At 49.6% G+C, this 56899-nt stretch carries 57 protein-coding genes and 3 tRNA genes (1 of these 60 cut by a window edge); 31 read left to right on the top strand and 29 right to left on the bottom strand.

Annotation, left to right across the window (positions count from 1 at the left end; all coding sequences use genetic code 11):
• Positions 1-102: 102 nt before the first annotated feature.
• The 8 genes from ACTBZS_RS00985 (at position 103) to ACTBZS_RS01020 (ending at position 7894) form a co-directional block, all read left to right on the top strand.
• A complete protein-coding gene (locus ACTBZS_RS00985; RefSeq protein WP_463043071.1) occupies positions 103-786 on the top strand; it encodes a phosphate acyltransferase in 684 nt (227 codons plus the stop codon).
• Complete coding sequence (locus ACTBZS_RS00990; protein WP_022652988.1) at positions 783-1745, top strand: beta-ketoacyl-ACP synthase III; 963 nt, start codon at positions 783-785, stop codon at positions 1743-1745. The genes ACTBZS_RS00985 and ACTBZS_RS00990 overlap by 4 nt, the downstream gene beginning before the upstream one ends.
• Positions 1746-1772: 27 nt before the next feature.
• Positions 1773-2705: an ACP S-malonyltransferase gene (fabD, locus tag ACTBZS_RS00995; protein WP_460429347.1), complete on the top strand. Its 933-nt coding sequence runs from the start codon at positions 1773-1775 to the stop codon at positions 2703-2705.
• A gap of 5 nt (positions 2706-2710) precedes the next feature.
• Positions 2711-3451, top strand: coding sequence for a 3-oxoacyl-ACP reductase FabG (fabG, locus tag ACTBZS_RS01000; RefSeq protein WP_022652986.1), 741 nt, complete (start codon positions 2711-2713; stop codon positions 3449-3451).
• A 128-nt stretch (positions 3452-3579) separates the two neighbouring features.
• A complete protein-coding gene (acpP, locus tag ACTBZS_RS01005) occupies positions 3580-3822 on the top strand; it encodes an acyl carrier protein (protein ID WP_022652985.1) in 243 nt (80 codons plus the stop codon).
• A gap of 285 nt (positions 3823-4107) precedes the next feature.
• Positions 4108-5349: a beta-ketoacyl-ACP synthase II gene (fabF, locus tag ACTBZS_RS01010; protein ID WP_460429349.1), complete on the top strand. Its 1242-nt coding sequence runs from the start codon at positions 4108-4110 to the stop codon at positions 5347-5349.
• Between the two features lie 84 nt (positions 5350-5433).
• Complete coding sequence (locus ACTBZS_RS01015; RefSeq protein WP_463043025.1) at positions 5434-6759, top strand: aminodeoxychorismate synthase component I; 1326 nt, start codon at positions 5434-5436, stop codon at positions 6757-6759.
• 49 nt (positions 6760-6808) lie between these two features.
• Positions 6809-7894 carry an alpha/beta fold hydrolase gene (locus ACTBZS_RS01020; RefSeq protein ID WP_022652982.1) on the top strand — a complete coding sequence of 362 codons (1086 nt, stop codon included), beginning with the start codon at positions 6809-6811 and terminating at the stop codon, positions 7892-7894.
• 32 nt (positions 7895-7926) lie between these two features.
• Here the strand turns inward: ACTBZS_RS01020 and ACTBZS_RS01025 are convergent, their stop codons facing one another.
• On the bottom strand, positions 7927-10446 hold the full coding sequence (locus ACTBZS_RS01025) for an EAL domain-containing protein (RefSeq protein WP_460429352.1): 2520 nt from the start codon (positions 10444-10446) through the stop codon (positions 7927-7929).
• Positions 10447-10584: 138 nt separating this feature from the next.
• Positions 10585-11271 carry a polyhydroxyalkanoate synthesis repressor PhaR gene (phaR, locus tag ACTBZS_RS01030; RefSeq protein ID WP_460429353.1) on the bottom strand — a complete coding sequence of 229 codons (687 nt, stop codon included), beginning with the start codon at positions 11269-11271 and terminating at the stop codon, positions 10585-10587.
• Between the two features lie 401 nt (positions 11272-11672).
• Here phaR and ACTBZS_RS01035 point away from each other — a divergent pair, with 401 nt between their 5' ends.
• From ACTBZS_RS01035 to ACTBZS_RS01045, 3 genes are all read left to right on the top strand, one after another.
• Entirely contained in the window at positions 11673-12218 is a 546-nt protein-coding gene (locus ACTBZS_RS01035; protein WP_460429354.1) for a phasin family protein, read from the top strand.
• Positions 12219-12386: 168 nt separating this feature from the next.
• Positions 12387-13517 carry a M14 family metallopeptidase gene (locus ACTBZS_RS01040; RefSeq protein ID WP_463043026.1) on the top strand — a complete coding sequence of 377 codons (1131 nt, stop codon included), beginning with the start codon at positions 12387-12389 and terminating at the stop codon, positions 13515-13517.
• 271 nt (positions 13518-13788) lie between these two features.
• Positions 13789-13989: a hypothetical protein gene (locus tag ACTBZS_RS01045; protein WP_022652977.1), complete on the top strand. Its 201-nt coding sequence runs from the start codon at positions 13789-13791 to the stop codon at positions 13987-13989.
• Positions 13990-14037: 48 nt separating this feature from the next.
• Here the strand turns inward: ACTBZS_RS01045 and nadC are convergent, their stop codons facing one another.
• A complete protein-coding gene (nadC, locus tag ACTBZS_RS01050) occupies positions 14038-14883 on the bottom strand; it encodes a carboxylating nicotinate-nucleotide diphosphorylase (RefSeq protein ID WP_463043027.1) in 846 nt (281 codons plus the stop codon).
• Between the two features lie 75 nt (positions 14884-14958).
• Between nadC and ACTBZS_RS01055 the strand changes: the two genes are divergently transcribed.
• Positions 14959-15636, top strand: a complete 678-nt coding sequence (locus ACTBZS_RS01055; protein ID WP_460429357.1) for an energy-coupling factor ABC transporter permease — start codon at positions 14959-14961, stop codon at positions 15634-15636.
• A gap of 38 nt (positions 15637-15674) precedes the next feature.
• Here the strand turns inward: ACTBZS_RS01055 and ACTBZS_RS01060 are convergent, their stop codons facing one another.
• The 4 genes from ACTBZS_RS01060 to ACTBZS_RS01075 all read right to left on the bottom strand — a co-directional run bounded on the left by ACTBZS_RS01060 (position 15675) and on the right by ACTBZS_RS01075 (position 18735).
• Positions 15675-16382, bottom strand: a complete 708-nt coding sequence (locus ACTBZS_RS01060; RefSeq protein ID WP_463043028.1) for an LrgB family protein — start codon at positions 16380-16382, stop codon at positions 15675-15677.
• Positions 16379-16753: a CidA/LrgA family protein gene (locus ACTBZS_RS01065; RefSeq protein WP_460429359.1), complete on the bottom strand. Its 375-nt coding sequence runs from the start codon at positions 16751-16753 to the stop codon at positions 16379-16381. Before ACTBZS_RS01065 ends, ACTBZS_RS01060 begins: the two co-directional genes overlap by 4 nt.
• Before the next feature lie 131 nt (positions 16754-16884).
• Positions 16885-17376 (bottom strand): Lrp/AsnC family transcriptional regulator, encoded by a 492-nt coding sequence (locus tag ACTBZS_RS01070; protein ID WP_022652962.1) that lies wholly within the window; start codon positions 17374-17376, stop codon positions 16885-16887.
• A 96-nt stretch (positions 17377-17472) separates the two neighbouring features.
• Entirely contained in the window at positions 17473-18735 is a 1263-nt protein-coding gene (locus tag ACTBZS_RS01075; protein WP_463043029.1) for an EAL and HDOD domain-containing protein, read from the bottom strand.
• Between the two features lie 268 nt (positions 18736-19003).
• Here ACTBZS_RS01075 and ACTBZS_RS01080 point away from each other — a divergent pair.
• From ACTBZS_RS01080 to ACTBZS_RS01095, 4 genes are all read left to right on the top strand, one after another.
• Positions 19004-19079, top strand: a tRNA-Phe gene (locus ACTBZS_RS01080).
• Between the two features lie 127 nt (positions 19080-19206).
• Entirely contained in the window at positions 19207-19845 is a 639-nt protein-coding gene (gene acuR, locus ACTBZS_RS01085) for an acrylate utilization transcriptional regulator AcuR (RefSeq protein ID WP_463043030.1), read from the top strand.
• Positions 19846-19911: 66 nt separating this feature from the next.
• Positions 19912-20895 carry an acrylyl-CoA reductase (NADPH) gene (gene acuI, locus ACTBZS_RS01090; RefSeq protein ID WP_463043031.1) on the top strand — a complete coding sequence of 328 codons (984 nt, stop codon included), beginning with the start codon at positions 19912-19914 and terminating at the stop codon, positions 20893-20895.
• A 12-nt stretch (positions 20896-20907) separates the two neighbouring features.
• Positions 20908-21486, top strand: coding sequence for a peroxidase-related enzyme (locus ACTBZS_RS01095; protein ID WP_463043032.1), 579 nt, complete (start codon positions 20908-20910; stop codon positions 21484-21486).
• Here ACTBZS_RS01095 and ACTBZS_RS01100 read toward each other — a convergent pair whose 3' ends face one another.
• The 5 genes from ACTBZS_RS01100 to rplU all read right to left on the bottom strand — a co-directional run bounded on the left by ACTBZS_RS01100 (position 21487) and on the right by rplU (position 27679).
• On the bottom strand, positions 21487-24768 hold the full coding sequence (locus ACTBZS_RS01100) for a response regulator (RefSeq protein ID WP_463043033.1): 3282 nt from the start codon (positions 24766-24768) through the stop codon (positions 21487-21489).
• Between the two features lie 66 nt (positions 24769-24834).
• On the bottom strand, positions 24835-25731 hold the full coding sequence (locus ACTBZS_RS01105; RefSeq protein ID WP_463043034.1) for a DMT family transporter: 897 nt from the start codon (positions 25729-25731) through the stop codon (positions 24835-24837).
• Positions 25732-25776: 45 nt separating this feature from the next.
• The gene (gene obgE, locus ACTBZS_RS01110) at positions 25777-26931 is read right to left on the bottom strand and encodes a GTPase ObgE (protein WP_022652970.1); all 1155 of its coding nucleotides are present in this window, start codon (positions 26929-26931) and stop codon (positions 25777-25779) included.
• Positions 26932-27070: 139 nt separating this feature from the next.
• The gene (rpmA, locus tag ACTBZS_RS01115; RefSeq protein WP_022652971.1) at positions 27071-27349 is read right to left on the bottom strand and encodes a 50S ribosomal protein L27; all 279 of its coding nucleotides are present in this window, start codon (positions 27347-27349) and stop codon (positions 27071-27073) included.
• A gap of 18 nt (positions 27350-27367) precedes the next feature.
• On the bottom strand, positions 27368-27679 hold the full coding sequence (gene rplU / locus ACTBZS_RS01120; protein ID WP_022652972.1) for a 50S ribosomal protein L21: 312 nt from the start codon (positions 27677-27679) through the stop codon (positions 27368-27370).
• A 194-nt stretch (positions 27680-27873) separates the two neighbouring features.
• On the opposite strand from rplU, the gene ACTBZS_RS01125 reads away from it, so the two are divergent.
• Positions 27874-28851 carry a polyprenyl synthetase family protein gene (locus ACTBZS_RS01125; protein WP_460429366.1) on the top strand — a complete coding sequence of 326 codons (978 nt, stop codon included), beginning with the start codon at positions 27874-27876 and terminating at the stop codon, positions 28849-28851.
• A gap of 58 nt (positions 28852-28909) precedes the next feature.
• Here the strand turns inward: ACTBZS_RS01125 and ACTBZS_RS01130 are convergent, their stop codons facing one another.
• On the bottom strand, positions 28910-29830 hold the full coding sequence (locus tag ACTBZS_RS01130) for an isochorismatase family protein (RefSeq protein WP_463043035.1): 921 nt from the start codon (positions 29828-29830) through the stop codon (positions 28910-28912).
• Positions 29831-29915: 85 nt separating this feature from the next.
• Positions 29916-31124 carry an RNA-guided endonuclease InsQ/TnpB family protein gene (locus ACTBZS_RS01135; protein ID WP_463043036.1) on the bottom strand — a complete coding sequence of 403 codons (1209 nt, stop codon included), beginning with the start codon at positions 31122-31124 and terminating at the stop codon, positions 29916-29918.
• Between the two features lie 22 nt (positions 31125-31146).
• On the opposite strand from ACTBZS_RS01135, the gene tnpA reads away from it, so the two are divergent.
• The 6 genes from tnpA (at position 31147) to ACTBZS_RS01165 (ending at position 37666) form a co-directional block, all read left to right on the top strand.
• Positions 31147-31563 carry an IS200/IS605 family transposase gene (tnpA, locus tag ACTBZS_RS01140; protein WP_463043037.1) on the top strand — a complete coding sequence of 139 codons (417 nt, stop codon included), beginning with the start codon at positions 31147-31149 and terminating at the stop codon, positions 31561-31563.
• Positions 31564-31666: 103 nt separating this feature from the next.
• Positions 31667-31741 (top strand) — tRNA-Arg (locus tag ACTBZS_RS01145).
• A 233-nt stretch (positions 31742-31974) separates the two neighbouring features.
• Positions 31975-34089 (top strand): AAA family ATPase, encoded by a 2115-nt coding sequence (locus ACTBZS_RS01150; RefSeq protein WP_463043038.1) that lies wholly within the window; start codon positions 31975-31977, stop codon positions 34087-34089.
• A 4-nt stretch (positions 34090-34093) separates the two neighbouring features.
• Positions 34094-35764, top strand: coding sequence for a vWA domain-containing protein (locus ACTBZS_RS01155; protein ID WP_463043039.1), 1671 nt, complete (start codon positions 34094-34096; stop codon positions 35762-35764).
• Positions 35765-35837: 73 nt separating this feature from the next.
• On the top strand, positions 35838-36998 hold the full coding sequence (locus ACTBZS_RS01160; RefSeq protein WP_463043040.1) for an AAA family ATPase: 1161 nt from the start codon (positions 35838-35840) through the stop codon (positions 36996-36998).
• Positions 36998-37666, top strand: a complete 669-nt coding sequence (locus tag ACTBZS_RS01165) for a DUF3226 domain-containing protein (protein WP_463043041.1) — start codon at positions 36998-37000, stop codon at positions 37664-37666. Before ACTBZS_RS01160 ends, ACTBZS_RS01165 begins: the two co-directional genes overlap by 1 nt.
• 47 nt (positions 37667-37713) lie before the next feature.
• Here the strand turns inward: ACTBZS_RS01165 and iscX are convergent, their stop codons facing one another.
• From iscX to iscR, 8 genes are read right to left on the bottom strand one after another with little or no spacing between them, the layout of a single operon-like run.
• Complete coding sequence (iscX, locus tag ACTBZS_RS01170) at positions 37714-37908, bottom strand: Fe-S cluster assembly protein IscX (protein WP_463043042.1); 195 nt, start codon at positions 37906-37908, stop codon at positions 37714-37716.
• Between the two features lie 11 nt (positions 37909-37919).
• On the bottom strand, positions 37920-38258 hold the full coding sequence (gene fdx / locus ACTBZS_RS01175; protein WP_022652954.1) for an ISC system 2Fe-2S type ferredoxin: 339 nt from the start codon (positions 38256-38258) through the stop codon (positions 37920-37922).
• Between the two features lie 11 nt (positions 38259-38269).
• Positions 38270-40129: a Fe-S protein assembly chaperone HscA gene (hscA, locus tag ACTBZS_RS01180; protein WP_463043043.1), complete on the bottom strand. Its 1860-nt coding sequence runs from the start codon at positions 40127-40129 to the stop codon at positions 38270-38272.
• A gap of 57 nt (positions 40130-40186) precedes the next feature.
• A complete protein-coding gene (hscB, locus tag ACTBZS_RS01185) occupies positions 40187-40714 on the bottom strand; it encodes a Fe-S protein assembly co-chaperone HscB (RefSeq protein WP_463043044.1) in 528 nt (175 codons plus the stop codon).
• Complete coding sequence (gene iscA / locus ACTBZS_RS01190; RefSeq protein ID WP_460429375.1) at positions 40711-41034, bottom strand: iron-sulfur cluster assembly protein IscA; 324 nt, start codon at positions 41032-41034, stop codon at positions 40711-40713. Before iscA ends, hscB begins: the two co-directional genes overlap by 4 nt.
• Before the next feature lie 24 nt (positions 41035-41058).
• On the bottom strand, positions 41059-41451 hold the full coding sequence (gene iscU / locus ACTBZS_RS01195) for a Fe-S cluster assembly scaffold IscU (protein WP_022652950.1): 393 nt from the start codon (positions 41449-41451) through the stop codon (positions 41059-41061).
• A 27-nt stretch (positions 41452-41478) separates the two neighbouring features.
• On the bottom strand, positions 41479-42702 hold the full coding sequence (locus ACTBZS_RS01200; RefSeq protein WP_460429376.1) for an IscS subfamily cysteine desulfurase: 1224 nt from the start codon (positions 42700-42702) through the stop codon (positions 41479-41481).
• A 31-nt stretch (positions 42703-42733) separates the two neighbouring features.
• On the bottom strand, positions 42734-43219 hold the full coding sequence (iscR, locus tag ACTBZS_RS01205; RefSeq protein ID WP_022652948.1) for a Fe-S cluster assembly transcriptional regulator IscR: 486 nt from the start codon (positions 43217-43219) through the stop codon (positions 42734-42736).
• A gap of 227 nt (positions 43220-43446) precedes the next feature.
• On the opposite strand from iscR, the gene coaD reads away from it, so the two are divergent.
• The 3 genes from coaD to ACTBZS_RS01220 are packed head-to-tail and all read left to right on the top strand — an operon-like array spanning position 43447 to position 45373.
• Positions 43447-43956, top strand: coding sequence for a pantetheine-phosphate adenylyltransferase (gene coaD, locus ACTBZS_RS01210; protein ID WP_022652947.1), 510 nt, complete (start codon positions 43447-43449; stop codon positions 43954-43956).
• Positions 43953-44903, top strand: coding sequence for a Nudix family hydrolase (locus ACTBZS_RS01215; RefSeq protein WP_463043046.1), 951 nt, complete (start codon positions 43953-43955; stop codon positions 44901-44903). Before coaD ends, ACTBZS_RS01215 begins: the two co-directional genes overlap by 4 nt.
• On the top strand, positions 44903-45373 hold the full coding sequence (locus ACTBZS_RS01220; RefSeq protein ID WP_463043047.1) for a hypothetical protein: 471 nt from the start codon (positions 44903-44905) through the stop codon (positions 45371-45373). Before ACTBZS_RS01215 ends, ACTBZS_RS01220 begins: the two co-directional genes overlap by 1 nt.
• Here ACTBZS_RS01220 and ubiA read toward each other — a convergent pair.
• The 3 genes from ubiA to ACTBZS_RS01235 all read right to left on the bottom strand — a co-directional run bounded on the left by ubiA (position 45370) and on the right by ACTBZS_RS01235 (position 47046).
• Positions 45370-46233, bottom strand: a complete 864-nt coding sequence (ubiA, locus tag ACTBZS_RS01225) for a 4-hydroxybenzoate octaprenyltransferase (protein ID WP_463043048.1) — start codon at positions 46231-46233, stop codon at positions 45370-45372. The two genes, ACTBZS_RS01220 and ubiA, sit on opposite strands and share 4 nt — an antisense overlap.
• 7 nt (positions 46234-46240) lie before the next feature.
• Positions 46241-46849 (bottom strand): chorismate--pyruvate lyase family protein, encoded by a 609-nt coding sequence (locus ACTBZS_RS01230; RefSeq protein WP_463043049.1) that lies wholly within the window; start codon positions 46847-46849, stop codon positions 46241-46243.
• A 106-nt stretch (positions 46850-46955) separates the two neighbouring features.
• A tRNA-Ser gene (locus ACTBZS_RS01235) sits at positions 46956-47046 on the bottom strand.
• Between the two features lie 117 nt (positions 47047-47163).
• Between ACTBZS_RS01235 and ACTBZS_RS01240 the strand changes: the two genes are divergently transcribed.
• Both ACTBZS_RS01240 and lolA read left to right on the top strand, forming a co-directional pair.
• Positions 47164-48756, top strand: coding sequence for an NAD+ synthase (locus ACTBZS_RS01240; RefSeq protein ID WP_463043050.1), 1593 nt, complete (start codon positions 47164-47166; stop codon positions 48754-48756).
• Between the two features lie 30 nt (positions 48757-48786).
• On the top strand, positions 48787-49422 hold the full coding sequence (gene lolA, locus ACTBZS_RS01245; protein WP_463043051.1) for an outer membrane lipoprotein periplasmic chaperone LolA: 636 nt from the start codon (positions 48787-48789) through the stop codon (positions 49420-49422).
• A gap of 5 nt (positions 49423-49427) precedes the next feature.
• On the opposite strand, the gene ACTBZS_RS01250 is transcribed toward lolA, so the two are convergent.
• The 3 genes from ACTBZS_RS01250 to ACTBZS_RS01260 all read right to left on the bottom strand — a co-directional run bounded on the left by ACTBZS_RS01250 (position 49428) and on the right by ACTBZS_RS01260 (position 53444).
• Positions 49428-50582, bottom strand: a complete 1155-nt coding sequence (locus ACTBZS_RS01250; RefSeq protein WP_463043052.1) for a GGDEF domain-containing protein — start codon at positions 50580-50582, stop codon at positions 49428-49430.
• 368 nt (positions 50583-50950) lie between these two features.
• Positions 50951-52756, bottom strand: coding sequence for an aspartate--tRNA ligase (gene aspS, locus ACTBZS_RS01255; protein ID WP_463043053.1), 1806 nt, complete (start codon positions 52754-52756; stop codon positions 50951-50953).
• A 61-nt stretch (positions 52757-52817) separates the two neighbouring features.
• On the bottom strand, positions 52818-53444 hold the full coding sequence (locus ACTBZS_RS01260) for a DUF502 domain-containing protein (RefSeq protein WP_460429385.1): 627 nt from the start codon (positions 53442-53444) through the stop codon (positions 52818-52820).
• A gap of 419 nt (positions 53445-53863) precedes the next feature.
• On the opposite strand from ACTBZS_RS01260, the gene fabI reads away from it, so the two are divergent.
• The 3 genes from fabI to ACTBZS_RS01275 all read left to right on the top strand — a co-directional run bounded on the left by fabI (position 53864) and on the right by ACTBZS_RS01275 (position 56847).
• Positions 53864-54640: an enoyl-ACP reductase FabI gene (fabI, locus tag ACTBZS_RS01265; RefSeq protein ID WP_460429386.1), complete on the top strand. Its 777-nt coding sequence runs from the start codon at positions 53864-53866 to the stop codon at positions 54638-54640.
• A gap of 96 nt (positions 54641-54736) precedes the next feature.
• The gene (locus tag ACTBZS_RS01270; protein WP_022654204.1) at positions 54737-55672 is read left to right on the top strand and encodes a bifunctional enoyl-CoA hydratase/phosphate acetyltransferase; all 936 of its coding nucleotides are present in this window, start codon (positions 54737-54739) and stop codon (positions 55670-55672) included.
• A complete protein-coding gene (locus ACTBZS_RS01275) occupies positions 55672-56847 on the top strand; it encodes an acetate/propionate family kinase (RefSeq protein ID WP_463043054.1) in 1176 nt (391 codons plus the stop codon). The genes ACTBZS_RS01270 and ACTBZS_RS01275 overlap by 1 nt, the downstream gene beginning before the upstream one ends.
• A 50-nt stretch (positions 56848-56897) precedes the next feature.
• Here the strand turns inward: ACTBZS_RS01275 and ACTBZS_RS01280 are convergent, their stop codons facing one another.
• On the bottom strand, positions 56898-56899 hold a 2-nt sliver of the coding sequence (locus ACTBZS_RS01280) for a CoA pyrophosphatase (protein ID WP_460429387.1). It continues 604 nt past the right edge of the window; only 2 of the gene's 606 nt are visible here; its start codon lies beyond the right edge, outside the window; its stop codon straddles the right edge of the window (only 2 of its three bases are visible, at positions 56898-56899).

Genomic DNA, 56899 nt, shown 5'->3' on the forward strand with positions numbered 1-56899 from the left:
ATTTTCAAAGCTAAAAATTTTCCGAATAGAGGCCTAATTTAAATTTCTTTCCTCTTTACTTTGTTAATTCGACTATTGGGAAGATTTTAAACCTTACCCGGAATTGATCGGCCAGCGATTGCCAAATTGATGCCAACGCTCAAAGGCGAGACCTGTATGCTCGATTTGGGTGCTAATGTCGATAGCTCACCCGCGCAGCTACTACAGTTTGCCATCATGGGGGCATCTCTGATTGGTGGCTTGCACAATAAAGCTGCGCCAACCGTCGGCTTGTTGAACATCGGTTCTGAAGACATTAAAGGCAATGATATTGTCAAACAAGCGGCGGAGTTACTCCGGCAATCGGCATTGAATTTCTACGGTAATGTCGAAGGGAATGATATCTACGCCGGCACCGTTGATGTGGTGGTGTGCGATGGCTTTACCGGTAACGTTGCATTGAAAACCTCAGAAGGTTTGGCCCACATGGTGGCAACCTTCTTACGCGAAGAATTCACCCGTACTTGGTGGGCTCGTTTATGTGCGCTGGCGGCCTTGCCGGTATTGCGCCATTTTAAAAAACGGGTTGACCCGCGCCGTTATAATGGCGCAAGTTTGCTTGGCTTACGCGGTATCGTGGTGAAAAGCCACGGCGGTACCGATTCGTTTGGCTTTCAGTGTGCATTGCAACAAGCGTTCGATGAAGTGCGTGCCAATGTAAGTCAACATATTACTGAACAGGTCGCACAACAGTTACAACACTGTGCGGCATCCGCAGACCTTCTCCAAACTGAAATCAGCCCATGACCTATGCACGTATTGTTGGAACTGGCAGCTATCTCCCTGAGCGTGTGCTGACCAATGCCGAACTTGCCCCCCGTATTGGCAGTGACGAAGAATGGATTGTCAGTCGTACTGGGATTCAGGCTCGCCACATTGTTGCGGATGATCAGAAAACCAGCGATTTAGCCGTGATTGCTGCTCAACGCGCTTTAGCCGCTGCCAATCTTGCTGCTACTGACATTGATTTGTTGATTGTTGCAACGGCTTCAGGGGATATGCAATTCCCCAGTACGGCAAGTATTGTGCATCAAAAATTAGGGATGACACCGCAAGCTGCCGCTTTTGATGTGGCGGCGGTGTGTGCTGGGTTTGTCTATGCACTCTCGACTGCGAATGCCTTTATCCGTAGTGGACAAGCGCATCGTGTATTGGTGATTGGGGCCGAGACTTTCTCGCGCATTCTCGATTGGAATGATCGTCGTACCTGTGTGTTGTTTGGCGATGGCGCAGGGGCGGCGGTGTTGGTGGCGGATGATGAGACAGGGATTCTCGGCTGTCACATTCACACGGATGGTCGCTTTGGGTCGATTCTGAATGTGCCAGCCAGCATGCAGCATGGACAGATTGTCGGTAGCCCTTATCTGTATATGGATGGTCAAGCGGTATTCAAATTTGCTGTCAAAGCCTTATCAGAATTAGCGGCTCGCACCTTAGAACAAGCTGGTTTTGCGCAATCTGAGCTCGATTGGTTGGTGCCGCATCAGGCTAACCTACGCATTATTGAAGCCACAGCGCGTCATTTACATTTGCCGATGGAAAAAGTGGTGGTTACTCTGCCACAGCAAGCCAACACCTCTGCTGCCTCGATTCCTCTGGCTTTAGATGCCGCAGTGCGCGATGGCCGGATTCAACGTGGCCAGTTAGTGATGTTAGAAGGCATTGGTGGTGGGTTTGCGTGGGGCTCGGTGCTGCTGCGTTATTGATTGTTCGCCTCATACAAAGGAAGAAAGATGGCATTTGCGTTTCTGTTTCCGGGTCAGGGTTCACAAAGCCTGAAAATGATGGATGGTTTTAGCGCCTTCCCATTGGTCAAAACCACTTTTGAAGAAGCCTCTGCTGTGCTGGGCGAAGATTTGTGGGCAATGTTACAGGCAGAAACGCCTGATGCGATTAACCGAACCGTGAACACCCAACCTTTGATGTTAACGGCAGGGGTGGCCATTTATCGTGCATGGTTGGCCGCCGGTGGTGCAAAACCGCAATGGTTGGCTGGACATAGTTTGGGTGAATATAGCGCCTTGGTGGCAGCAGAGAGTTTGGCTTTTGCTGATGCGGTCAAATTGGTGCGTTTACGCGCTGAGGCGATGCAAAGCGCTGTGCCCGAAGGCGCCGGTGCGATGGCTGCTATTTTGGGCTTGGAAGATGCAGATATTATGGCTGCATGTGCTGAAGCCGCACAGGGCGAGGTGGTGTCTGCGGTGAATTTAAATGCGCCGGGGCAAGTGGTTATTGCCGGACAAAAGACCGCCGTGGATCGCGCGATTGAGGCGTGTAAAGCACGTGGCGCAAAACGTGCTTTAGCTTTGCCGGTTTCAGTGCCTTCGCATTGTGCGCTGATGCAACCTGCAGCAGAAAAGTTAGCATTGGCATTGGCTGAGACGCCCCTCCATGCCCCAACGATTCCAGTGATTCACAATGCCGATGTGGCCTCGTACACCGAAGCCGCTGCCATTCGTGACACTTTGGCGCGTCAACTGTATCAACCGGTGCGTTGGACAGAAACCATCGCTTACTTAGTCGCCCAAGGGGTGACGCAGCATGTTGAATGTGGTCCAGGTAAGGTTTTGGCTGGTTTGGGCAAACGCATTGATAAAGCGGTCAATACTTTGGCTTTGACCGATGCAGCAGCGATTGAAGCGGCGATGGCCGCATTAGCGGAGTAATCAAGATGTCGATGCAAGGAAAAATCGCACTGGTCACCGGTGCTTCGCGCGGTATTGGTGCCGCCATTGCTGATAGCTTAGCGGCAGAGGGCGCGGTGGTGATTGGGACGGCTACGTCTGAAGCCGGCGCTGCTGCGATCAGCGAGCGTTTGGCGGCCAGCGGTGGCGTAGGCATGGTCTTCCGTACCGAAAGCGGTGCTGAAGGGGTGGATACACTCTTGGCTGCTGTCGAAGAAAAATATGGTGCAGTGGCGATCTTGGTGAATAATGCCGGTATCACCCGCGATCAGCTGCTAATGCGGATGAAAGACGATGATTGGGATGCCATTATGGAGACCAATCTTAAATCGGTGTATCGTCTCTCGAAAGGCGTATTGCGCGGCATGATGAAAGCGCGTTGGGGCCGTATCATCAACATCGCCTCTGTCGTTGGGGTGATGGGGAATGCTGGGCAGTGTAATTATGCTGCAGCTAAGGCCGCTATTATCGGTTTCTCGAAATCCTTGGCACGTGAAGTCGGTAGCCGCAATATCACCGTGAATTGCGTTGCACCGGGCTTTATTGCCACCGATATGACTGCTGCGCTACCAGAAGCGCAGCGAACAGCACTCGAAGGCCAAATTGCGCTGGGTCGCTTAGGTGAAGCACAAGATATTGCCGATGCGGTCGCGTTTCTGGCCTCTTCTCGCGCGGGTTATATCACGGGTACGACCTTGCATGTCAATGGTGGTATGTTAATGGTATAGTCGCTGTGCAGTGTTGCCAGCGCTTGTTGCACAAGCAATTGTGCGGATAAGCATTTTTTTTCTGGATTTTTTGTTAGAATGGCGCGGTTTTTTGCAGCCCGCCATAAAAAGGGAAAGGTTTACTCCAAATGGAAAACATCGAACAACGTGTTAAAAAGATCGTCGCAGAACAACTGGGCGTCAACGAAGCAGAAGTCAAAATCGACTCTTCTTTCGTCGATGATCTGGGTGCCGACTCTCTCGACACGGTGGAACTGGTGATGGCACTGGAAGAAGAATTCGGTTGTGAGATTCCAGACGAAGAAGCAGAGAAAATCACCACAGTGCAACAAGCTGTGGACTACATCAACAAGCACCAGAACCAGCAGTAATTCCGCTTGCCGGAATATCAACCTCTGCCGGTGTGCTGTTTGCACACATTCAACAACGGCAGAGGTTTTTTGCTGTCTGGCCAACTCAAACAATCGTTTTAGCTGTCAACAGCCTCCCACTGCCCGTTTCAATGTGCCTGTGGCAAGTGCGGTAAGATTTTCGGGCTTGTGGGTGACAGATGATGTCAAACAACGGCGTAAGCTTGGCTGGTTTAACCAGATTTAAGACACGCGGTCAAAGTTCCCCTTACATCAGTGGGATAGATGTCAATAAAGGAGTTTCCCTTGGCACGACGCAGAGTTGTGATTACTGGTCTTGGGCAAGTTAGCCCAGTTGGCAACGACATCGCGACTGGCTGGGCCAATATCGTGGCTGGCCAATCTGGCATTACCCGTATCACGCGCTTTGATGCCAGCGACCTTGCTTGTCAAATTGCTGGTGAGGTAAAAGGCTTTAACATTGGTGATTACATTTCACCAAAAGAAGCCCGCCGGATGGATGTGTTTATTCATTATGGGATTGCGGCAGCGTTTCAAGCGGTTGCCGATGCTGGGTTAGAAGACCTGCCCAATTTGGATAAAACACGAGTTGGGGTCAATATCGGCTCGGGTATCGGTGGGTTACCATTGATCGAAGAAACTGGGGTGGCGTTATATGAAGGGGGACCACGTAAAATTGGGCCTTTCTTTATTCCAGGTTCGTTGGTTAATTTGATTGCGGGTCATGTTTCGATCATCAAAGGCTTTCAAGGGCCAAGCTATGGCATCGTATCCGCATGTACCACTGGTGCACACTGTATCGGTGATGCGGCAAGATTGATTCAGTATGGCGATGCCGATGTGATGGTGGCTGGCGGTGCAGAAGGGGCGATTACCCGCCTTGGGATTGGCGGTTTTGCTGCCATGAAAGCGCTCTCCACACGTAACGATGATCCGGCAACCGCGTCTCGTCCTTGGGATACTGGCCGTGATGGTTTTGTGATGGGTGAAGGTGCGGGTGTGGTCGTATTGGAAGAATACGAACATGCGGTGAAACGCGGCGCCAAAATTTACGCTGAATTAGTGGGTTTTGGGATGAGCTCGGATGCTCACCACATCACCGCACCCAATGCCGAAGGCCCTGCTCGGGGTGTCTTGAATGCCCTGAAAGATGCAGGGATGGCGCCTGATGAGGTTGATTATGTCAACGCTCACGGTACCTCGACACCATTGGGCGATGCCAACGAAACCCGCGCGCTAAAAATTGCGTTTGGCGACCATGCAAGTCGACTGGCGATCTCATCGACTAAGTCGATGACAGGGCACCTCTTGGGCGGTGCTGGTGGTGTCGAAGCGGTGTATTCGATCTTGGCGCTGTATCACCAAATTGCGCCGCCGACCATTAACTTGTTCGAACAAGATATCGCTGGTGAATGTGATTTGGACTATGTGCCGAATCAAGCCCGCGACATGAAGATGAATGTAGCGATCTCCAATTCCTTCGGTTTTGGTGGCACTAACGGGACGTTGGTGTTCAAGAAAGTCTAAAAGACGCTGCAATTCGGGTGAATAGTTTGCCCACTCTGGCCGCCGTGATACGCTCACGGCGGTTTTATTTTTTCTTGGCTCTGCATGTTTACTCATACTTTCGCTGTCATTCCTGATTTGCACGCCCTGCATGCTCATTCTCCTGCGGTATTCCCGACTTTGCTGCAATCGGTGGCTCATCAGGGGTGGGATATTTTGTTTGCTTTGCCACGCCACACCCGCTTGTTTCAGCAACATGAGGGCAGTGAATTGCTCGCAGCTTTAGCCGCCTTGCCGGTGGTGGCAAATACCTCTCCGCTGAACACGCCTTTGCCTTTTACCGGTGGCTGGGTGTTTTATTTGGCGTATGAGGTGTTACATCAGTTCGAACCAACGGTACCAGCACCCCATGCCGATGCTTTTCCTTTGGCAGCCTTAGCGCGGATTCCAGCGGCAATTTTGGTCGATCGTGAACAGCAACAAGCCTATGCTGTCGCTGAAACAGAAGCTGAATTGCAACAACTGCTGCAGATGGTGTCTTCGGTACCGACTTGGCAGGCACCTGCCCTCACCATGACGGCATTGAGCGAAGACCCTCCCGAAGCGTTTGTTGAAGGTGTGGTGAAGGTGCAGCGTTATATCCGCGAAGGGGATGTCTTCCAAGTCAATCTCTCGCGACAGTGGCAAGCGACATTAGCTCCATCACAGCAAGCAATAGATGTCTTTGCCGCCTTACGACACGCCAACCCTGCGCCCTTCTCGGCGTTATGGCAATTTAATCCACATCAGGCAATTGTCAGTTCTTCACCTGAACGATTGGTACGGGTACGTCAAGGCTGGGCCGATACGCGCCCGATTGCAGGAACCCATCCTCGGTCGAGTGATCCGGAACAGGATGCCGCTTTGAAAGCCAATATGATTGGTAGCCTGAAAGAGCGTGCAGAGCATGTGATGTTGATTGATTTAGAGCGTAACGATTTAGGCCGGATTTGTGTGCCGGGGACGGTCGAAGTCGATGAGTTGATGACTGTCGCCAGTTATCCTTTTGTGCATCATATCGAATCGAACATCCGTGGGCGCTTACAAGCCAACATCAATGTCTTGCAACTGTTCCGTGCTTTATTCCCCGGTGGCACCATTACCGGTTGTCCTAAAGTGCGCTGTATGCAGATTATTCGTGAGTTAGAAACCACGGCTCGCGGTGCTTATACCGGCAGTTTGGGCTATCTCAATCACGATGGACGGTTAGACAGCAATATCCTAATTCGCACCTTTATGATGGAAGGCGATCAGCTGCGTTTCCGCGCTGGCGCTGGCATTGTGGCGGACTCCGATCCCGAACGTGAATTACAAGAAACCCGCCATAAGGCACGGGGATTGTTACGGGCATTGGGGGTCGATGGGCAAGATAGAGGCACGCTGGCCAAATGATACTGAACGCGGCATGATGCTGATTTTATCGCTTTGAGGTGGCGTCGTGATGTCCAGTTTGCCCTTGGTAGAAAAACAGCGTCTGCGTATTCGTGATTTTGTGACAGTGGATGGTGTGGCGTTACCAGATTTTGATTTAGGGTATGAATGCTATGGCACACTGAATGAAATGCGTAGCAATGCTATTTTAGTGTGCCACTACTTTTCTGGTAACAGCCATGCGGCGGGTCGCTATCAACCAGACGATCCTTTGCCGGGGTGGTGGGATAGTTTGATTGGCCCTGATAAAGCGTTTGATACCAATCAATTTTTTGTGATTTGTTGCGATACACTGGTCAACCAGAACCTCAATGCCATTGCCACCGGCCCTGCGGCGATCAACCCTGCCACCGGCTTACCGTTTGCGATGGATTTTCCCGAAATCACGATGCGTGATTTTGTGAATGCGCAACGTCAAGTCTTGCGTCATTTCGGGATTGAGTCGCTGTATGCGGTGGCAGGGCCATCAATGGGTTCGATGCAGGCCTTGACGTGGGCGGCAGCTTATCCTGATGAAGTCGGTAAGGTGATTGCGGTGATTCCGGCTGGCTTATCGTCAGATGCCTATTTAATCGAGCGAACCGAACAATGGGCAACACCGATTCGTCTGGATCCTAATTGGCAGCAAGGGCAATACTACGGTCAAACCCGACCTGAGCAGGGGTTGCAAGCGTGTATTCGTCAAATTGTGCTCGACGCACTGCACCCTGATTATCTCAACCCCATCTTTGGCCGTCGCAAAAACGACCAAGGTGAGTTTTCGATTCTCCATAGCTTGCAAAAGCGTGCGGCGGAGACGGCAGCATTGTCCGATCCCAATGCCATCTTGTATTTAGTACGGGCAAATCAACGCTATGACTTACTAGAAGATCTGCAACAAGGCGATGCGCGTACGATTACCGCACCCTTGCTGTTTATCGCTGCTGAGAGTGATTTGTTGTTATATCCAGAGCGTGCTTTGGCGGCAGCGAATTGGCTGCGAACACAGGGAAAAACTGTCTATTGGCTGACCTTGCAAGGCAGCGGCGGACATTTGGATGGTGTGAATGCAATTGCAGAATTAAGCGAAGAAATTCAGCAGTTCTTGTTGGCTTAAGCAAGACACACCCGCCGCCTAGGCGGCGGGGATTAGAGTGCGATATGTAGCAGAAATTGCTCGTGTAATAGCTCGTCAATTTCTTCAACGGGTAACGGACGGCTAAAGAAATACCCTTGGCCGCTTTCGCAGTTTTTATCGCGTAAGAAATTAAGTTGTTCGACGTTTTCAATGCCTTCGGCCACCACTTGCAGTTCAAGACTTTTAGCAAGGGAGATAATGGCCGAGGTAATCGCCGCATCGTCACGATCTTGATGCAAATCCATCACAAAAGAGCGGTCGATCTTGAGAATTCCAATCGGCAGCTGTTTTAGATAGGCCAACGAAGAGTAGCCTGTCCCAAAATCATCAATTGCCAATCTGACACCCAATTCTTTCAGCCGCGACAAGGTGCGGGCAGTGGCTTGGGCGTTTTCCATCGCTGCCGATTCGGTGATTTCTAATTCGAGGCAGTGTGCAGGTAAGTTGTGTTGTTCCAACGCATCGCGCACATTGGTCACAATATCATCTGACATCTTTAATTGGCGATGCGAGAGATTGACCGCCACTGGGCCGGGGAGACAGCCTTCGTCTAACCAGCGGCGCGCATCGGCACACGCGCGGTCTAATACCCAACGGCCAAGCAATACAATCAGCGACGATTCTTCCGCGATTGGGATAAATTCCCCCGGCGAAACAAAACCCAATTCTGGATGTTGCCAGCGCAGGAGTGCTTCAAGGCCATTCATCCGGCCCGTTCGCAGCTCATATTTGGGTTGGTAATACACCTGCATTTCATTGTTATTGATGGCTTGGTGCAAACTGGTTTCTAGCCGCATCCGTTCCAAGGTTGCCGTATTCATGTCGGCAGTAAAGAAACGGAACGTGTTTTTACCTTGTTCCTTGGCGCGATACATCGCGGTATCGGCATTCATCAACAGCGTTTGCACATCTTGACCATCTTCGGGATAGACACTGATGCCAACACTGGCTGTCACATAGACATCGTGTTCACCAATTCGCATCATGCCAGCCAGACTATCAATGATTTTTTTGGCAACTTGGGCGATGGATTGAATGTCGCGAATATCTTCCAAAATCACCGTAAATTCATCACCCCCCAAACGGGCTACGGTATCACTGTCGCGCAGCAAACTGGTTAGGCGAGTGGCGACGGTTTTCAATAGCTGATCGCCTGCCGCATGGCCAAGGGTATCGTTGACAAATTTGAAGCGGTCGAGATCGAAGAACATCAACGCCAACAGGCGCTGGTGGCGTGAAGCGGCGGCCAGTCCTTGATTCATCCTCTCCATAAACAAGGTGCGGTTAGGAAGACCGGTCAGCGCATCGTGGTTGGCAAGGAAATGTAGCCGTTCTTCAGCCAATTTCCGCTGCGTAATATCGGTGAAGATACCGGCAAAATGGGTGAAGTTGCCGCTGTTGTCACGAATACCGGTGATGGTTAAATGTTCGCTGTATAGCTTACCGTCTTTGCGGCGGTTGGTGACCTCCCCTTCCCACACGCCATGCTTGTATAAGCTGGCCCACATGTGTTGGTAGAATTCTGGCGGTTGTAAGCCTGAATTGAGAATGCGAGGGCTTTTTCCTAACACTTCCTCTTTGCGCCAACCGGTGATGCGGGTAAAGGCAGGATTGACGGTTTCGATAATCCCGTTGGCATCGGTAATCACAATGCCTTCTAAGGTTGAATCAAATACCTTGTCTGCTAAGCGCAGGTTTTGGCGCGACAGATTGAGTGCTTCATCACGTTCTTTAAGCGCATATTGCAGCTCGTTGACGTATTCATGCTCAATCGAGGTCAGAATGTCCGAAAAACTGACAACCCCAATTAAACCACCATGTTCATCGGTCACCCCGAGGTGGCGAATATGTTTTTCTGCCAATAATTTACGCGCGTAATACAAGCTAGAACTGGCACGGGCGGTAATCATGGGCCGTGACGCAATATCACCGACTTGGGTGATGGTGGTGCGTTGGTTGAGGTGCCACAACACATCGCGCTGGGTCAAAATGCCATAAGCACCATCATCGAAAAACACTACGATGGCTTCGAGATGCGCTGCTCGCATTTTGGCAACAGCATCAGCAAAGCTACAGCGTTCGCTGATCGGCTCGGGTGAGGCAAAGGGAATTGAATCAAGGCTTTTGAGTTTGAGGAAGAATTCCGCGCCCTGATTTAACACGACATCAGTTTGCGACAAAATCCCGCAATAGCTGCCTTCGGCATTGACCACCAGATAGTGTCGGATGCGTTCCTGTTTAAACCGGATGACCGCCTCAGAAAACGGTGTGCCAACGGCCAGCGTTTTGACGGGGCTGCTCATCACTTCAGAAATGGGACGCTCGAAGGTATGAGGATCGGCAAAATCAAGATCTAGCGCGTCCGCTTCGGTCCAGATACCTATTGCGCGCCCCTCGTCCATGACGATGATCGAGCCACACATGGCATCACGCATCATTTTCCCTGCTTCACTCAGGGTCGTGGTGGGGGGACAGGACAGAATAGAGGGTGAGATGACCTGCTCGACTGTCTTGTTAAGCACAAGTTTCATTAGGCTAAAGGCTCGTGGACAAAAAACTGTAAAAGCGGACGGCCATTATATCGAGATTCAAAACACTCATGACAACAAAAACTGCTTTGCATGACAATGCGCAAAAGAAATTTTCTGTGCCAAGTGTATCAATCGCAATTAAGGTTTATGTTTATTGGTATCTTTCTCGTCATTTGTTGGATTTTCAGTATTTGGCTGATTGTAATTGGCAGGAAAGCCAAAACCACTAAAAAGGTTTTTTGCTCTTTCTTGCATCTGATTTTGCATTTCAACAAACATATTGGTACTTTGCTCGAGATAGCTTGTCATCATATTTTGCATGGCAGGACCTTGGAATTTCATAAACTCTCCCCATAAATTGGGGCTGGTGAAGACATTATTTTCACCATAGACCGAGCGCGTTTGATCTTGCAGCTTTTGTTGCATTTGCGCGAACAGTTCGAGGTTTTTTTCCAAATACCCCCCCATCAAACCCTGCATCGCATTGCCATAAAAGCGAATGATGCGGGTCAATACATCGTAAGAGAACATCGGCACACCGCCGGTTTCCTCTTCCAAAATAATTTGCAGCAAGACACTGCGGGTAATGTCATCTTGTGTTTTGGCATCAATAACTTGAATTTCAACTTGCTCTAACACTAATTGTTTGACATCACTTAGGGTAATGTAGGAACTGGTGGCCGTATCGTACAAGCGGCGGTTGGGATATTTCTTAATCACACGTTTTTCATTGTTCATAATATTTTCCTCCGGAGTCTTTATATTCGTACTACTGGATCGAGCTGCGACTTTAGCATAAAAAGGTTTGTGCATCGCAGCTGTCATCTTACTGAAAAAACTTTGAAAACAAGGCGAATTTCTTTTGTGCGGTGCAATAATTTTGTTTGACGCTGCACGATTAGCCTGCCTACAATGGGTCTCTGTGAATGCTGCTGAACTTGGTAACATTCATGATGAGTTTATGCGTCCTGCCAATGTGTGTCGCGATTGTACTTGTGTGTTGTCGTATGTCGTCCTAGCTTAAATTAGGGCGATGAATAAATCGCTCTACTGCTTAGGAATGGGTCATCGTTAGAGAATGTGCTCTGGTTTCCCGCCTCCGCCAACCCCACTGTATCGGGGTTACTGATTAGCAGCGTAGTGCTTGGTAAGGTGCATCTCAACAGAATAGATCGCAAAGATCAAACAAATACCGTCACGGTTTCCGCTCAGCTAAAGGAGAAGTCATGTTTAATACCCCCGAACAGTTCACTAAAGTTTCTGCTAACGGCTTGCAAACTTTGTTGCGTTTTAGCGAAATTTCGCTCAATGGCTTGGAACGTCTGATTAAACTGCAGTTGGAAACTACCAAGCATACGCTGGAAGAACAAGCAAAATTGGCACAAGAATTTTCTTCTGTGTCCGACAACCAAGAAGCCATCAAACGTGTTAACCAATTGGCTGCGGCTTCGGTTGAGCAATTAGTGGCTGCTTCGCGCAACTTCTATGATGTGGTGTCTCAGACTCAAGGTGAGTTGTCCAAACTGGCGGAAGACAACCTGAGCGAGTTCAATAAAAATGTGGTCACCGTGTTAGATCAAATCGCACAAAATGCCCCTGCCGGCAGCGATACTGCAGTCAATGCCCTGAAATCTTCGATTGCTGCAACTGCCGCAGCGATGGACAGCATGACCAAAGCAGCCAAACAAGTGGCCGAATTTGCTGATACCAGCGTCAAGGCGGCCAGCACTGCCACTGCCGATGCAGTGAAAAACGCCAGCAGCAAAAAATAAGCCGAGCTTTCGTTAGGCCTACTAACCCGACTTCGGTCGGGTTTTTGTTTTTGTGGTGTGGTTTTGCTGCCAAAACGCTGTGGTATCCGATACGATAGCGTCAGATTGTGGTTTTTTAGAGAAAGGAGCGCGTGGAAAGTCGCCAATCCCGCTTTCTGCGCAGACAGTATGATCAAGATCAGCAGTGCATTTGATGCCGGTAGTATTGAAGTCATTGCCGCCGACGAATTTGAAGACATCCGCCTCCAATTACGGCCCGATTGTGCCGCCGATATTCGGCAATGGTTTTATTTTCGTGTGCAAGGGGCCGCTTATCAAAACTGTACACTGCGATTATTGAACGCAGCCGAGGCGGCCTATCCTGCTGGTTGGGAAGATTATCAAGCGATGGCTTCCTACGACCGCGTGAATTGGTTTCGGGTGCCCACTCGCTATGAAGCCGGTCAACTGATTATTGAGCATACTCCCCTTGCTAATAGTATTTATTATGCTTATTTCGAGCCCTATTCTTGGGAACAACACCTGAATCTGATTGGTGAAGTCCAAAGTTCTGGCTTGTGTCAGGTGCACGACCTTGGCAGTACGATACAGGGTCGAGACATGAATCTGCTTACTATTGGCCACGAGGTGAGCTCTGACTACAAAATTTGGGTGATTGCACGCCAACACCCGGGTGAAACGATGGCAGAATGGTTTGTTGAAGGGTTATTACGGCGCTTACTCGATTGGCAAGACCCTTTGTCTCGTGCCTTATTAGATCGTGCAACCTTCTATGTGGTGCCGAATATGAATCCCGATGGGGCAGTAGCAGGTAATCTCCGCACTAACGCGGCCGGTGCCAATTTGAATCGTGAGTGGCAAACCCCTTCGCTGACAAACAGCCCAGAAGTGTTGTTGGTGCGCGATAAAATGCTAGAAACCGGCGTTGACTTGTTTCTTGATATTCACGGCGACGAAGCGTTGCCGTATGTATTTGTTGCCGGTTGCGAAGGTAACCCCAACTACAGCCCCCGTTTAGCTGGCTTAGAGCAGCTGTTCAAACAGGCCTTTATGCAAGCCAGCCCCGATTTCCAAATTGAACAAGGCTATGCTCTGGATGCGCCTGGGCAGGGTAATTTGACCATGGCCACCAATTGGGTTGGACAACAGTTCGATTGTTTGGCATTCACTTTAGAAATGCCATTTAAAGACAATGCTAACTTGCCGGATGATGATTATGGTTGGAATGGGCAACGTAGTTTGCGATTAGGCGAGGCAATTTTGCATCCGATTTATCAGGTATTAAATCAGCTACGCTAAAATTTTTGCCGATTGCTGCTTTGGCATATTGCGCTAAGCCGTATTTTTCTTTACATTGACGTTAATTTTGCTGCAATGCAAAAGACCACCACCGAACCGGCCCGTGGTCCTAACGTCAACTACCCAGTGACGATCCTTCCCTGTTGGGGGCATCCCCCGACAGAGTGCCGAGACTCGGTTAAGCGCCGTGTCTTTCGGGCGCAATCGTGCCCTGACGCTGTTCGCTGTTTGCGAACACCCGACGACACGTCATGTGCAAGGAGATAAAATCATGACAGAAAATATGACCCCTACTGCTAGCCAAGCTTCACCTCGCCGTTTGCGTCCTGCCCCTGCCGTGGCACGCTGTGAGGCCTGTGGTGAGCATTTTTCTTACACCATCGGCAACCATCGCATTTGCCCGGCCTGTCGTAGTATGCAAAGCTTCGAGCAAGCTCGCGCCCGCTTAGGCGATCAGGTCTTATTCATGTGATCGATACAAGACTGACAACGCCCCGCATCATGCGGGGCGTTTGTTTTGTTAGAACGTAAAACGCATCGACAGGTCGATGGCTTGCACATGCTTGGTGAGGCCACCGATGGAAATACGATCTACGCCAGTGGCGGCAATCTGACGCACAGTGTCTAAATTAACATTACCCGAGGCTTCGAGTTGAGCACGCCCATTGGTGAGTGCAACAGCTTGGCGCAGTTGTGAATTATCCATATTGTCGAGCAAAATCAGCGTAGCACCGGCGGCTAAGGCTTCGGCCAATTCCTCGTGGTTTTCCACTTCAATTTGAACGGGAATATGCGGCGGAATGTCGCGTTTGGCTTGTGCTAACGCAGCATTGATGCTGCCTGCTGCTAAAATATGATTTTCCTTAATCAAGACGCCATCGTACAAACCAACGCGCTGATTCACCCCTCCGCCCACTGTGACCGCATATTTTTGTGCTAAGCGCAGGCCGGGTAATGTTTTACGGGTGTCCATAATCTGGCAGGGCAGCCCGGCAATCGCATCAACATAGCGACGTGTTTCGGTGGCGGTGGCTGATAAGGTTTGTAAGAAATTCAGCGCACTGCGTTCTGCGGACAGTAAAGCACGTGCAGGACCTTTAATGTGACAGAGTGTTGTATTCGCTGTTTGTGTTGAACCCTCGGCCACATGCCAATCTATTTCGCATGTGGGATTGAGCTGGCGAAAGCATTCGTTAAACCATGCTTGGCCGCACACCACTAAGGATTCTCGGGCGATGACTTGCGCGTGCCCTTGTCGATCAGCGGGAATCAGTGAAGCCGTGACATCACCACTGGCAATATCTTCTGTCAGTGCTTGAGCCACTTGCGCGGCAATAAGATGAAAAGCAGGAAGAGAAGCAGTCATGTTTTTGTATCAGAAGCAAAAAACGGATTGTATGCCATAGTTTGAGACGCTTTGCAGTATTGTGAGAGCCACATTATGAATTTCCCCGCCCATTTTTTTGATGCTTCCACGCAATATCTCGCTCTATTGCTGGTGTGTTTAGTTTTGTTAAAAGCCGTGTGGTCAATCCAATGGCGTAAATTAGACGCACGTGCTTTGAATGCATGGATGGGGGCGTGTGTTGTCTTGATGCTATTGTGGTCGCTGAAAGGTGGGTTTCAGCCTGGGTTGGCTTATCACTTACTTGGCGCCAGTGCCTTTACCCTATTAGCTGGGCCGGCGATGGCTTTGTTGGGGATGGCGATTGTATTGGCGGCGGTAACGGCCTATGGCATGGCTGATTGGTGGGCGTTTGGCCCGAATTTTTTGGTGATGGCAGGGGTGCCTGTGTTAATCACCCGCTATGGCCTGCAACTGGCACAAAAACATCTACCTGCTAACTACTTTATTTATATTTTCTTTAACGCTTTCTTTACAGGTGGGGTCAGTATGTTCTGTACTGGCCTCAGTGGTGTGTCTACTTTGGCGCTGGCTGGCGCTTATCCCGTTGACTATCTGTTTGGTGATGCGCTGGCCTTTTACTTTTTATTATCGTGGTCAGAAGCATTTACCACTGGGTTGTTGATTGCGATTGTCGTCGTTTACAAACCACATTGGATTATTACCTTTGATGATCGCCGGTATCTCTATGACAAGAAAGATGGCGGCGGTTAAAGGTGTGATCAGTCTCGGGGCCTGAGCCCCGAGCAAGGTTAAAGCTTGGTCAGCCACAGCAAAAAAGGGACAAGCACGGCAGTGATGACACCATTCAATCCCATCGCCAACCCCGCAAAAGCACCTGCGCCTGCCGAGATTTGAAAAGCCCGCGCCGTACCAATGCCGTGGCCGGCAATGCCAGTGCTGAAACCCAAGACGATGTCACTGTCCCACTTCCAACGTTGTAGCAAAGGGACACTTAAAACACAGGCCAACATACCGGTCAAAATCACTAGGACGGATGCTAACTGTGGTACGCCACCGATATGTTCCGCAATGCCCATTGCAATCGGTGTGGTCACTGAGCGTGGGGCAAGGGTAAGCAACAGCTCCCGATCCAAACCAAACAACATACCACTGCCTACGCCACTGATAATGCCAACACTGCCCCCAATAAGCAGGGCGATTAACAAGGGCCCAAGCGCTTTTTGTAAGCGCGGGAGTTGGGCATAGAGCGGAACAGCAAGGGCGACGGTGGCGGGGCCAAGTAAGAAATGAACATACTGCGCGCCAGAAAAATAGGTCGTGTATGACGTACCCGTGGCAAGCAATAATGTAATGATGAAGCCGTTGGATAAGATGATGGGGTTAGCCAGCGGATGACCTTTGCAGTGGCGATTGAGCGTTACCATGCCGCGAAAAGTCAGTAATGTGATAAATAACCATGTCAGCGGCGACTGTAAGATAAATTGCCATATAGTCATGCTTTCCCTCCCCATTTACGCAAGCGCCGTAACCGGTGACGTGCCAGTAATAGTTTCAAACTGCCAGCCGTGGCTAAATGGGTGGCAAATAAAGCAACCAACAACGTAATCGTCAGCGGCCAAAAAGCACGTTCTAGCAAATCCAGATACTGAATGACACCCACCCCTGCTGGTACAAACAAAAGTCCCAACCATCCCATCAACTTCGGGACATTTTCACCCAGAAAATGTGGAATACCCCGCCGAATCATCAGGGTTAAAAATAAAAACAACATACCTAACACTGGCCCCGGAATCGGTAGCCCCAGCGCATGACTGACGACTTCGCCAAACCATTGGTAAGCGACAAGTACAATTAAGGTTTCTAACATGGCGATAAAATAGAGCGAAAAGCAGAAAATTGCCGTTAAAAATGGCTTAGGTCAAACTTTTTAAGTGCTGGGTAATTGGTATGACCAAAATTTTTGCTGACACCTATTCTTCTTCGAATAGGTGGGAGTGACTAGCTAAGAATAGACTCTAGGTGGTTAAGAGGGAGTGCGGTGGATCGTTTGACTTCATGCAGCACAAAGCTGGATTTGACATCTGCAACACCGGGATGTTGTAGGAGTTTATCCATTACAAAGCGAGAGAAGTGTTCCAAATCTTCGAAATATACTTGCAGTAAATAATCCATCTCGCCGGTCATCGCGAAACAGTTAATCACTTCTTGCCAATGAGAGACCGCCTCTGAAAATTGTTTTGCGTAGGTGGTGCCACGTTTTTCCAAACTGACCCGAACAAAGGCCTGCAACCCCAACCCGAGGCGAGCAGGTTCGAGCAGTGCAACATATTGTCGAATCACGCCTGATTCTTCGAGCTGTTTCAATCGGCGTAGGCAAGGAGAGGGGGAGAGAGCAACGGTTTCTGCGAGTTCGACATTGCTTAAGCGGCCATCGCGTTGCAGCGTGGCAAGAATTTTTAAGTCGGTTTTGTCAAAGTGTTGCGCGGGCATTTTATCGCTCTTCTAAGATGAGTTCTCGATATTTTAATCTATCTTGGAGGCAATAATATCAATTTCGTGCAATAAAGTTGCCATCAACTTCAACAACTATTCACCAATTTTCAAGGCATTAGCCCAAGTCAGGGCTTCGATTTGTGCCAAGCTGACCCATTCTGGACAAAATCCCTCGGCTTCGATGATGTCAAAACTACAACCCAAGCGGTGTTCATTTTCGTTTTCAACAGCCTCTGCCACATTCATGTATGGTACTAAACACCCTCGGCGCGACAACAGCGCATAAGAAATATGGGTCGATAACCCGGGAATCTGCCGTAATAAGGCTTCAATTGGCATACCAAGTAAGACCGGCGCTAATGACAACACACCACACAGAAAAGCTTCATCAGCTAAATCGGGGCGTGTTTCTTGTGCCAGTCGTTCCATCAGGCGGGCACGGGCAGCGGCAGTGCGGAAAAGTGGTGTGGGTGTGGAATTGCCGTGGTCGTCGACATAGAGCAAAAGCTGTAACCATCGCGCAATTTGTTTCCGACCAAGCAAGGTAATGGCTTGCAGAATAGAATGGATACGCGTCCCGTAGCCATAGTGTGCAGAATTGGTCAGGCGTAATAAATTTACCGTGAGGCTGGGGTCGGATTTAATCGTTAGTTCAATATCTTGGGTGCTGCTGTTGTCGTCATTTAATAGCGCGAGTAATCGCATGATGGTCAGTCGCGCTGGACTCAACCCTTGACCACTGAGCACAGAGGGTTTGGCAAAGAAATAACCTTGGAAATAGGAAAAGCCCAGTGCGCGACACATCTCGGCTTGTTCGCGCGTTTCAACGCGCTCGGCCAAAAAGCGTGCCCCAAAGTGGCGCAATTGGTTTAACAATGGCAGTAATGTGCTTTCTTTGCCGGGTACCAGAGGAATTTTAATAATGTCGGCGAGCTCAAGAATCGGATCCCACGCGGGGTCGTAGTGTTCAAGGTCATCAACCGCAATTAAAAACCCTGCTTTTTTTAATTCGGCACACCGTTTGGCGAGCGCAGGGCTTGGCGTTACGTGTTCTAGTACCTCTAATACCACTTGCTGTGCTGGTAAGAGACGGATCACCTCTTCAAACAAAAAGGCTTCGTTGACATTCACAAAGCCTTTATAGCTACCTAGCAAATTCCCCATCGACAGCTCACAAAAAGCGTTGACGATGACTTGTGCTGTGGCCTGAAAGTCATTCGTTACCCCAGCGTGTAAACCAACTTGGCGTCTGAACAACAGCTCGTAGCCAAAGAGACGAAAAGCACTGTCTAAAATTGGCTGTCTTCCAACAAAAATCGGCTGGCGGATTTTGGGGTCCGAGATTACTGTTGTCATAGAATTACCTTTGCACGAGGGAGCAAATCAAAAGACTTCGCCGATCAACTAAAACAACAATGGCATCCTCAAGCATAATGACGAAAGCAATCTCTTGCAACAAAAATACAAAACTTTATGCCACTATAAATTGTTACCTGCTTGCGCTGTCTTTGTCTGGTAATCTGCGGCAGATGCCTCTGAAAAAACTTTTTTGAAAAAAGGCTTGACGGCAAAACCGAGTTCGGGTTTAATACGGTTCTCGCTGCTGCAGCGCAGTAAGCGAAACGGCCAATTAGCTCAGTTGGTAGAGCAGCGGATTGAAAATCCGCGTGTCCGTGGTTCGATTCCGCGATTGGCCACCAGAATACAACGCCCGACTTTTTACTAAGTCGGGCGTTTTTCTTTGTCTGTTGGTTTCTCAATATGTTGTGGTTTCTATTTTTGCTGTCCGCTTGCTATTTCTAGAACAATCAGTCTATTATTTTCGTCATGAACGACTCAGCCTCTTTTCCGATCCGTCGGCGTGGGCGGCCTGCTAAGCGGGTTGCTGATCGCTTTGAAACACGCGAAGCCTTGATTCGCTGTGGTGTGGCGGTGTTAACGGAAAAAGGGTTTGCCGCCACTGGTATTGATGAAATTTTGAAACAGCTCGGTGTCCCAAAAGGCTCTTTCTATCATTACTTTGCCAGCAAAGAAGCGTTTGGTCAGGCGGTGATTGCGGCCTACGCTGATTATTTTGCGCGCAAGTTAGAGCGCTGTTTGACTGATGACAGTCGCCTACCCTTGCAACGCCTTGCTAATTTTATTGATGAAGCCTGCGCGGGGATGGCACGTTATCAATTTCGCCGTGGTTGTCTGATTGGTAATTTAGGTCAGGAAATGGCGGTATTGCCCGAGGCCTTTCGTGAACAGCTCGAGGCGGTGTTTCAAGATTGGCAACGGCGTGTCGCGGATTGTCTACAACAAGCGCAACAGCACAGCCAATTATCTGAGACGGTGGATTGTCAACAATGGGCGGCATTTTTTTGGATGGGCTGGGAAGGTGCGGTATTGCGTGCCAAATTAGTCGCCAATGAAGCTCCGCTGCGGCAATTCGCACAGGTATTTTTTGCTGCTTTAAGCCGGTAAATTTTTTTGCCTATTTTAAGACGACCGGTCTAAAAATAGATTGCCGTTCTACATAGAGGAGAAACCATGTTTAACGCTGTGGTAGTGGATAAGGTGGATGGCCAATATCAAACGGCCATTCAAACAGTAGAGGACAGCCGTTTACCCGAGGGGGATGTCACCGTCGCCGTTCGCTATTCAACCTTGAACTATAAGGATGGTCTGGCGATCACTGGCAAAGGGCCGGTGGTGCGTAAATTCCCGATGGTGGCGGGGATTGATTTAGTGGGGACGGTTGAAGAAAGCCAACATCCAGAAATCGCTGTCGGTAGCGACGTTATTTTGAACGGCTGGGGGGTGGGTGAAACACACTGGGGCGGTTTGGCACAACGGGCACGGTTAAAGGGCGATTGGTTAATTCCGTTGCCTGCTGGCTTAACACCACAACAAAGCATGGCGATCGGCACCGCCGGTTATACCGCGATGTTATGTGTGATGGCCCTACAAAAACAGGGTGTGACACCCGAACAAGGTGAAATCGCGGTCACTGGGGCAAATGGTGGCGTTGGCACCGTGGCGATTGCGCTCTTGGCACAAGCCGGTTATCGCGTGGTGGCTATCACTGGCCGACCACAAGAGAGCGAATTTTTATATCAATTGGGGGCAAGCGAGGTTCTCGACCGCCAAGATTGGAACGCCCCCGGCAAGCCCTTAGCGCGTGAGCGTTGGGCAGGGGCGATTGACACCGTCGGCAGCCATACCCTTGCTAATCTTTGCGCCAGCATGCGCTATCGTGGTGTTGTTGCGGCGTGTGGCTTGGCACAAGGGATGGATTTTCCTGCTTCGGTGGCACCGTTTATTTTGCGTGGTGTGACCTTGGTGGGGGTGGATAGCGTGATGGCACCGCGTGAAGAACGCTTGCTGGCATGGCAACGATTGGCACAAGAATTAGACTTGAACAAACTGGCGGCATTGAGTCGTGAAATTGGTTTGAGTGAGGTGATCGCGACGGCAGAGCAACTGTTGGCGGGTCAAGTGCGTGGTCGTGTGATTGTTGATGTTAACCGTTAAGAAAGAAACCCCATGTCTGCAGCCATTAGCCGTTTTGCCGTACCTGATTTGAACGAAGTGCCTGAGGATATTCGGGCTCGTATTGTGGCAGTACAAGAAAAAGCCGGTTTTGTGCCAAATGTGTTTTTGATGTTAGCTCACCGTCCGGCAGAGTTTCGCGCTTTTTTTGATTATCACGATGCTTTGATGGAGAAACCCAGCAGTTTGAGCAAAGCCGAGCGCGAAATGATTGTGGTGGCAACCTCTGCCGCAGGCCAATGTTTATATTGTGTTGTGGCGCATGGTGCCGTGTTGCGGGTGCGGGCAAAGGATGCGCTGTTGGCCGATCAATTGGCAACCAATTATCGCAAAGCCAATTTGACCGCCAAACAAAGAGCCATGCTCGACTTTGCCATCAAACTCTCTACCCGAGGTGGTGAAATCGAAGAAGCTGATTTTGCCTTATTGCGTGAGCAAGGGTTTGATGAGGAAGCGATTTGGGATATTGGTGCGATCACCGCATTTTTTGCCATGAGCAATCGCTTGGTACACCTCACCGGCACCCCACCAAACGAACCGTTCTATTTAATGGGGCGCGTGGCTAAGGCCTAATTAGGCTGTGGTATCGGCCTGTTGCAATTCAGCTAATAACTGCTGGCAGGCCGCTACTGCTGCTGGAAAATCTAGCTCGTTCATCGCTTTTTGCCAGTCATGCCAAGCGGCAAGGTTGGGTGGAGGGAGATGCTGACAGAGCTGTTGATATTGATCCCACGCGGCAAGGTTATTTTGTTCTAACAAGGGCAAAATCTCGCTAAGGCCTTGTTGTAATTGCTGCTGTTGTGCTGTGGTAAGGGTGCTTTCTACGCTGGTGGTGGCTGAGGTCTGATGACTGGCCAAATATTGCTGCAACCCAGTTAGCGTCTGTTGCAAGAGTGTGGCGAGGGCCGCTTGTGCGGTTGGCCAATCGGATAATTTACCGTCTTGTTTAAGCTCTGCTTCGAGCACTGCCGCCTGTGAAGACAAGGCATATGCGCCCAACGTGGCCGCTAAGCCCTTGAGCGTGTGTAATAGCCGCTGTGCCGTCGCGGTGTCTTGCTGAGTCAGGGCCGTTGCCACGTGTTCAACACAATGGTGTTGATCTTCGATAAAGCGCTCAATGAGGGTAAGAAACAGATCTATCGAAAGCTGTAACCGCTGTCGTGCCATATCGGGATCAAATACCGTGGTGGCAGTGGTTGGGGTGGCTGTGATAGCGGTCGGGATGGGTGTCGGTACGGGTGTCCAGCTAGTGATTTTGCTACCGCAGTAGCGTTGGATAGTCTGCACCAATTCATCAAGATCAATCGGCTTGCCAACATGGTCATTCATGCCTGCGGCAAGACAGGCTTCGCGATCAGAAGAAAATGCATTGGCAGTCATGGCAATCACCGGCAAGGTTTGATTTCCCATGTCTTGTCTTAAGACACGCGTAGCGGTGTAGCCGTCCATTTCTGGCATCTGTACATCCATTAACACCACATCAAATGGCCGGACTTGTTGCCGAATCGCTTCTAAACCTAGCTTGCCATTGTTAGCCAATTCGACTTTTGCCCCTTCTTGGCTAAGCAATTCGCGGGCAATTTGTTGGTTAATACTGTTGTCTTCTACCACCAAAATATGCAAGCCACTCAGTCGTTGCACACGTTGTGTCGGGCTGAGGGCAGGGGTACGGCTACCATAGTTGGCTTCTGCTACCGCATCAAACAGCATCGAGGGCGTCACCGGTTTACTGAGAAACGCATGGATGACTTCCGGATGCTGATTGGCACGGGAGGCAAGTTGTTCACGACCATAGGCCGTGACCATCATAATCAAACGGGTATTGGCATGGCACAAAGGATGTAAAGCAGTGGCGGTGTCCCAGCCATCTTTGGTCGGCATCTGCCAATCAATAAACACGGCATCAAAGCGTAAATCACTGTGTTTGACCAAGGCGATTGCTTGATCGCCACTGTGCGCCTGATGAGCTTGCCAACCAAACTGACTTGCCATCCGGCTTAATAAATCGAGGGCACCGCTGTTGTCATCGACAAATAACACCCGTAATCCTTGATGGGCTTGTGAAGGTAGCCGACTGGCGATGGCATTGCTCTCTTGCTGGTTGAGCGGAAAAGACAAGGTGAAATGAAAACAGCTGCCCTGATTGAGCACACTGTTAACGCTAATTTCGCCGCCCATCAACCCAACCAGACGTTGGCTAATCGCCAACCCAAGGCCAGTACCACCAAAGCGGCGAGTGGTGGACGCCTCTGCTTGTGAAAAGCCTTCAAAGATAAATGCTAGCTTATCTTCGGCAATGCCAATACCGGTGTCTTGCACTGAAAATGCGATTGTCACCTGTTCGGTATCTTGTTCTACGACCACTAACCTAACGACAACTTCACCATGTTGAGTGAATTTCACACTATTACCGGCTAAGTTGAGCAAGACCTGTTGCAAGCGCAAGGCATCACCGCACAGCGCATGAGGCAAGGCTGGATCGAGGTCGAATAATACCTCGACTTCTTTCTTGTTGCCGAGTGCCGCAGATAAAACCACCGACAAATTGCGTAGCACCTGATCGAGACGGAAGGGGGCGGATTCAAGTTCGAGTTTGCCCGCTTCGACTTTAGAAAAATCCAGAATATCGTTCAAAATCCCCAATAAAGACCGCGCTGCGGCCTCTGCTTTGGTGGCATATTCTTGTTGTTGTCCATCTAGCGCGGTGCGTTGTAGCAGTTGCAACAAGCCCAAGACCGCATTCATCGGGGTTCGAATCTCATGGCTCATATTGGCCAAAAACAAGCTTTTTGCTTCGCTGGCGCTTTCTGCCTCATGGGTTCGGCGGCGTAAAATATCGGCATCAAACTGTCGTTGTTGTTCGTATTGATGGCGGCGGTGTTGAATCCAAGCCAGCCCAGCACCAGTCGAGAACACTAACAAGCCAAACACCAGACACAGCCGTTTTACATTGCCCCACCAGCTAACAAAGGCCAGTTCATAATCACGCGTCGCGGCAACGACTAAACTTTTATTGAGTTGTAAAAAATCAGGATTCACTGACCGCATTGCAATAAAGCGTCGTTCACCAGTGGCGTACACTTTCCCCTGCATCACACTATGGCTGCGGCCACTGGCGCGATGTTGACTAAAAAAAGAGCCTTCGGTATCTAAACGTAAACCTGCCATGCCAGGCTGAGGCGGTACCATCAAAAACTGTATGCCATCTTCGTGGGCAATTGAGGTCCACATATCTGGCGTGTTACGAACTGAGTCGAGTAAAAAAGAGAACTCTTCTGGGTCGAGTGTGGCTGACACAATACCATCAAAAAAACCATCTTCATCCGGCACCATTTTCACCGCATTCATTGAAAAAGTGCCTAACACGGTTTGGAAAGGTGGGTTGAGATAGAGTTTCCCGACATTAGGTTCGCGTCGAACAGTGCGGAAATAATCCCGTTTAGCAAAATTCATCCCGATCAATTCTGGTCGATTCGAGGCCCAGACAATCCCATCTGGCTGAATCACCATAAAAGTTCGCACTCCCGGCATGGCATCGGCAAAAGCACGCAGGCGGTGATTGGCCAATTCACGGCCATGGGGTTGCCTGTTCCAATAGTGAATATCGGTGCGAATAGCAATCAGGGTGCGGTTGACGGCTTCGAGTTGGCGGGTGATGCTGGCCTCAATCACACGGGTTTGGGCATCAAGCCGTTGCTTCTCGGCATCTTCGATCTGCTGTCGGTCGAGATACAGAAAATAACCTAATGCCGCCGCCAACACCGTCAGCAACAAAAATAAGCTTAACCATTCGAGATGTTGTTTCTTCTCAAGAGAAGCTGATGGCAGAGGATTGAGGGAGGCGGAGGTCGGCATAGGCGGGGGGTCGCTATCGTAATCAAAACACGGGCGGATAGATAAGCCACTATTATGCTGAAAAACTTAACTTTTTGTGTAAGTTGATAAATAAAGCCCACTAAAAATAGCGATCATGCCGAAGAAATGATAAAAATGTAAAAATTCGTTAAGAAAAAGTGTGGCTAATCCAGCGACAAACAGCGGCATTAAGTGCACAAAGGCGGCGGCTTTCGCGGGGCCAATTTGACCGACGCCATAGTTGTAGAACAAATAGGCCAATACCGACGGGAACGTACCGACATAGGCAAAGGTGGCCCATGTCGCCAAACCCGCAACCGGGGTTCGCCCTGCGAGAAACTCATTGAGAAAAAACGGCAGCAACAACACACTACCCACCGCAGTCAGTGCGCCAAGTAACCCAAGACGGTCGATGCGAGTGTCTAAGCCACGCAACAATAAGGTATATAAGGCCCAAGAAATCATGGCATTAAATACAATCACATCGCCACGATTGAGGTCGAGTGCCAACAGCCGCGCCATTTCGCCATGCGAAATAATCACCAACACCCCAGCAAACGACAAGCCCATACCTATCCCCTGCCGTACGCTCATGCTTTGTTTAAACCACAGCGCACCAAAGAGCGCGGTCAGAATGGGAATAAAAGAATTTAATAGTGCGGCGTTGGTGGCGGTGGTGTATTGCACACCGGTATAGAGCAACGAGTTATACCCCGCGATACCAAATACTGCCAATGCCAACACCCGCCACCGTTGCGCCCACAACAGATGGCGATCACGCCAAGAGAGTCGTAAGGCGAAGGGGGCCAACAAACTACAAGCCAGTACCCAACGACCAAACGATAATGTCATCGGTGGAATAGCGCCTTGCATGGCGCGGGCGATCACCACATTGCCCGACCAAAACAGTGCCGTGAGGGTTAATAATAGATAAGCGAGGGAGGCGGTTTGAGGTTTTTTCATGCAAATTTCCCAAAAAACCGCGCTCCCCCTTCACCCGCTCTCGTGTTAGGACGGGGAGGATTCTGCCGTAGCAGGTTTGAGCGCGGCGGTCGTCGTGGCAGCAACAGCGGCTTCTGCGTCTGTTGTGGCACTGGGTTGTTGATGGGCTTTTAACCATTCCAAATGTTCAGCGATGGCATAGCACAAATCGCGAGTGCCTTCGCTCGATAGGGCTGAAACGGTGAAATAACGTGGCCGCTGTGGATCGTATTCTGCAAAAGACTCCACTGGGCTGCGATCAAAACCATAGGCGGTTAAGAAAGCATCAATGCGCGCTTGCTGTTCTTCTTCTGGAATCATATCCAGTTTGTTCAGGACCAGCCAGCGAGGTTTTTGGTACAGCGTTTCATCATATTTACGCAATTCATTCACAATGGCGTGTGCTTCGGCCACCGGATCGACGTTTTCGTCAAAGGGTGCTAAATCGACGACGTGTAATAATAAACCGGTACGGGCCAGATGTTTTAAGAAACGATGTCCTAAACCGGCGCCTTCTGCCGCCCCTTCAATCAAGCCGGGAATATCCGCCACCACAAAACTGCGGTTTTCATCTAAGCGCACCACACCTAAATTAGGATGCAGGGTGGTGAAAGGATAATCCGCCACTTTGGGGCGCGCTGCTGAAATCGACCGAATCAAAGTCGATTTGCCAGCATTCGGCATCCCTAATAAACCAACATCCGCCAAGACTTTCAGTTCTAAGCGCAGCGAACGAATTTCACCTGCTTCACCGTGGGTGAATTGGCGTGGGGCGCGGTTGACCGATGATTTAAAGTGGATATTACCCAAGCCACCCTTGCCACCTTGCGCTAACACCACGCGTTCGCCGTGTTTGGCTAAGTCGGCCAGTTGTTGTCCGGTATCGGCATCAACAATCACCGTGCCGACTGGCATCCGCAGCTCAATATCATCACCGCCTTTGCCATAACAATCTGCACCACGGCCATTTTCGCCATTTTTCGCGATGTATTTTTTAACAAAACGGTATTCAACCAGCGTGTTGATATTTTCATCAGCCACCGCGACGACACTACCACCACGCCCACCGTCGCCACCATCGGGGCCGCCTCGTGGGACAAATTTCTCACGGCGCATACTGGCCGAGCCGTTGCCACCCTTACCAGCCATGACTTCAATTCGTGCTTCGTCAATAAACTTCATGTTCATCCTCTGTATCGACTTCAGCCTCTGAAACCACCGCTCGATGCCAAGCGCCACGCCACCGTGAGTGCTGAAATCAGTAAAAACAAAAAAGCCCTATCGTGAGGATAGGGCTTAGAATAGCTGTCTGGAAGCTGAATTACGCAGCAGCTTCTTCGCCAGTGTAAGGGGTCACAAACACAGTTTTGCGTTTGCTAGCACCTTTGACTGCGAAAGAGACGTAACCGTCAACTTTTGCAAACAAGGTGTGGTCTTTACCCATACCGACGTTATCACCAGCGTGGAAACGAGTGCCACGTTGACGAATGATGATGGAACCAGCGGGGATCAACTCGCCGCCGTAAACTTTGGTACCCAGACGTTTTGCCTGTGAGTCGCGACCGTTACGTGAACTGCCGCCTGCCTTTTTATGTGCCATGTGTATACGCTCCTGAGATTACTTGGAAATCGCGTCGATGCGAATTTCGGTGTAGTTCTGGCGATGGCCTTGATGCTTTTGATAGTGCTTACGGCGACGCATTTTGAAAATGCGGATTTTTTCGCCGCGGCCGTGAGAAATCACGGTAGCTTGAATCGAGGCGCCTGCAACCAGTGGGGTGCCGACTACAACCTGTTCGCCGTCGGCAACCAACAACACCTCGTTCAAGGTGATTTGGCTGTCGATGTCTGCAGGTATCTGTTCTACTTTAAGTTTTTCGCCGATGGCAACTTTGTACTGTTTGCCACCAGTTTTTACGACCGCATACATGACTGGTACTCCATGAGAATAAAAAATCTCGCCACGTTGAGCGAGAAAAAAAGCATTGTACGCAAGTGCCTGAATTCGGTCAAATTTCTGCGCCAAGAGTCGCCAGTTTTCCTTGTAAGCACGCCTGCTTCAGGTAGCGATATTCGGCCTATTGGCGGTTTTCTGCTATGATTGCGCGGTTTTTTGTTCATAGGATGCGGGCTGTGTCGGCACCGTTGTTTCGCTCTCTGATTGCTGAAGATATGCATGCGGTTGATCGCGTCATCCGCGCGCGCCTCTATTCAGATGTGGTTCTGATTCGTCAGGTCGCTGAATACATTATTGGTGCCGGTGGTAAACGCCTGCGGCCAGCCTTGGTATTGCTGTCGGCGCAAGCCTGCGGTTTACAAGGCCCTGTCGCACACGAGCTGGCCGCCATGATCGAATTTATTCACACCGCGACTTTGTTGCATGATGATGTGGTTGACGAATCGGATTTGCGCCGAGGTCGAGAAACCGCTAACGCGCTGTTTGGCAATGCTGCCAGCGTGCTTGTCGGCGATTTTCTCTACACTCGTGCTTTTCAAATGATGGTCAGCTGTCACGATATGCGTATCTTAGAAGTGATGGCCGAAGCCACCAACATCATTGCGGAAGGCGAGGTATTGCAGTTGTTAAATATCGGTAACACCGATATTGATGAACAACAATATCTGCAAGTCATTCAATATAAAACGGCAAAACTGTTTCAAGCGGCGGGGCGTGTTGGCGCGTTGGCAGCGAAAGCCGATGAATCCCATATCCAAGCGCTTGCCGATTACGGTATGTATTTGGGGACGGCATTCCAGATTATTGATGATGTGCTGGATTACTCGGGTGATGCAGGCACGATTGGTAAATCCCTCGGTGATGACTTGGCCGAAGGTAAACCCACGTTGCCGTTGATTTATGTGATGCGGCAAGGTGAAACGGCAGATGCCGAATTGGTGCGCGACGCATTGCAAAATGCCAGCCGTGACCACTTCGACGCCGTATTAGCTGCGGTTCACCGTTCGGGGGCGTTGGCTTATGCCCGTCAACAGGCCGAGGCCGTGGCAGCCAAAGCGATTGCAGCATTGGCAGTGATTCCAGACAGTCCGGTTAAAACCGCGATGCAAGAACTGGCTCAACTGGCAGTCAATCGCGACGCCTAAACCCAAGTAGTACGAATCATCATAAAAAACGCCGCCCCGTAACAGGGCGGCGCGTTTGTTAAGCGTGGGCGTGTAGCTGTAATGCGGGTTGTCTGCCTGCGGCAATCGCAAGCAAGCGGTCGATATTTGGGTGTTTACCCGGAGATAAAATCGCATCTAGCGTGTGTTCTGCATACAGTTTCAGTCCGGCTTTTGCTGCTTCGCGATCAATCACGCCATAATGCCGATGTAAATAGGCATACACTTTCCACGAACCGGCTTGTCCCGCTCTATTTTGCAAAGTGAAACCCGCGCAATTCAGTTGGTGTGGGGCTTCTAGTTTGCTGGGTAGGGGTTCTGTGGTCAGCAGCGGCAAAATGTCGCTAAACGGTTTCCCTTGTAGGCTGGTGCTATACACCACCCCTTCTTCCTCGGTTTGTCGTGATAGACGCACATTGCCTTCGACCAAATAGCTTTGGCTCATCTGGCGGAAAAGCGGCGTACCGGAAACACGCAAACTCTCGAACAACACCATTTCGCGTGTAACCAGATAAATGCCTTCTTGTTCATAGCGGCGCAGCGCGGTTTGGTAATCGTGTTCGCTACGCGAAGCAATGCAATCGCTGACGATAAACACCGTTTTACCTAATGCTTTTAGTTCAAGGGCGGTTTGCAATACGCAAACATGCGCTTCCATGCCACATAACACCACCTGTGGCCGTTCTAACAGGCTGCTTGGCAGACAATCGGCAGCAACACAAGAAAAGTGCATTTTTTCTACCACTGGTGCATCCGGCGCACATTCGCGTATGGCGGCTACGGTATGGCCAATCCCTTTTGGATATTGCTCGGAAAACACCACTGGCAAATTAGCATCCACCGCCGCTTTAATCAGTTTTCTGACTTGTGTGACGTGGTTTTGTGGGTCGTGAATGGCTGGGAGTAATTTTTCTTGAATATCAACCACAAGTAATGTGGCTTGATTGACGTCGATTAGCATGTGATGTCCCTCATCAAAATGGCGCTCTGTACCGAGCCGCTGTTGACATCCTCGCCGCCCTGAAGGACGGCGATTCCTACGGCGCTCAGGTGGCTATCGCCTGAGTCGCTTCAGTGGGTTCCTGCTTCACGGAGCGGCCCGACTGCACCGGCTCTCCACAGGCTAAAACGCGATGCCCTCGCGCTAGGATATTGATTGCGCCGACCAGATCGGCATTTTCTTCAAAACCACACTCGACACACTCAAACTTGGCTTGCGTCTGGCGGTTGTCTTTCGACACATGGCCGCAACACGGACAGGTTTGACTGGTGTATTGGGGTGGAACAGCAATGACAAAGCCGCCATTCCAGTCCGCTTTATATTCCAGTTGCCGACGAAACTCCGCCCACCCTTGATCGAGAATCGACCGATTCAGGCCGGATTTCTGTTTCACCTGTTTGCCGTGCTGTTCGCTGTTGCCCTTGGCTGACTTGGACATATTCCGAACCTGCAAATCTTCGATGGCGATCATGGCGTGGTTTTGGCTGATCTGGCACGAAGCTTTGTGCAGGAAGTCTTTTCGGGCGTTGGCGATGTGAGTGTGAATCTTCTGGACTTTGGCTTTCGCCTTCTTCCAGTTGCTACTGAATTTTGTCTTGCGGCTCATAGCTCGCTGATAGCGTGCCAACCGTTGCTGATGTTTCTTGAAGCTGTTGAGCGGATCAAGGTGGCTGCCGTCGCTCAGAGTGGCGAAACGAGCGATCCCCATGTCGATGCCAACAGCCTCACCTTGCGGCAAAGGCTGATCGACTTCACGTTCCGTTTGGATCGACACGAACCACTTGCCGCAGGATTGGCTCACCGTGACGTTCTTGACTTCGCCTAGCACGTCCCGGCTGTTGCGATAACGCAGCCATCCAAGTTTCGGCAGAAACACGCGGCTGTTGCCCTGATCGAGTTTGACCCCTTGCGGATAGCGGAAGCTGTCCGACTGGCCTTTTTTCTTGAAGCGCGGGAAGTCGGCGCGTTTCTCGAAGAAGTTTTTGTAGGCGCGTTCCAGATTCTTGAGTGCCTGTTGCAATGCTTGGCTTGGCGTTTCGTTCAGCCAGAGCGTTTCCGGCCCCGCCTTCCATTCGGTGAGCGCCTTGCATAGAGCGGCGTAGCCGAGCTTCATTTCTCCCGCTTCATGCCGCGCCTGCTGCAACGCAAGCGCCTTGTTGTAGACGTGCCGACACGAACCGGCAAAGCGGCGCATGAGGCGCTGCTGTTCGCCGTTGGGCTTTAGCTCGAATCGGTAGGCTTGAAGACGTTGCATGTCGCATAGTATAGTTTGGTCTATGGAAGAAAACAACGACATTCGACGCGGACGCCACTGTGTTTTTAACATGCACGTCCATTTGGTCTTTTTGGCGAAGTATCGGCGCAAAGTATTCGACTTAGCAGCCATCGACAGGCTGCGAGAACTGTTTGCCAAGGTTTGCAATGACTTCGAGGCGCAACTGGTCGAAATGGACGGCGAGCGCGATCATGTTCACTTGCTGGTCAGCTATCCGCCGAAAGTGCCGGTGTCAGCCTTGGTCAATAGCTTGAAAGGCGCATCCAGTCGCGTACTGCGGAAAGAAAGGCCGGACATCGCTAAACGCTTCTACTACAAGGGCGTGCTGTGGTCACCTTCCTACTTCGCATCATCTTGTGGCGGTGCTCCGATCAGCATCATTCGTCAATACATTGAGCAGCAGGCGACGCCAACTTAAAGGCAGAGAAGGAGTCCTGCGGACTCCGCGCTATCCATCCCCGGCCTGAACGCCGGGGCTTTTCGCGCTAACTGGTAAAAGTTAGAATGATAGTCGTGCCGAAGTCTCTATAGTTCAATGGATAGAACGAGGTCCTCCTAAGACCTAAATCTGGGTTCGATTCCCGGTGGAGACGCCAAACCTGCTACGCAGCGTGTTGGTTTCGGCAAGCATCAGATCATATCTTGCCTTAAACATCGCCAAATTTCCCCGTTTTTGCCGCACAAATCAAAGCAACATCCTGCAAGGCACAGCCGTATTGCTGGATAAGTTTACGGTTTTTGCAAACATCGGTCATAAAAAATTGCTTTCGCACGTCATCTCTGAAACACTTGGCATTCGTTTTCTATTCTTCTGTTTGTTGAGCCAACGATGAGCCAAGTTCTACAACCGCGTCCACAGACCGCCGCCGCCCCTCTCTCTTCGCTTTCGCCCGAAGCCGCCAGTTTTAAAACCAAACTACAACGCCTGTTGGCTTTGTTAAATCAGGGTTTGGTTGAGCGTGAGGGGGTATTAAAAGCGGCGTTGTTAACCGTATTAGCCGAGGAAAATCTGGTGTTGGTTGGCCCGCCGGGGACTGGGAAAAGTTTGGTTGCGCGGCGAATTGCGCAAGTCTTAAGTGATGATCAAGATGGGCATGATTATTTTGAATATCTGCTCACCAAATTTTCGACACCAGAAGAATTATTCGGCCCACTTTCTATTACCGAATTAAAAGCCGACCGTTTTAAGCGCAATACTCAGGGCTATTTACCCACTGTCAATGTGGCTTTTTTAGATGAAATTTTCAAAGCCAGTTCTTCTATTCTCAATGCGTTATTAACGATTCTTAACGAGCGCATATATCACAACGGCGCTCAAGCCCAAGCTGTTCCTTTACAGGCATTAATTGCTGCTTCGAATGAATTACCCACCGATGATGAGGCTTTAGGTGCTTTATATGATCGGTTTTTGGTGCGTATTTTTGTGGATTATGTCAGTGAAGATCGTTTTGAATTGTTATTCAATACAACGACAGAACCGGAGTTTGCGCCGGAAGATCGTTTAACACGGCATGAAATAGCGCGCTTACGTCAAGCTGCGAAAACTGTCACCATTCCAAATGATATTGTTCAAGGCATCCAAAGTATTTGGCAACAACATAAACAAGCCTTTCAAGAAGATGCGCGTGAAAGTTTATCTGATCGCCGCTTGAAAAAAATTATTAAATTGCTACGGGTTTCTGCGGCCAGCAATGGTCGGCGCGAGGTAAATTTGTCTGATGTGTTGTTGTTGAAAGATTGTTTGTGGAACCACCCCGATAATGCACCCAAAGTCCGAGAGATCATTACATCGACTTTGAAAGGCCTAAGCCGTTTGGTGCCGATGGACAAAGAGAAAAATATTCCGGTTTATGAAGTGGATAGCGATGGTGAAACGTTGGTTGCTGCGTTTCAAAAAAGTAGCGAAATCGGCAAAAAGCCGAACCGTGCTGCAATTAGCGCAGTGGTAAAAGGTTTTGTCGGCAGTGGCACGGCTGACGATCCGCTATTAATTCGCTCGGTGGAAGATTTTATGGATTTGGCGCGTGCCGATGTCGGACAAAAAGGCTATCACTTCCGCCAAACAGCCGACCTAGATTTTTCAGCGATTAGTCATTGGCTAACATTTGATTTTCAGGGACATTACGAGGGAGACGGTTTTCGTCTTGATAGAAAAGGTGGAACTCCGTTATTCAATATGGTGCGCGATTCACAGCTACAAAACATCCGGCTTGGTGAAAGTGCGATTGCTCAAGAGGCAGAAAAAACAACCATTCTGGCATGTCAAGCAGAAATTTTCTTGATTCAAGAAAAAATCAATGATTGCACCTTGCGTGATTGTGAGGCGTGGTCTTTTGTAGCGGAAGCAGAAAATAGCCAGATTGCGCGTTGTCGTACGACAAGAGGGCCACTAACTCATGGTAATCGTATAGATAATTGCCAAGTTCTTGATTGTGAAGTGAAGGTTCACGGATCAAGATATTCTTTTGGCATTGCCTTTTCACTCCAAAGTGGAACTGTAGTAGAGCGTTGTATTGTATCTGGAAGCGGTAGTTTGAATCGCGGGATTGCATATGATTGTGATAACAGTGTGGTGCGTCATTGTGCGATTGGCCCTTTGGCTGAGGTGATCTATTACCGTATTGTGACAGAAAATAAAAATGGTGGCGGCTTAGAACATAATATTTCGATTGAAAGCCATTCAAACCAAACCGGTGATGATGGTAATGGCTTGCAAGGTAAAACCGTTGCTGCTGCACTATTTACACAGCGTTATTTTGAATTAACCCTCGGTTGGGATTTCGAGCAGGTTTGGCAATGGGATCATCAAAATAATGTCCCGACTTTACGCCAAGTCGGTGTAACAGCACCAAAGACGACGACAACCGAACAAACACCCAAGCAAGACGGTGAAAAAATGGTGGATTTGCTGGCTTTGCAGTTGAAAGACAATCTGTGGATTTAACACCATGACGATATTTTCTGCTGCATTGGCTGCGCTAAAATTTGGGATAAAACCCATTAAATATTTTATCGACAACACTTTCCGCAGCAAAGTGCGCCCTGTGCCGGGGAGTGTGTTGTATTGTGATTTATGGGTGGCGGTGGAGCATTCTGGGATTTATGCCGGCCGCCGGCAAATCTCTAATATCGTGGTCGATGGGATTGCTGAAAGTAAAGTGCAGCTTAGCAGTCCCGATAGCTTCACTTCAAAAAGCCTATTGGGTAGCAAAATTTATGTTTCTTGTGATCGCCACGGCGCAGTGGGGCATGATGCGGTGGCGGAGCGTTCATTATTCGATGTCGGTGAACGGTCGTTTTATGGCTTGGTGATTAAAAACTGTCATCAATTCTCTAGCAAATGTGTGAAAACGCTTGAAAGCGGTGCGCCTTCTTTGTGGGATCGGTTGAACCCATTGAACTGGATTGATAGCACATGGGAACCCACTATCCGCGAGCTAAAGCGCACTGCCGAAAGCCGCTTGGGGGCGACAAAGTGGCGGTTGTGGGATTGGGAAAATGATTTCGGTGATGACGAGGACGACGATAGCGGCGAACACAACACGCCTCGCCGCCCGTCCTCGCCGGCCAGCCAGCCAACTGAATTAGATTGGCAAGCGCATCACGAATTTTTTAAAAACCTGCCGCTGAGCGCCAGCAATATAGCGCGCATTCGCGATGAACTGGGCACGTTGCAAGACTATCAGCGCGAAATCGCTGACGAAAATCTTCCTGCTGATGTGTTGAAAAAACTTGATGGTTTCGGCCAGTGGTTGCAAGAAATCAGCACTGCTTACGATCATGCGGAAGGTTTTTTGCGTGCCACTGGTGCCGATTTGTCGTATGGCGAATTAAAAGCCTGTCAGGAAGATTTCCAAGCATTGGCAAAGCAACTACAAGAAAACGCCCAAATTCGTGATCTTGTTCGCAAAATGGGCCGCCATTATCTGAGCGAAGAACACCGCAAACGGTCGCGTATCCCCGAAGCCAGCAAAAGCGAAGTGCATGGCGTTCACCGTAGCGATGATGTGATGCGGATGTTGCCGAGTGAGTTGTCGAATCTGGAAGATGACACCCTCGAAACCTTGTTTTTTGCGCGCTTGCTCGAGAAAAACCTGCTGACCTACGAATTAAGCGGCATCACTTTAGGTGTGGGCGAAACCACAGAAACACGCAAAAAACGCACAGGGCCGATTGTCGCGTGTTTGGATACCTCGGGCAGCATGGCCGGTTTGCCGTTGCTGCGGGCAAAAGCGTTGTTGCTGGCGATATCGCTGATTTTAAAACGTGAAGACCGCGCTTTGCATGTGCTGTTGTTTGGTTCGAGTGGAGAAATCCGCGAATTTGCGATGGATGGCAAAGCCGATCTTGCTGGTTTGTTGCAGTTTTTGGGGACAGGGTTTGGTGGTGGAACAGACTTTGAAACGCCATTGCAACGTGCTTTTGAACTGATTAAACGGCACGAGAACTTCAAAAAAGCCGATGTGCTGATGATCTCCGATGGCGATTGCGTCGTATCGACAGCCTTTCTCCACACAATCGAAACACAAAAAAACACGCTGAACTGTATGGTGTATTCGGTGCTGTGTGCAGGCTCTCGGGTTGATGATCCATTCAGTGATGAAGTGGTCGTGCTATAAGTCAAACCGCCCCAGACGGATATTCATAATATTAAATTCCTATGATGATTCTGCTTTCTCTTAGGAGATGAAAATGCACTTAAAATCACTCGATATAAAAAATTTTCGTATTCTTGAAGATTTTCAAGTTAATAAACTAGGTCGTGTTAATCTAATTGTCGGAAAAAATAACTCTGGCAAAACAACGGTACTAGAGGCAATACGTATTTATGCCGGAAACGCAAATTTACATTTGCTTGAAATGCTTGCATCCAGTCATGATGAACGTGTCTATATCTCTAATAATATCAATGAGCTATTTGATAATGAAATACCCTTTCAAGCTTTTTTTACTGGCAGAAAGTTTCCCGATAATGATGCAAAAATTGTAATTGGTGAAATCGAGGGAGCTAATCGACTCACGATTGAGCATGGATATCTACTAGAATGGTCGGAAATCATTCATGAGAATGGTGAGGAAATTACTAAAAATCGTCTTAAACGTATTGCAAAAGATCAGCTAGATGATTTAGAGGGCGAACTACTGGATGCACTTTTTATTCATAAAAACGGACACCATGCTAGTATTCGTTTTGATAAAATCAATGCAATCCGGACAAGAGCCTACCCTCCCCTTTCAGGGTTGAATATATTGCCTTGTAACGTCATTCCAACTCAATTTATTTCGTTAGATGAATTAGCCGATGAGTGGGATAAAATTGCACTGACCGACCATCAAGATACTGTTAAATCAGCATTAAAACTTATTGCGCCTGACTTTTTAGACATTACCTTTGTTCGTACTGAACAACAGAAGAAATCGTTTTCTAATCAATCCTTAAGCCGAACTGCAAAAGTTCGCCTTGCAGGGCAAGATCAGCCTGTGCCGTTGAATAGCATGGGTGATGGTATGTTGCGTATTTTACAATTGATACTCAAGATATTTTCTGCCAAAGGCGGGTTTTTACTGATTGATGAATTTGAAAATGGGCTGCATTACAGTGTGCAGAAAAAAGTATGGGAATTGGTATTTGATTTAGCGGAAAAATTAAATATTCAGGTATTTGCAACAACACATAGCTGGGATTGCATTGAGAGTTTTGCAAAAGTTGCGATTGAAAAAACGGCAATAGAAGGTGTGTTATTCCGTGTTGGTCGTAGTGTAAGAACTAGCGATCAAGGTCGGGTGATTGCGACGGTGTTTGATGAGCAAAAATTATTCAACATTACCCAAGCCGATGTTGAGGTGCGCTAATGGTTGACCGTTTGTTGTTGGTTGAAGGTGAAGCGGATCGGGCTTTTTTTGAAATGTTATGTCGATCAAATACTATTCTTGCTGGCGTTCGAGTGGCGCCACCTGTTGAAGTGGGTGGGCGTAAAAATACCAAGCAAGGCATACTCAATATGTTAGAAACGCTCATCAATGACTTAAACGATGGTCGATTGCAAGCATTGGCTATTGTGGTTGACGCAGATCGAATCTCTGATGGCGGTGGATTTTCTAACACAATCAAGCAGATTACCCAAAAAGTGGCTTCTTTAGGATATGACAGATCACCTCAGGTTTTAGCCACAGGTGGGTTGCTCTACCAACACAATGATGGTTTGCCCGATTTTGGTGTATGGGTGATGCCAGATAATGCAGCAGAGGGTATGTTAGAAGATTGGATTAAACAAACCGTATCTTTAACTGAACAGCCACTTTTGATTGAGGCTAAAAATACGGTAGCTTCGCTCACTGCTCCAAAGTTTAAAACTGTGCGGTTAAGTAAGGCGGAAGTAGCAACTTGGCTGGCTTGGCAGGAGAAACCTGGAGAGGGGCTGTATTATACGATAGAGGGTCAGCTACTCGATGTTGCTGCACCGCTTTATACCGGTTTGGTGAATTGGTTAAAGGCAGTGTTTCCTGCTCAAAATTCGTAATAAAAAACCGCCCCATTCCATACGGCAATGGGGCGGTGTTGAGTGGATTATTCGGCTTCTTCAATCCACATCATTTGAATGGCTTCTAAAATTTTCTCACCACAATGTTTTGGATCATCGTCAAAGCCCTCTAGAGCCAATACCCACTGCATCAAATCCGTAAAACGGACTGTTGTTGGGTCGATGTCGGGGTGTGTTTCCGTTAAAGCAATCGCAATATCACGGCTATCAGTCCATTTCATCGTATCGCTCCTTAATGATGCTCGCGGGCATGGTTAACGGTATAACGCGGCAGCTCGACCACTAAATCTTGATCGGCAATCATGGCCTGACAGGATAAACGCGAGTTTGGCTCTAAGCCCCACGCCTTATCCAACATATCGTCTTCCAATTCATCCGACGGTTCGAGCGATTCAAAACCCTCGCGCACTACGACATGACAGGTGGTACAGGCACACGACATTTCACATGCGTGTTCAATTTCAATGTCGTTTTCGAGTAGGGCATCACAAATACTTTGCCCACTTTCAGCATCAAACATGGTGCCTTCGGGGCACAAATCAGCATGAGGTAGAACGATGATTTTTGGCATGGTGGCATCCTTTATAGATCGGTGATTTTCTGCCCTGCCAAGGCGCGGCGGATATTTCTGTCCATTCGTGCAGCGGCAAAATCGCCGGTGACGGTATTGAGGCGCGAAGTCGCTTGGTTAATGGCAACCGTTGCTTGTGCCGTGATGGCGCTGCGTAAGGCGGCAATGGCGTTATCAATGCGCGAGCGTTCTTCGACTGCTAATAAATCACCATCGGCTTGTAAGGCATTTTCCGTGGTGGCAATCAGACTTTCTGCATCAATAATCGCCTCACGCAATTTTCGTGCAGCAATATCGTCTTTCACATGCGATAACGAGTCGGTCAACATATGGGCAATCTGCTCATCAGTTAAACCATAACTCGGTTTCACACTGATACTGGCCTCGACACCGCTGGACAATTCACGGGCAGAGACCGATAGCAAACCATCGGCATCAATTTGGAAACTGACCCGAATGCGTGCTGCGCCAGCCACCATCGGCGGAATACCGCGCAACTCAAATCGCGCCAAACTGCGGCAATCGCTGACCAACTCCCGTTCACCTTGTACGACATGAATCGCCATCGCCGTTTGGCCATCTTTAAAAGTGGTGAATTCTTGGGCGCGGGCGGTAGGGATGGTGCTATTGCGTGGGATGACTTTCTCCACCAAGCCACCCATCGTTTCCAAACCAAGCGATAAGGGAATCACATCCAACAACAACCAGTCATCGTCAACTTTATTTCCTGCCAACACATTCGCCTGCATCGCTGCGCCTAAGGCAACCACTTGGTCAGGATCGAGATTGGTTAAGGGCGTTTGACCAAAAAACTCCGCCACCGCTTTGCGAATATGTGGCATCCGCGTGGCACCACCGACCAACACCACCCCTTTGATATCGCCAACCTGTAAGCGGGCATCGCGTAGGGCACGGCGTACAGGGAGCAAGGTTTTTTCGACCAACGTTTTGGTCATGTCGTTAAACAAATCTTGCGTTAACGTCAGTTCAATCCAGCGACCATCGGATAACACCGCTTGAATCAGGGCTTCTTCATGCTCAGTCAGCGATTCTTTTGCTGTGCGGGCATGGGTTAATAACAAACGGGTATCGCTGTCAGACAGTTGTGACAGATTGGCCGTTTGTAGCATCCAACAAAAAATGCGTTGATCGAAGTCATCACCACCCAAGGCGGAATCGCCGCTGGTGGCCAGCACTTCAAACACCCCTCGGCTTAACTTGAGGATGGAAATATCAAATGTTCCACCGCCTAAGTCATAAACCGCAAACACCCCTTCCGAGGCATTGTCCAAACCGTAGGCAATGGCAGCGGCAGTCGGCTCATTTAACAGCCGTAATACATTCAGCCCCGCCAATTTTGCCGCGTCTTTTGTCGCTTGCCGTTGGGCGTCATCGAAATAGGCTGGTACGGTAATCACCGCGCCAGTTAATTCACCGCCTAACGTCGCTTCAGCTCGTATTTTCAAGGCTTTGAGAATATCAGCGGAAATTTGTACTGGGCTCTTGCGGCCTGCGCGGGTCTGTAGTTCGACCATCCCCGGGCCATCGACAAATTGATACGGCAAACTAGACGCATCAGGGAGATCGGCCAACCCACGTCCCATAAACCGTTTTACCGACACAATGGTGTTATGTGGATCTTGCGTCTGACAGGCACGTGCATCATAGCCGACATCTACCCCTTGATCTTCCCGATAGTGAACCACCGAAGGTAATAGCACACGACCGCGTGCATCAGGCAAAGCCGATGCGATGCCACTGCGGACGCTGGCAACCAAAGAATGGGTGGTGCCAAGATCGATACCTACTGCAAGACGGTGTTGATGGGGGGCGGTTGATAGCCCGGGTTCAGCAATTTGCAAGAGAGCCATAAAAATCCATTACGTGTGATAGGGTGAGGGCAGATCGGGTCTAAGCTGGCGCGCAGTTTAGAACAACAGCCCTTCAATGGCATCACTGATGTCTTGTTCTAATTTGTCGAGAAAACGCAGCTTGCGTACTAACAATGCCGCCTGTGGCAAATCAGGATCGTGGTCGAGGCAATGGGCTAATTGTTCAATCAGCGCTTGGCTATCGTCGTGTAAGGCTGCCGACAATTTCTCTAACTGACTGACATCATGTCCCGTTTGGGCTTCCTCAATCGCCTCGCGCCATTCCATTTGTGCCATTAAAAAGGCTGTCGGCATGGCGGTGTTTTGCTCTTCGGCTGTATCGACACCGGCAAGCTGTAACAGATAGCGTCCCCGTGAAATCGGATGTTTCAGGGTTTGATAAGCCTCATTCGCATGTGTTGCCCATTGCAAGGCAAGCCGCTTTTCGGTGTCGGAAGCCTGTGCAAAACGATCAGGATGAACTTGGCTTTGGATTTGCCGATAGGCCGCATCCAAAGCCGCTGTATCCACGGCGAACTGCTGTTTGAGGCCAAACAGCGTGAAGTGGTCGCTGTTTAAGTTCATACATTGAAACTTTCGCCACAACCACATTCATTTTTGACATTTGGGTTGTTGAACTTAAAGCCTTCGTTCAAGCCTTCGCGCACAAAGTCTAGCTCGGTGCCGTCGATATACACCAAACTCTTAGCATCGGTGAACAAGGTCACGCCATGACTTTCAAAGCTGATGTCGTCTTCGGCTGGCTGATCGACAAATTCCAATTTATACGCCATACCAGAGCAGCCCGAGGTCCGTACACCAAGGCGCAGCCCTAGGCCTTTACCACGGCGTTGCAGGGTGTTTTGCACATGCAGTGCAGCTGATTCGGTAAGGGTAATTGGCATTATCTCTTCTCCCAAAAAAGTGCCTTATTCCGCAGACAGGCCATGTTTTTGTTTGTAATCGCTGACAGCAGCTTTGATGGCATCTTCTGCCAAAATCGAACAGTGAATTTTCACCGGTGGCAAGGCCAATTCTTCAGCAATGGCGGTGTTTTTAATCGCTAAAGCCTGATCGAGGGTTTTGCCTTTGACCCATTCGGTGACCAAAGAACTTGATGCAATCGCCGAGCCACAACCATAGGTTTTGAACTTGGCATCTTCAATCACACCTTGCTCATTCACCTTGATCTGCAATTTCATCACATCACCACAGGCTGGCGCGCCGACCATGCCGGTGCCAATCGAATCATCACCTTTGTCAAAAGCACCGACATTGCGTGGGTTTTCGTAGTGGTCGAGGACTTTTTCGCTATATGCCATGATCTATTCTCCAAATTGAATTTAAGGTTAGTGCGCTGCCCATTGCACGGTAGAGAGGTCGATACCTTCTTTATACATATCCCACAGCGGCGACAATTCACGCAGTTTGCCGATTTTGTCGTGCAGCAATTTGATGGTGAAATCGACATCGGCTTCGGTAGTAAAACGACCAATCGAGAAGCGAATCGAGCTGTGTGCTAATTCATCATTACGGCCAAGGGCACGCAACACATAAGACGGTTCGAGTGAGGCCGAGGTACATGCCGAACCACTGGACACGGCAAGGTCTTTAATCGCCATAATCAAGCTTTCGCCTTCAACATAGGCAAAGCTGACATTCAGATTGTGCGGCACGCGCTGTTCTAAATCGCCATTCAAATACACCGCTTCAATGTCAGACAACCCTTTCCAGAGACGGTCACGCAACATGCGAATGCGCTCGTTTTCGGTTGCCATTTCTTCACGCGCTAAACGGAAGGCTTCGCCCATACCGACAATTTGATGGGTCGCTAACGTGCCCGAGCGCATACCGCGTTCGTGACCACCGCCGTGCATTTGTGCCTCTAAGCGCACCCGTGGTTTACGGCGCACATACAAGGCACCAATCCCTTTAGGGCCATAGGTTTTATGCGCCGAGAAGCTCATCAAATCGACTTTTAATTGGCTAAGATCAATCACCACTTTGCCGGTGGCTTGGGCGGCATCGACATGGAACAACACCCCTTTTTCACGGCACAGTTGACCGATAGCGGGAATGTCTTGGATCACACCAATCTCATTATTGACATACATCACCGACACCAAAATGGTGTCTGGGCGAATGGCATCAGCCAATACCTTGAGATCAACCAGACCATTTTCTTGTGGCGTTAAATAGGTGACTTCAAATCCTTCGCGTTCTAACTCGCGTGTGGTGTCGAGAATCGCCTTGTGTTCGGTTTTTACCGTAATCAGGTGTTTGCCCTTAGATTGGTAAAAATGGGCGGCCCCTTTCAACGCCAAATTGTTCGATTCTGTGGCACCCGAGGTCCAAACGATTTCTTTTGGATCACAGTTAACCAACTGGGCAACTTGTGCTCGCGCTTCTTCTACCGCTGCTTCAGCTTCCCAACCATAGGCATGTGAACGCGAGGCTGGATTGCCAAAGTGTTCGGTGAGGTAGGGAATCATTTTTTCTGCGACGCGAGGGTCGAGTGGGGTCGTGGCAGAGTAATCGAGATAAATAGGGCGGTTCATGGTAGTTGGGCTCATGTAGATGTTGGCGATCACAAAATCAATTTACTTAGCGGGCATCAAGGCCACGATTGTGTTCAGCGCTGCGGGTTGTGGGGCGGCGATCTTGTAACAAGCTGTTTTGCTCATGGTGGTGCTGTTTTTCAACCAAACTGGCCAAATTGATATTGGCCAAATACGCAAATAAGGTGCGGTTGAGGTCAGTCCATAAATCATGTGTCATGCAGCGTTGTTTGCCACGGCAATTTTCTTGGCCGCCACATTGCGTTGCATCCAGCGGTTCATCTACCGCGATAATGATGTCGGCGACAGAAATATCTTCGGTATTTTTGGCTAAACAATAGCCTCCCCCCGGCCCGCGAACACTTTCCACCAAGGCTGCGCGGCGCAGCTTGCCAAAAAGTTGTTCGAGGTAGGAAAGCGAGATGCCTTGTCGCTCACTGATGCCGGCAAGCGTAACGGGGCCATTGGCTTGCCGTAGGGCAAGGTCGAGCATGGCGGTAACAGCAAAACGGCCTTTGGTGGTCAAGCGCATGATTAGGCTTTCCTTCCGGTATCAATCCTGTTTCACAGCATAAAATATCCGAGTAATTTAGTCAACTTATACCCCGTGGCCACCGCAGGCAAAAAAGCTGTAACAACTTTCGGTTTTTTCGGCAATTTTTTCATATTGCACTGCAAAAAATGTTTTGCCCTACCACTGTGAAAACAGGTACATTCGCTAAGCATTGCTTAAGCAAATTCTTTAAGGATGGATGTCAATTGAAGCGCGCTGTTTATGCAGGAAGTTTTGATCCGGTGACCAATGGCCATTTATGGATGATTCAGGAAGCGGTCGAATTATTTGATGAAGTCGTGATTGCGATTGGTGTGAACCCTGATAAATCTTGTACTTTCTCGATTGAAGAGCGGGCGGCAATGCTGCGAGAGACGACAACCCAATATGCAAATTTACGGGTTGAAGTGTTCGATAATCAGTTTCTTGTCAATTATGCACAATCGATTGGTGCCAACTACATTGTTCGTGGCATTCGTACTGCCTCTGATTATGAATACGAACGTGCCATGCGTTATGTGAATTCTGATCTCTATCCAAACATCACTACCGTATTCTTATTGCCACCGCGTGAGTATGCCGAGGTCTCTTCAACCATGGTCAAAGGTTTGGTTGGCCCGCGTGGTTGGGAAGATGTCATTCATCAATATGTGCCCGAGCCGGTGTATCAACGATTACGTCACTTTGCCGAAGCGAAAGGACAGCGCCGCGCATGAGTGTTTCTGTCGTTAAAGTCGTCGCTGGTGTGTTATTTGACAGCGCTGGCCGTTTTTTTCTGGCAAGCCGGCCTGAAGGCAAACCGTATGCCGGTTATTGGGAATTTCCCGGTGGCAAAATTGAAGCCGGCGAAACACCGCTGGCAGCATTGCAGCGCGAGTTACAAGAAGAACTCGGCATTCAGGTGCAACAATGCACACCGTGGATTCACAAACACTTTGTCTATGAACACGCCACTGTTGAGCTCAGTTTCTTTCGAGTGACAGCATGGACGGGGACTTTGCAGGCAAAAGAAGGTCAGTCATTTGCTTGGCATTTTCCTCATGAGGCCTTATCGGTGAGCCCTGTTTTGCCAGCCAATGGCCCTGTGTTGCGTGGGTTGAGTTTACCGCCGGTTCATGCGATTACCTGTGCAGCAGAATTTGGTGTCGCGCATTCGTTGGCTGCATTACAGCGTGGCTTACAGCAGCGGGCGGTGGGTATGGTGCAGATTCGTGAGCCCCAGATGCCTACTGCACAATTGGCTGATTTTGCCGCCGAGATTGTGGCGCGCTGTCGTCCAGCCGGTTGTTTAGTGGTGCTAAATGGTGAACCCGAGCTGGCGCAGGCATGGGGGTTGGATGGCGTACATTTGAATCGGCATCGCCTCATGGCGTTACCCACTCGCCCAGAACTGAGTTGGGTGGGCGCGTCAGTGCATAACGCGGCAGAACTGGCTGCCGCAACACGCCTTGGCTGTGACTATGCCCTGTTGGGGCCGGTCCAAGCGACACAGACTCATCCGAATCAACGGCCTTTGGGATGGACTGGATTTGCTGCATTGTCGCAACAAACGCGGATTCCACTGTATGCCTTGGGTGGTTTATCGCCATTAGAGCTGTCAGTGGCACAAAAATATGGCGCACAGGGCATTGCGATGATGCGTTATGGTTGGAGCGCTTGGTAGTGAAAGTCTTTAACGTACAACAATCGCCACGTAAATGGGCTTTGATTGCTGTGGCATTGCTATTGTTTGCCGCGCTAAAAGCTTGGATGGTGATGCATTTCTTACATGGAGAGCAACAAGCCACCGTGGTGACGGTTGCATGTGCCGATCCGGTGGCGGGGTGTCAAAGCGAGGGTTTATCGCTTCGTTTTGATCGTCCTCCGCTGCATACACAACGGTTTGTGGTGGACCTTGAACTTGAACTTGAACAGAAGACGACCTCCCCACCGTCTGCATTATTCAGCATGGTGGGGATGGAGATGGTGCCGGTGCGTTATCACTTTGTGCAGAAGAATGCACAACATTGGTCTGCCGAGGTGATTTTGCCGGTTTGCGTGACTGGGCGGCAAGATTGGCTGATGTCGTTAGATGTCAATGGTCGCCGTTATCATCTACCATTTGAAGCCGGTTGGTTAGCCGGACAGCACTAGCGTAGGGCGAAGTCGGCCACCAAACCCACAAAGATCACCAACCCCACTTTGTTGTTATCTAAAAAGGCTTTAAAACAGGCCATCCGTTCACGGTGACGGATGGTTTGATACTGTTTCATCATCAACACCGCTGCCGCACATAAACTTGCGATAAACCACACGCCTAAGCCCTGTTGTGCTGCAATCGCAGCCATGATGCCAAGAAACATGACGTGGCAGACCATCACGGCGAAGACATCGTAATGACCAAAGGTAATTGCTGAGGTCTTAATTCCAATTTTTAGGTCGTCTGGCTTATCACACATTGCATATTCGGTGTCGTAGGCCAGTGTCCAAAACACATTGGCAATTAACAACTGCCACGCCAAGAGTGGGACTTCGTTATTCAACGCAGCAAACGCCATCGGAATACCAAAACCGAAAGCAATACCTAAATAGGCCTGTGGCAAGGGGAAAAAGCGTTTGGTGAAAGGGTAACTGGCTGCCAAAATCACGGCTGGTATGCTCATGAGCCAGGTTAATTGATTCAGGGGTAATACCAATAAAAAAGCGATAGCAGCTAACCCTGCAGCCAATAACAGCGCTTCGCGTTCACTGACTGCACCGCGTGCAAATGGCCGGTGTTTGGTGCGTTCGACTGCGCCATCAAAGTGACGGTCGGCATAGTCGTTAATGACACAGCCTGCTGAGCGCATCAGAAACGTGCCTGCAATAAAAATCAGCACAATCCAGAGATTGGGCTGGCCAGCGCCTGCTAACCACAGCCCCCACAACGTGGGCCATAACAGTAAGAGGGTGCCAATTGGCTTATCAATACGGGCTAATTGGGCATAGACCACGAGTCGTTCACGAGCAAGCATAGCGATATTAACGAGAGCCAGTTGAGTTGGAGAGAGAAACCACCTGGGGTGTGGTTTTATTCAGCAAGGTGGGTAAGAACACTTCCTGCACTAATAGCTGCCCACCATGTCGTGCAGTAAATGCAGCACGTCGTGCCCACAGATGGTCGGGGCGAGGGAGTGATAATAGGCAGGGTGTCTCGTTTAACGACACAAGGAAGGGCAGCGCTGCATGAAAAAGAGGGTCGCCAAGCTGTAGGCGGCGAAAGCTCAGGGGACTGCGATTAAATGGCGCTTGCTCGGCAAATAGGGTAAAGCCAAGTGAACGCCCACCACGATCGAGGGTTTTACACCATTCACGATCATTGCTATCGCAGACACTGGCGGCATAGACAACGGTTTCGCCATCTAAGCGTAAGCACACTTGGCGGCACAACACCTGCTCCACCCCTGACCCTAACAGGGCGGCTTCATCATGTGTCGGTGGCCGATGATTTAGGCCAATCAAGCGAACACTGAAAGGGTAGTGTGTGGCTAACAGTCGATTGGTTAGAGAATCGGGTGTCAGCAACCAATCTGCCAGTATCGGGTTTAGGTCTGGTGGCAACATGGGTTGCCAAGCATCGAAAGCAATCATGCTACACATTATGCCAAAGAACGCTGCGAAGGCAGCAGCTTTTGCAGGAAATAGCAGGCTAAAAACAAAAAACCCGCACAGATAATCTGTCGGGCTGATGAGATGCTGGCGGAGAGAGGGGGATTCGAACCCCCGTCAGGGTATTACCCTGAACACGCTTTCCAGGCGTGCGACTTAAACCACTCATCCATCTCTCCGCTGAGATGAAGACGCGCATTATAGGGAAGGCGGTTGCCTTTGGCAAGTGCTAATTGCGACACGGCCGGCGCATCTAAAGGTAAAATGATTTTTTCCGTTCACGATAGAAATGTGCCATGCGTATTGCTCTTGCTCAGTTTAACCCAGTTGTGGGAGATATCGCGGGGAATGCCGCCCGAATTCAAGAACTTGCCCTTGCTGCGCGTGAGCAAGGCGCTGATCTGTTGCTGACGCCGGAGTTGGCACTGACGGGTTATCCACCAGAAGATTTATTGCTGCGTCCAGCTTTTTATCAGGCCGTGCGTCAAGGCTTAGATACCTTACTGGAAATAGATGGCATCACCTTGGTAATTGGTCATCCGGTGCAGTTTGGTGACGAGCGTTTTAACGCTGCTACCGTTTTTCGGGATGGTCATCAACTTGGGCAATATCACAAGATGCGCTTACCGAATGAATCGGTTTTCGATGAGGTTCGCTACTTTACGCCTGGGATTGCGCCGTTAGTATTTGAATGTGCGGGTAAACAAGTGGGTTTGCTGATTTGTGAAGATGTCTGGTCTAGTGAACCGGCGGCAGAAGTCGCCGATGCTGGCGCAGAAATTTTATTGGTCCTCAATGCTTCTCCTTTCCACCGCAATAAACTGGCTATCCGTCAACAGCAAGTCCAGTGGCGATGTGAAGAAACCGGTTTGCCGGTGGTGTATCTGAATGCCGTCGGGGGGCAGGATGAATTGGTGTTTGATGGGGCTTCGTTTGCTTGTAATGCCGAGGGTGAGACCGTCGCGCAATTACCGGCTTTTGCTGAAGCCTTGACCGTCATCGATTTCCCTTCAGCCATACCACAGACCGCATCGATAACGGCACAGCCGGATGAATTGGCCAGTGTGTATCAGGCGTTGGTGTTGGCCGTGCGTGACTACATCAGAAAAAATGGTTTCCCTGGGGTGTTGTTGGGTCTGTCTGGCGGGATTGATTCTGCGCTGACACTGGCAATTGCAGTGGATGCACTGGGGGCGGATGCTGTCCATGCGGTGATGATGCCCAGTCGTTACACCGCAGATATCAGCTTGGTGGATTCTCGCGATATGGTGCAGCGTTTAGGGGTGAAATACGATGAAATCGATATTTGGCCGATGTACGAAGATTTTCAACACGCTTTGCACCCACTCATCGGTCATTTGCCTGTCGATACAACCGAGGAAAATCTACAATCGCGCATTCGCGGTACATTATTAATGGCGTTGTCGAATAAAACCGGCAAATTGGTATTAACCACGGGCAATAAATCAGAAATGACCACCGGTTATGCCACTTTGTATGGTGATATGGCAGGTGGTTTCGCCGTGTTAAAAGACGTGGCAAAAACACTGGTTTATGCCTTGTCAGCATGGCGTAACCAACAAGATGAGGTGATTCCTCGCCGTATTATCGAACGTCCACCGAGTGCTGAATTACGGCCCGATCAATGTGACCAAGACAGTTTGCCCGACTATGCGGTGCTGGATGCAATTTTGGAGGCCTACGTTGAGCAAAATCGCTCAGTGCAAGAGATTATTGCCATGGGCTATGCGGCGGAAGCGGTTGAGAAAGTCACTCGCCTCCTCAAAATCAATGAGTACAAACGCCGTCAGGCCCCTGTGGGGCCACGGATCACACACCGTGCATTTGGTCGTGATTGGCGCTATCCCATTACTCAACGTTTCCGTTGAGATTTTTTTAGGAAGGTTTGGTGGCAAACCATGTTTGCTTTAGTGAGAAAAAATCGCCGTTGGCCTGCCTTGTTGGCGCTGATGTCGTTATTGGCGACACCCGTGGCGGCGGCTGATGGCGTGGCAGAACTCAAACGTTTTATCAACGAAACGCAGTCATTAAAAGCAGATTTTCAACAAGAAGTCAGTGGACGAAGCCAAAAGCCAGAGCAGGCGCGTGGCTCGTTGCAACTGTCTCGCCCTGGCAAGTTTCGGTGGATTTACCAAAAACCGTATGAGCAATGGATTATCGGTGATGGTAAGCGGTTATGGGTGTATGACCGCGAATTGGCGCAGGTGACTTCGCGTCAATTAGATGATGCGTTAGGTTCGAGCCCAGCGGCTTTATTGGCAGGGAAAAATGAAATCGAACGTGACTACCAACTCCGCAATCTAGGACGAGCCGACGGTTTAGAGTGGCTTGAGGCGGTTCCTAAAACAGCAGAATCAGGATTTCGTCACTTTCGGATGGGATTTCGGGCAGGTAACTTAATCTCGATGGTGCTGACCGATAATTTTGGTCAAACCACCAGTTTAAGTTTCAGCAATATCAAGAAAAACCCCGCTATTGAAGCGGGGGAGTTTCTGTTTACACCACCGAAAGGTGTGGACGTGATTCAGCAATAAATCATTTAAGATTCATAGACATAGGTATCACGTCCGCCTTTTTTCGCTAAATACATGCGGTGGTCGGCGAGTTCGACCAGCGCATGTACTTCTTTACTGTCATCCAACTCACGCTCGGCAATCCCGATACTGGCTGTGATGGGGCTGCCATCTGGGCGTAGGCCAAAACCCCGTTCACGCAGACGCTTCACCAAGTGTAATGCACCTTCGATGGGGGTATCGGGTGCCAGAATTAAAAACTCCTCACCACCCCAGCGAATCAGCATATCTTCGGTTCGTATGGCTTCGCGTAGTCGAGTGGCTGCTTGGCGTAATACCAAGTCGCCGGCCTCATGGCCATATTGATCGTTTACCGATTTGAAATGATCAAGATCAATAAACACCAAAGACATAGGCCGTTGGTGCCGCATCGAAATATGAAAATGAATGGTGAGTAATTCTTCGCCACTGGCGCGGTTGAAACATTGGGTCAGTGGGTCATGCGACGCTTGGCGGTTTAATTGTCGCATTAAATGCAGTTGGCTCATCCCAGCCAGTGTTGCCACACCAGAGATCAATGCCAACAGCCACGAGGTGGCCAAACGGTCGCCGCTATTGTTCATCAAAGTGCCAAGATCAAACACAATAAATAGCACTTGGGCGATGAGAGCCGGTGCGGCGAATAAAATGCCTTCCAAAAAAGTCAGTGGAAAGATACTCAGCCCTGCCAGCATCACAAATGGCAAAAATGTATAACCGACAATCGCTGGATTGTTGGACATCTCGACAACCCAATAACCGCTTAACGTGAGGTTTGAACTCAAGAAAAAGAGCGAGGGAATACAGAATAACAAGGCCAGAGCCCGATAGGCGTCTTGAATCTGGGAAGAGTGGGGATAGGCTTTGACCAAAATCCAAAAGGCAATGCTAACGGCCACCCGTTGAATGCTAATCCAGCCCCACAAAGGCCAAGGCAAAAAGAAGGCATCGACCACTACCCACAGTGGCGTCAGAATGGCGAATAACATCGCCACTAAACGTACCCGCGAAATCATCATCTCGCTGCGGCGGCGGGCGAGTAAGGAAGAATGCGTGGCAGGCGTCAGCAGACAATGAAAGTCATGTTGACTGATACTGTCGCCATAGATACGCCGAAACCATTTCGTTACATGACAAAACATGAGCATGCCACTTTTGAAAAAGAGGAAGCAGTTGTTCTAACTGCTGAGAAGCTATGCTGCAGTGTACACCGAGACGTCAAGTCGGACAGGGCGAGATAAGATATTTTTATGTTACAACTAAGCATGCTTTCTCCTCATGTCTTTTTTATGTATAGGGTTTTGCAAAACCCTGAAAATATCATGACATTTGCTTTCTACATCAGGATGAAAACTATAGCCAAGCTAAAAAGCGAATGAAAGAATTTATTTGATCACAATTAGACTTAACGCAAAGATTGGCAAGATTGTGTGCGAGATATTAGCAGAGTTTTAAAGCGTCTTTTTGCGAAAAAGCCAGTTTTCACTGGCTTTTTCGTTTCTATCCGTGATTAGCTGGATGTGGTTTCTGCTTTTTGTCGTAAGCGCAAATTCAGCTCTTTCAACTGTTTTTCATCGACTGCATTTGGCGCTTGTGTCAACAGACATTGTGCACGTTGTGTTTTCGGGAAAGCGATCACATCACGGATCGATTCCGCACCGCACATCAATGTCACCAAACGATCTAAGCCGAATGCCAAACCACCATGTGGCGGCGCACCAAATTTCAGGTTATCCAGCAAGAAGCCAAACTTATTCTGTTGTTCTTCTGCGGTGATTTTTAATGCGTTAAACACTTTTTCTTGCACATCGGCACGGTGAATACGCACAGAACCGCCACCAATTTCCCAACCATTCAACACCATATCATAAGCGCGTGCCAAACATGCGCCAGGGTCGGTTTCCATCAAATCTTCATGGCCAGGTTTTGGACTGGTGAAGGGGTGATGACATGCGGTCCAGCGATCATCTTCCTCGTCATGTTCAAACATCGGGAAATCAACCACCCACAATGGCCGCCATGCTTTGACAAAGTAACCGCCGGCTTCGCCACGTTCATGACCAATTTTAATACGCAAGGCACCAATGGCTTCATTCACCACTTTGGCTTTATCTGCACCAAAGAAGACGATGTCACCGTTTTGTGCGCCGGTGCGGTTGATGATTTCAGTCAGGGCAGCGACAGACAAGAATTTGACGATGGGTGACTGTAAGCCACTGTTTTCATCGTTGCTGATTTTGCTGACATCGTTGACCTTGATGTAAGCCAGCCCTTTGGCGCCATAGATAGCAACGAATTGGGTGTAATCATCGATGTCTTTACGCGACAGGCTTGAGCCACCTGGGACGCGCAAGGCCACGACACGGCCATTTGGCATGTCGGCTGCACCACGGAAGACTTTGAATTCTTCCGTTTTCATCACATCAGTCAATTCCGTGAACTGCAACGAGACCCGTAAATCAGGTTTATCCGAGCCGTAGTAATACATGGCATCGTTGTAAGTCATGCGTGGGAATTCACCTAAATCAACATTCAGCACATCTTGGAAAATATGGCGCGCCATCCCTTCGGTGATGTCCATGATTTCATCCTCGTTGAGGAACGAGGTTTCCAAATCGATTTGGGTGAATTCAGGTTGACGATCAGCACGCAAATCTTCGTCACGGAAACATTTAGTGATTTGATAATAACGGTCGAAACCTGCCACCATCAGCAATTGTTTAAATAGCTGTGGCGATTGTGGCAAGGCGAAGAATTCGCCCGGATGCACACGCGATGGCACCAGATAATCGCGAGCGCCTTCTGGGGTCGAGCGTGTCAACATTGGGGTTTCAACGTCGATAAAGCCTTGTTTATCCAAATAGTTCCGCACGCCCATTGCCACACGATAACGCAGACGCAGATTACGTTGCATGGCCGGACGGCGCAAATCAATCACGCGGTTGGTTAAACGTACGTTTTCTGACAGATTTTCTTCATCAATTTGGAACGGTGGCGTGGTGGCACTGTTCAGAATTTCGATTTGTTTTGCCAGAATTTCGATTTCGCCCGAAACCAAATTGCTGTTAGTGGTGCCTTCTGGACGGCGGCGTACCAAGCCAGTGATGGCCAACACAAACTCGTTGCGGCAGCTATCAGCCGTGCTAAACGCTTCAGGGGTATCAGGGTCAATCACTACCTGTACCAGACCTTCGCGGTCGCGCAAGTCGATAAAAATCACACCGCCATGATCGCGGCGACGGTGCACCCAGCCTTTGATGGTAACCATTTGGTTGAGATAGCGGGTGTCGATGAGTCCACAGTAATCGGTACGCATTGCAAGAACTTTCGTTTTCGAATTCGTTGTTATAAAGATGAAAAACACAAAGGGCGCTAGTTTAGCGCACCGCCTTGTGACTTGGGGCAACTACACCCATAGAAATAATGTATTTCAGCGCATCATCAACCGACATATCCAGTTCGCGTGTCGCAGATTTTTTCACCATGATGAAATAACCCGAGGTGGGGTTCGGTGTCGTCGGGACATAAACACTGACATACTCTTCTTCACCGAGATGTGCGGCGACGTTGCCGCTTGGCGTGCCGGTCAGAAAAGCAATCGTCCATGCTTCTTGATGGGGAAATTGCACCAGTAAAGCTTTGCGGAACGATTGCCCCGAGCCAGATAACAAGGTGTCTGACACTTGCTTCACACTCGAATAAATCGATTTCACCACTGGGATACGCACCATCAGGGCTTCCCACATCCGCACAATGCGCTGCCCTAAAATATTCGCGGCAAACATGCCGGTGAATAGCATCACCAACAAAGCCCCAAGCAGCCCTAAGCCAGGAATATGAAAACCGAACAAATGCTCGGGTTGCCAGCTACCTGGTAACCATTGCAGGGTTTGATCCATGGTGCTGACGATAAGATTCAACACCCAAAGTGTGACTGCCAGGGGGAGCCACAGCAAAAAACCAGTAACGATATAGCCTTTTAAAGTCAATTTGGCTTGTTTCACAGTGATCTCTCTGTGTTCAGGGTAATAAAAGGAAGCAGACAGATGGGGGGCGATTGATATAAAGCAAATCGCGTAGACTTGTCACAATTTTGACACAGCGCAACAAAATTGGCTTAATGTTTTGCGTGTTTACTCAGGACGTTGCACAGTTCAAAGTCGCTTGTCTTTTTGCAGTGCAACAACTACAGTGGTTTTAACAAGCGTTGTTAAGTATAACGCAAGCCACTGCCGATAGGCTGGATGCCAAATTGTGTGCGGTGCGTGTTCTCCTGTTGCAGACAGAAAGATGTACCAACTGTCATCATTAGGCAACAACTTTATGGCATAAAGACCCTGCTGTTCATAAGGTTGTAGAAAAACCACACAGTATCACGCCCTTAAATTTTGAATTGTTACTGACTCACTACGGAGCTTTATCTATGGAAAGCATTAAAGACATTGTTGCAGGCAAAAAAGGTTTAATCGTTGGTATCGCAAACGACAATTCGATTGCGTATGGCTGCGCAACAGTGTTGAAAAATTTGGGCGCTGAATTTGCCGTGACGTACTTGAACGAGAAAGCCGAACGCTTTGTACGTCCTTTGGCCGAAGAATTGGGTAGCCCGATCATCGCTCAAATGGATGTGCAAAACCCGGGTGAACTGGAAGCTGTCTTCAAACAAATTGAACAACAATGGGGCAAGCTAGATTTTGTGATTCACTCCATCGCTTTCTGCCCAATGGATGATTTGCATGGCCGTGTTACCGATTGTTCTGAAAACGGGTTCTTACAAGCGATGCGTGTGTCTTGCTACTCGTTGATCGAAATGGCGCGTTTGGCTGAGCCTTTGATGAAAGACGGCGGTTCGATTGTCACCATGAGCTACTACGGTGCTGACAAAGTGGTGGAAAACTACAATGTGATGGGCCCAGTGAAAGCAGCGTTGGAATCCACCGTGCGTTATCTGGCTGCAGAATTGGGTCAGAAAAAAATCCGCGTGCATGCCGTTTCCCCAGGTCCATTGAAAACCCGTGCTGCTTCGGGGATCGCGCACTTTGACAAACTGATTGAAGAAGCGATTGCTCGGACGCCAGAACATCGTTTAGTTGATATCGAAGATGTTGGCATGACCACTGCTTTCCTGATTTCGGATGCTTCGCGTGCGATGACCGGTGAAGTGACGTATGTGGATGGTGGTTTCCACATGATGGCATAAGCCATTTGCCCCTGTTGTAGCAGTGTGTGGAGAGGCAAGCCGATTGCCTCTCCCATTGAAATTCTTTATTTCTGAGTAATAACAGCGAGAACGACCATGACCCGCGACGAACGTGCCTTTGATGACATCATCCAAGCTGCCTTGCAATATCCCCCAATCAAAATGGCAGTGGCGCATCCCTGCAGCCCAGAATCTCTATTAGGTGCCGTGGAGTCTTTTGAGGCGGGCTTGATCGAGCCAATTTTGGTTGCACCGAAAGCCAAGCTGGAATCGCTGGCCAATGAACTTGATATCGATTTGTCCCGCTTCCGCATTGTGGATGTGCCACATAGCCATGCAGCAGCAGAAGAGGCAGTGAAATTGGTGCGGATGGGTGAAGCACATTCCTTGATGAAAGGCAGCTTACATACCGACGAATTTATGACCGAGGTGTTGAACCGTAACACCGGTGTGCGCACCGACCGTCGTATTAGCCATATTTTTGTGATGAAGGTTGAGAGCTATCCTCGTTACCTGTTTATCACCGATGCTGCGATCAATATTGCCCCCGACTTAATCACCAAAATGCACATCACGCAAAACGCCATTGATTTGTGCCATGCTTTAGGGATTGAGAAACCGAAAGTGGCTATTTTGGCGGCAGTTGAAACCGTGAGCCCAAGTATGCCCTCCACGCTAGATGCGGCTGCGCTGTGCAAAATGGCCGACCGTAAACAGATCACCGGCGCGATTTTGGATGGCCCACTGGCGTTTGATAATGCGATTTCCCATGCTGCCGCCGACACCAAGGGGATTGACTCCCCTGTGGCTGGCGATCCCGATATTCTGTTGGTCCCTGATTTAGAAGCCGGCAATATGTTGGCAAAACAGCTTAACTACTTGGCTGCGGCGGCTTCCGCTGGTGTGGTGATGGGCGCGAAAGTGCCTATCGTGTTGACCAGCCGTTCTGAAGATGCCCAAGCGCGTTTGGCTTCTGCTGCGGTGGCGGCCTTGGTGGCACACCGTCGTGTTTTGAAAACGGATAATGCCTAATGACTGCGCCCTTGCTTGCTCTTAATGTGGGTTCATCCACATTAAAATTTACCCTATTTGATGTTGAACATGCGCATGAGCCACGCATTCGCTTGAATGGTATGTTGGATGGTATTGGCAAAGCGAGTGCGCGTTTCTTAGCTCGCGAAGTCTGTGGCAAGGTGCTATTTGATGAATTGCTCAGTGGTTGTACCCATAGCCAAGCCATCGAACGGGTGTTGCAGCTGACCGACCAAACCGCAGCGCGTCCCTGTGCCATCGTGCATCGCGTGGTGCATGGTGGAGCTTACTTCTCGGCGGCAACGGTGGTGGATGACGAAGTGATGGCAAAACTGGCCAGTCTGATTCCGCTGGCGCCATTGCATCAACCTGGCAGCTTGGCTGGCATTGATGCCGCACGGCAGGCCGCACCGGATGTGCCGCAGATTGCTTGTTTTGATACCGCATTTCACACCACACAAGATGAACTTGCTACCCGTTTTGGTATTGCCAATCGGTGGCATGAAGAAGGCGTGCGCCGTTATAGCTTTCATGGCTTGTCGTATGCTGCGATTGCACGCCGATTGCCGATGATCTTGGGCGAGGAAGAAGCCGCGAAGCGGGTAATTGTGTTGCATCTTGGCAGTGGTTCGAGTGCGTGCGCCATGCATAACGGCCGTAGCATTGCCAACAGCACAGGCATGAGTGCGTGTGAAGGTTTGATGATGGGCACCCGCCCGGGGAATCTCGATCCAGAAGTGGTGATCTATTGGATGGAGCGGGCTGGAATGGATATCGCCGGTGTACGCGAAGAGCTATACAAACGCTCGGGGTTGTTAGGCGTATCGGGCGAATCGTCTGATATGCGCGAACTGTTGGCAAGCAACAGCCCTCGGGCGAAGTTAGCCATTGCCCTGTTTTGCTATCGGGCAGCGCGTGAAGTTGGCGCCCTTGCCGTTCAACTGGGTGGGGTCGATCACATTGTCTTTACCGCTGGTATTGGTGAGCGTTGTTCGCCGGTTCGCGCTTTGGTATTAGATCATCTGGCTTGGTTAGGTTTTGAGATTGACCATGATGCCAATGCCGATCAAGCGACTTGTATCACTTTGCCAAATAGCCAGCGTCATGCGTGGGTGATTCCAACGGATGAAGAAGCACAAATGGCGCGTGAAGCATTGGCTTTGTTGCCAGCCTAAACACCGCTTTGTTGTTGTCACATCGAGCCTCCCAGTGATGGGGGGCTTTTTT

This window comes from Aquaspirillum sp. (assembly GCF_055136605.1).

Coding starts and splice junctions, on each gene's coding strand:
- ACTBZS_RS01045 (WP_022652977.1), top strand. CDS start 13,789: ATGACAGAAAATATGACCCCTACTGCTAGCCAAGCTTCACCTCGCCGT.
- ACTBZS_RS01135 (WP_463043036.1), bottom strand. CDS start 31,124: ATGCAACGTCTTCAAGCCTACCGATTCGAGCTAAAGCCCAACGGCGAA.
- iscA (WP_460429375.1), bottom strand. CDS start 41,034: ATGCCAATTACCCTTACCGAATCAGCTGCACTGCATGTGCAAAACACC.
- rpmA (WP_022652971.1), bottom strand. CDS start 27,349: ATGGCACATAAAAAGGCAGGCGGCAGTTCACGTAACGGTCGCGACTCA.
- aspS (WP_463043053.1), bottom strand. CDS start 52,756: ATGCGTACCGATTACTGTGGACTCATCGACACCCGCTATCTCAACCAA.
- ACTBZS_RS01200 (WP_460429376.1), bottom strand. CDS start 42,702: ATGAGCCCAACTACCATGAACCGCCCTATTTATCTCGATTACTCTGCC.
- ACTBZS_RS01275 (WP_463043054.1), top strand. CDS start 55,672: ATGACTGCGCCCTTGCTTGCTCTTAATGTGGGTTCATCCACATTAAAA.
- iscU (WP_022652950.1), bottom strand. CDS start 41,451: ATGGCATATAGCGAAAAAGTCCTCGACCACTACGAAAACCCACGCAAT.
- ACTBZS_RS01065 (WP_460429359.1), bottom strand. CDS start 16,753: ATGTTAGAAACCTTAATTGTACTTGTCGCTTACCAATGGTTTGGCGAA.
- ACTBZS_RS01015 (WP_463043025.1), top strand. CDS start 5,434: ATGTTTACTCATACTTTCGCTGTCATTCCTGATTTGCACGCCCTGCAT.
- phaR (WP_460429353.1), bottom strand. CDS start 11,271: ATGACAGCTGCGATGCACAAACCTTTTTATGCTAAAGTCGCAGCTCGA.
- ACTBZS_RS01020 (WP_022652982.1), top strand. CDS start 6,809: ATGTCCAGTTTGCCCTTGGTAGAAAAACAGCGTCTGCGTATTCGTGAT.
- ACTBZS_RS01070 (WP_022652962.1), bottom strand. CDS start 17,376: ATGCCCGCGCAACACTTTGACAAAACCGACTTAAAAATTCTTGCCACG.
- hscA (WP_463043043.1), bottom strand. CDS start 40,129: ATGGCTCTCTTGCAAATTGCTGAACCCGGGCTATCAACCGCCCCCCAT.
- obgE (WP_022652970.1), bottom strand. CDS start 26,931: ATGAAGTTTATTGACGAAGCACGAATTGAAGTCATGGCTGGTAAGGGT.
- ACTBZS_RS01130 (WP_463043035.1), bottom strand. CDS start 29,830: ATGCTAATCGACGTCAATCAAGCCACATTACTTGTGGTTGATATTCAA.
- ACTBZS_RS01105 (WP_463043034.1), bottom strand. CDS start 25,731: ATGAAAAAACCTCAAACCGCCTCCCTCGCTTATCTATTATTAACCCTC.
- ACTBZS_RS01095 (WP_463043032.1), top strand. CDS start 20,908: ATGTCTGCAGCCATTAGCCGTTTTGCCGTACCTGATTTGAACGAAGTG.
- tnpA (WP_463043037.1), top strand. CDS start 31,147: ATGGAAGAAAACAACGACATTCGACGCGGACGCCACTGTGTTTTTAAC.
- ACTBZS_RS01150 (WP_463043038.1), top strand. CDS start 31,975: ATGAGCCAAGTTCTACAACCGCGTCCACAGACCGCCGCCGCCCCTCTC.
- ACTBZS_RS01100 (WP_463043033.1), bottom strand. CDS start 24,768: ATGCCGACCTCCGCCTCCCTCAATCCTCTGCCATCAGCTTCTCTTGAG.
- ACTBZS_RS01025 (WP_460429352.1), bottom strand. CDS start 10,446: ATGAAACTTGTGCTTAACAAGACAGTCGAGCAGGTCATCTCACCCTCT.
- ACTBZS_RS00990 (WP_022652988.1), top strand. CDS start 783: ATGACCTATGCACGTATTGTTGGAACTGGCAGCTATCTCCCTGAGCGT.
- rplU (WP_022652972.1), bottom strand. CDS start 27,679: ATGTATGCGGTCGTAAAAACTGGTGGCAAACAGTACAAAGTTGCCATC.
- lolA (WP_463043051.1), top strand. CDS start 48,787: ATGTTTGCTTTAGTGAGAAAAAATCGCCGTTGGCCTGCCTTGTTGGCG.
- fabI (WP_460429386.1), top strand. CDS start 53,864: ATGGAAAGCATTAAAGACATTGTTGCAGGCAAAAAAGGTTTAATCGTT.
- ACTBZS_RS01125 (WP_460429366.1), top strand. CDS start 27,874: ATGCGGGCTGTGTCGGCACCGTTGTTTCGCTCTCTGATTGCTGAAGAT.
- ACTBZS_RS01155 (WP_463043039.1), top strand. CDS start 34,094: ATGACGATATTTTCTGCTGCATTGGCTGCGCTAAAATTTGGGATAAAA.
- iscX (WP_463043042.1), bottom strand. CDS start 37,908: ATGAAATGGACTGATAGCCGTGATATTGCGATTGCTTTAACGGAAACA.
- fabD (WP_460429347.1), top strand. CDS start 1,773: ATGGCATTTGCGTTTCTGTTTCCGGGTCAGGGTTCACAAAGCCTGAAA.
- ACTBZS_RS01035 (WP_460429354.1), top strand. CDS start 11,673: ATGTTTAATACCCCCGAACAGTTCACTAAAGTTTCTGCTAACGGCTTG.
- fdx (WP_022652954.1), bottom strand. CDS start 38,258: ATGCCAAAAATCATCGTTCTACCTCATGCTGATTTGTGCCCCGAAGGC.
- iscR (WP_022652948.1), bottom strand. CDS start 43,219: ATGCGCTTGACCACCAAAGGCCGTTTTGCTGTTACCGCCATGCTCGAC.
- hscB (WP_463043044.1), bottom strand. CDS start 40,714: ATGAACTTAAACAGCGACCACTTCACGCTGTTTGGCCTCAAACAGCAG.
- ACTBZS_RS01230 (WP_463043049.1), bottom strand. CDS start 46,849: ATGATTGCTTTCGATGCTTGGCAACCCATGTTGCCACCAGACCTAAAC.
- ACTBZS_RS01215 (WP_463043046.1), top strand. CDS start 43,953: ATGAGTGTTTCTGTCGTTAAAGTCGTCGCTGGTGTGTTATTTGACAGC.
- nadC (WP_463043027.1), bottom strand. CDS start 14,883: ATGACTGCTTCTCTTCCTGCTTTTCATCTTATTGCCGCGCAAGTGGCT.
- ACTBZS_RS01040 (WP_463043026.1), top strand. CDS start 12,387: ATGATCAAGATCAGCAGTGCATTTGATGCCGGTAGTATTGAAGTCATT.
- ACTBZS_RS01060 (WP_463043028.1), bottom strand. CDS start 16,382: ATGACTATATGGCAATTTATCTTACAGTCGCCGCTGACATGGTTATTT.
- ACTBZS_RS01240 (WP_463043050.1), top strand. CDS start 47,164: ATGCGTATTGCTCTTGCTCAGTTTAACCCAGTTGTGGGAGATATCGCG.
- ACTBZS_RS01160 (WP_463043040.1), top strand. CDS start 35,838: ATGCACTTAAAATCACTCGATATAAAAAATTTTCGTATTCTTGAAGAT.
- ACTBZS_RS01075 (WP_463043029.1), bottom strand. CDS start 18,735: ATGACAACAGTAATCTCGGACCCCAAAATCCGCCAGCCGATTTTTGTT.
- acuR (WP_463043030.1), top strand. CDS start 19,207: ATGAACGACTCAGCCTCTTTTCCGATCCGTCGGCGTGGGCGGCCTGCT.
- ubiA (WP_463043048.1), bottom strand. CDS start 46,233: ATGCTTGCTCGTGAACGACTCGTGGTCTATGCCCAATTAGCCCGTATT.
- acuI (WP_463043031.1), top strand. CDS start 19,912: ATGTTTAACGCTGTGGTAGTGGATAAGGTGGATGGCCAATATCAAACG.
- acpP (WP_022652985.1), top strand. CDS start 3,580: ATGGAAAACATCGAACAACGTGTTAAAAAGATCGTCGCAGAACAACTG.
- ACTBZS_RS01055 (WP_460429357.1), top strand. CDS start 14,959: ATGAATTTCCCCGCCCATTTTTTTGATGCTTCCACGCAATATCTCGCT.
- fabG (WP_022652986.1), top strand. CDS start 2,711: ATGTCGATGCAAGGAAAAATCGCACTGGTCACCGGTGCTTCGCGCGGT.
- ACTBZS_RS01250 (WP_463043052.1), bottom strand. CDS start 50,582: ATGTTTTGTCATGTAACGAAATGGTTTCGGCGTATCTATGGCGACAGT.
- ACTBZS_RS01270 (WP_022654204.1), top strand. CDS start 54,737: ATGACCCGCGACGAACGTGCCTTTGATGACATCATCCAAGCTGCCTTG.
- ACTBZS_RS01165 (WP_463043041.1), top strand. CDS start 36,998: ATGGTTGACCGTTTGTTGTTGGTTGAAGGTGAAGCGGATCGGGCTTTT.